Annotated in this window: 59 protein-coding genes and 2 tRNA genes (1 of these 61 cut by a window edge); 24 read left to right on the forward strand and 37 right to left on the reverse strand. The window is 63.4% G+C overall.

Annotation, left to right across the window (positions count from 1 at the left end; all coding sequences use genetic code 11):
* The 5 genes from A8V01_RS10305 to A8V01_RS10325 form a co-directional block, all read right to left on the reverse strand.
* Window positions 1-403, reverse strand: the 5' portion of a protein-coding gene (locus A8V01_RS10305; RefSeq protein ID WP_103095743.1) for an ABC transporter permease. 401 nt of this gene lie to the left of the window's left edge; 403 of the gene's 804 nt are visible here — the first part of the coding sequence; its start codon is at window positions 401-403; the stop codon falls past the left edge of the window.
* Entirely contained in the window at window positions 403-1590 is a 1188-nt protein-coding gene (locus tag A8V01_RS10310; protein WP_245892414.1) for a KpsE/RkpR family capsule polysaccharide export protein, read from the reverse strand. Before A8V01_RS10310 ends, A8V01_RS10305 begins: the two co-directional genes overlap by 1 nt.
* A 7-nt stretch (window positions 1591-1597) precedes the next feature.
* The gene (locus tag A8V01_RS10315; protein ID WP_103095744.1) at window positions 1598-2680 is read right to left on the reverse strand and encodes a glycosyltransferase family 4 protein; all 1083 of its coding nucleotides are present in this window, start codon (window positions 2678-2680) and stop codon (window positions 1598-1600) included.
* 168 nt (window positions 2681-2848) lie between these two features.
* Window positions 2849-3697, reverse strand: coding sequence for a phosphocholine cytidylyltransferase family protein (locus tag A8V01_RS10320; protein WP_342747371.1), 849 nt, complete (start codon window positions 3695-3697; stop codon window positions 2849-2851).
* A complete protein-coding gene (locus A8V01_RS10325; RefSeq protein WP_103095824.1) occupies window positions 3694-4794 on the reverse strand; it encodes an inositol-3-phosphate synthase in 1101 nt (366 codons plus the stop codon). Before A8V01_RS10325 ends, A8V01_RS10320 begins: the two co-directional genes overlap by 4 nt.
* 352 nt (window positions 4795-5146) lie before the next feature.
* On the opposite strand from A8V01_RS10325, the gene A8V01_RS10330 reads away from it, so the two are divergent.
* A complete protein-coding gene (locus tag A8V01_RS10330; RefSeq protein WP_146037232.1) occupies window positions 5147-6436 on the forward strand; it encodes a glycosyltransferase family 4 protein in 1290 nt (429 codons plus the stop codon).
* Here the strand turns inward: A8V01_RS10330 and A8V01_RS10335 are convergent.
* The gene (locus A8V01_RS10335) at window positions 6328-7263 is read right to left on the reverse strand and encodes a CDP-alcohol phosphatidyltransferase family protein (RefSeq protein ID WP_103095825.1); all 936 of its coding nucleotides are present in this window, start codon (window positions 7261-7263) and stop codon (window positions 6328-6330) included. The genes A8V01_RS10330 and A8V01_RS10335 overlap by 109 nt on opposite strands.
* Window positions 7264-7407: 144 nt before the next feature.
* Between A8V01_RS10335 and A8V01_RS10340 the strand changes: the two genes are divergently transcribed.
* Entirely contained in the window at window positions 7408-8502 is a 1095-nt protein-coding gene (locus tag A8V01_RS10340; RefSeq protein WP_103095746.1) for a CDP-alcohol phosphatidyltransferase family protein, read from the forward strand.
* 3 nt (window positions 8503-8505) lie between these two features.
* On the opposite strand, the gene A8V01_RS10345 is transcribed toward A8V01_RS10340, so the two are convergent.
* Both A8V01_RS10345 and A8V01_RS10350 read right to left on the reverse strand, forming a co-directional pair.
* The gene (locus tag A8V01_RS10345) at window positions 8506-9228 is read right to left on the reverse strand and encodes an extensin-like domain-containing protein (protein WP_103095747.1); all 723 of its coding nucleotides are present in this window, start codon (window positions 9226-9228) and stop codon (window positions 8506-8508) included.
* A 161-nt stretch (window positions 9229-9389) separates the two neighbouring features.
* Window positions 9390-10955 carry an amino acid permease gene (locus tag A8V01_RS10350; RefSeq protein ID WP_103095748.1) on the reverse strand — a complete coding sequence of 522 codons (1566 nt, stop codon included), beginning with the start codon at window positions 10953-10955 and terminating at the stop codon, window positions 9390-9392.
* A 189-nt stretch (window positions 10956-11144) separates the two neighbouring features.
* On the opposite strand from A8V01_RS10350, the gene panB reads away from it, so the two are divergent.
* Complete coding sequence (panB, locus tag A8V01_RS10355; RefSeq protein WP_103095749.1) at window positions 11145-12014, forward strand: 3-methyl-2-oxobutanoate hydroxymethyltransferase; 870 nt, start codon at window positions 11145-11147, stop codon at window positions 12012-12014.
* A gap of 10 nt (window positions 12015-12024) precedes the next feature.
* On the opposite strand, the gene A8V01_RS10360 is transcribed toward panB, so the two are convergent.
* The 5 genes from A8V01_RS10360 to A8V01_RS10380 all read right to left on the reverse strand — a co-directional run bounded on the left by A8V01_RS10360 (window position 12025) and on the right by A8V01_RS10380 (window position 20157).
* Window positions 12025-13797, reverse strand: coding sequence for a tetratricopeptide repeat protein (locus A8V01_RS10360; RefSeq protein ID WP_103095750.1), 1773 nt, complete (start codon window positions 13795-13797; stop codon window positions 12025-12027).
* A 6-nt stretch (window positions 13798-13803) separates the two neighbouring features.
* Window positions 13804-15183 carry a PEP-CTERM-box response regulator transcription factor gene (prsR, locus tag A8V01_RS10365; RefSeq protein ID WP_103095751.1) on the reverse strand — a complete coding sequence of 460 codons (1380 nt, stop codon included), beginning with the start codon at window positions 15181-15183 and terminating at the stop codon, window positions 13804-13806.
* Entirely contained in the window at window positions 15183-17303 is a 2121-nt protein-coding gene (gene prsK / locus A8V01_RS10370) for an XrtA/PEP-CTERM system histidine kinase PrsK (RefSeq protein ID WP_245892416.1), read from the reverse strand. The genes prsR and prsK overlap by 1 nt, the downstream gene beginning before the upstream one ends.
* Window positions 17300-18685 (reverse strand): TIGR03013 family XrtA/PEP-CTERM system glycosyltransferase, encoded by a 1386-nt coding sequence (locus A8V01_RS10375; RefSeq protein ID WP_103095752.1) that lies wholly within the window; start codon window positions 18683-18685, stop codon window positions 17300-17302. The genes prsK and A8V01_RS10375 overlap by 4 nt, the downstream gene beginning before the upstream one ends.
* Window positions 18686-18831: 146 nt before the next feature.
* A complete protein-coding gene (locus A8V01_RS10380; RefSeq protein ID WP_103095753.1) occupies window positions 18832-20157 on the reverse strand; it encodes an amidohydrolase in 1326 nt (441 codons plus the stop codon).
* A 265-nt stretch (window positions 20158-20422) separates the two neighbouring features.
* On the opposite strand from A8V01_RS10380, the gene A8V01_RS28570 reads away from it, so the two are divergent.
* The 5 genes from A8V01_RS28570 (at window position 20423) to A8V01_RS10400 (ending at window position 23877) form a co-directional block, all read left to right on the forward strand.
* Window positions 20423-20590: a hypothetical protein gene (locus A8V01_RS28570; RefSeq protein WP_170065890.1), complete on the forward strand. Its 168-nt coding sequence runs from the start codon at window positions 20423-20425 to the stop codon at window positions 20588-20590.
* Between the two features lie 111 nt (window positions 20591-20701).
* Complete coding sequence (locus A8V01_RS10385) at window positions 20702-21400, forward strand: glutamine amidotransferase (protein ID WP_103095754.1); 699 nt, start codon at window positions 20702-20704, stop codon at window positions 21398-21400.
* Between the two features lie 66 nt (window positions 21401-21466).
* Entirely contained in the window at window positions 21467-21751 is a 285-nt protein-coding gene (locus A8V01_RS10390; protein ID WP_103095755.1) for a hypothetical protein, read from the forward strand.
* Window positions 21752-21956: 205 nt separating this feature from the next.
* Window positions 21957-22517: a recombinase family protein gene (locus A8V01_RS10395; RefSeq protein WP_103095756.1), complete on the forward strand. Its 561-nt coding sequence runs from the start codon at window positions 21957-21959 to the stop codon at window positions 22515-22517.
* Between the two features lie 85 nt (window positions 22518-22602).
* Entirely contained in the window at window positions 22603-23877 is a 1275-nt protein-coding gene (locus tag A8V01_RS10400; protein WP_146037233.1) for a hypothetical protein, read from the forward strand.
* Between the two features lie 375 nt (window positions 23878-24252).
* Here A8V01_RS10400 and A8V01_RS10405 read toward each other — a convergent pair whose 3' ends face one another.
* The 7 genes from A8V01_RS10405 to efp form a co-directional block, all read right to left on the reverse strand.
* Window positions 24253-24657, reverse strand: a complete 405-nt coding sequence (locus A8V01_RS10405) for an HNH endonuclease (protein ID WP_103095758.1) — start codon at window positions 24655-24657, stop codon at window positions 24253-24255.
* A gap of 19 nt (window positions 24658-24676) precedes the next feature.
* On the reverse strand, window positions 24677-25309 hold the full coding sequence (locus tag A8V01_RS10410) for a hypothetical protein (protein ID WP_103095759.1): 633 nt from the start codon (window positions 25307-25309) through the stop codon (window positions 24677-24679).
* Between the two features lie 96 nt (window positions 25310-25405).
* Window positions 25406-25489 (reverse strand) — tRNA-Leu (locus A8V01_RS10415).
* Between the two features lie 51 nt (window positions 25490-25540).
* Entirely contained in the window at window positions 25541-25864 is a 324-nt protein-coding gene (locus A8V01_RS10420; protein WP_103095760.1) for a hypothetical protein, read from the reverse strand.
* A 104-nt stretch (window positions 25865-25968) separates the two neighbouring features.
* Window positions 25969-26790 carry an inositol monophosphatase family protein gene (locus A8V01_RS10425; protein ID WP_103095761.1) on the reverse strand — a complete coding sequence of 274 codons (822 nt, stop codon included), beginning with the start codon at window positions 26788-26790 and terminating at the stop codon, window positions 25969-25971.
* Window positions 26791-26868: 78 nt separating this feature from the next.
* Window positions 26869-27294 (reverse strand): hypothetical protein, encoded by a 426-nt coding sequence (locus A8V01_RS10430; protein WP_103095762.1) that lies wholly within the window; start codon window positions 27292-27294, stop codon window positions 26869-26871.
* The gene (gene efp, locus A8V01_RS10435; protein WP_103095827.1) at window positions 27294-27857 is read right to left on the reverse strand and encodes an elongation factor P; all 564 of its coding nucleotides are present in this window, start codon (window positions 27855-27857) and stop codon (window positions 27294-27296) included. Before efp ends, A8V01_RS10430 begins: the two co-directional genes overlap by 1 nt.
* A 129-nt stretch (window positions 27858-27986) precedes the next feature.
* On the opposite strand from efp, the gene A8V01_RS10440 reads away from it, so the two are divergent.
* The 4 genes from A8V01_RS10440 to A8V01_RS10455 all read left to right on the forward strand — a co-directional run bounded on the left by A8V01_RS10440 (window position 27987) and on the right by A8V01_RS10455 (window position 30957).
* A complete protein-coding gene (locus A8V01_RS10440) occupies window positions 27987-28364 on the forward strand; it encodes a hypothetical protein (RefSeq protein ID WP_103095763.1) in 378 nt (125 codons plus the stop codon).
* Window positions 28365-28432: 68 nt separating this feature from the next.
* Window positions 28433-29245 carry an SDR family NAD(P)-dependent oxidoreductase gene (locus tag A8V01_RS10445; protein WP_103095764.1) on the forward strand — a complete coding sequence of 271 codons (813 nt, stop codon included), beginning with the start codon at window positions 28433-28435 and terminating at the stop codon, window positions 29243-29245.
* A 14-nt stretch (window positions 29246-29259) separates the two neighbouring features.
* Window positions 29260-29784, forward strand: a complete 525-nt coding sequence (locus A8V01_RS10450) for a nuclear transport factor 2 family protein (RefSeq protein ID WP_103095765.1) — start codon at window positions 29260-29262, stop codon at window positions 29782-29784.
* Window positions 29785-29874: 90 nt separating this feature from the next.
* Window positions 29875-30957: an ABC transporter substrate-binding protein gene (locus A8V01_RS10455; protein WP_103095766.1), complete on the forward strand. Its 1083-nt coding sequence runs from the start codon at window positions 29875-29877 to the stop codon at window positions 30955-30957.
* Between the two features lie 70 nt (window positions 30958-31027).
* Here A8V01_RS10455 and purQ read toward each other — a convergent pair whose 3' ends face one another.
* Together purQ and purS are read right to left on the reverse strand one after the other, a co-directional pair.
* A complete protein-coding gene (gene purQ / locus A8V01_RS10460) occupies window positions 31028-31705 on the reverse strand; it encodes a phosphoribosylformylglycinamidine synthase subunit PurQ (RefSeq protein WP_103095767.1) in 678 nt (225 codons plus the stop codon).
* Entirely contained in the window at window positions 31705-31941 is a 237-nt protein-coding gene (purS, locus tag A8V01_RS10465; RefSeq protein ID WP_103095828.1) for a phosphoribosylformylglycinamidine synthase subunit PurS, read from the reverse strand. Before purS ends, purQ begins: the two co-directional genes overlap by 1 nt.
* A 135-nt stretch (window positions 31942-32076) precedes the next feature.
* On the opposite strand from purS, the gene A8V01_RS10470 reads away from it, so the two are divergent.
* On the forward strand, window positions 32077-32994 hold the full coding sequence (locus tag A8V01_RS10470) for an SDR family NAD(P)-dependent oxidoreductase (protein ID WP_103095768.1): 918 nt from the start codon (window positions 32077-32079) through the stop codon (window positions 32992-32994).
* Between the two features lie 102 nt (window positions 32995-33096).
* Entirely contained in the window at window positions 33097-33324 is a 228-nt protein-coding gene (locus tag A8V01_RS28145) for a hypothetical protein (RefSeq protein WP_146037234.1), read from the forward strand.
* A gap of 248 nt (window positions 33325-33572) precedes the next feature.
* On the opposite strand, the gene A8V01_RS10475 is transcribed toward A8V01_RS28145, so the two are convergent.
* The 4 genes from A8V01_RS10475 to A8V01_RS10490 form a co-directional block, all read right to left on the reverse strand.
* Window positions 33573-33971 (reverse strand): DUF2794 domain-containing protein, encoded by a 399-nt coding sequence (locus A8V01_RS10475; RefSeq protein ID WP_103095769.1) that lies wholly within the window; start codon window positions 33969-33971, stop codon window positions 33573-33575.
* 20 nt (window positions 33972-33991) lie between these two features.
* On the reverse strand, window positions 33992-34687 hold the full coding sequence (gene epsC / locus A8V01_RS10480) for a serine O-acetyltransferase EpsC (RefSeq protein WP_103095770.1): 696 nt from the start codon (window positions 34685-34687) through the stop codon (window positions 33992-33994).
* 67 nt (window positions 34688-34754) lie between these two features.
* Window positions 34755-35381, reverse strand: coding sequence for a P-loop NTPase family protein (locus A8V01_RS10485; RefSeq protein ID WP_103095771.1), 627 nt, complete (start codon window positions 35379-35381; stop codon window positions 34755-34757).
* Window positions 35382-35391: 10 nt separating this feature from the next.
* Window positions 35392-36666: a hypothetical protein gene (locus A8V01_RS10490; protein ID WP_103095772.1), complete on the reverse strand. Its 1275-nt coding sequence runs from the start codon at window positions 36664-36666 to the stop codon at window positions 35392-35394.
* Between the two features lie 69 nt (window positions 36667-36735).
* Between A8V01_RS10490 and purM the strand changes: the two genes are divergently transcribed.
* Both purM and purN read left to right on the forward strand, forming a co-directional pair.
* Complete coding sequence (gene purM, locus A8V01_RS10495) at window positions 36736-37839, forward strand: phosphoribosylformylglycinamidine cyclo-ligase (protein ID WP_103095773.1); 1104 nt, start codon at window positions 36736-36738, stop codon at window positions 37837-37839.
* Window positions 37832-38782 carry a phosphoribosylglycinamide formyltransferase gene (gene purN / locus A8V01_RS10500; protein ID WP_103095774.1) on the forward strand — a complete coding sequence of 317 codons (951 nt, stop codon included), beginning with the start codon at window positions 37832-37834 and terminating at the stop codon, window positions 38780-38782. The genes purM and purN overlap by 8 nt, the downstream gene beginning before the upstream one ends.
* 4 nt (window positions 38783-38786) lie before the next feature.
* Here purN and A8V01_RS10505 read toward each other — a convergent pair whose 3' ends face one another.
* The 4 genes from A8V01_RS10505 to A8V01_RS10520 form a co-directional block, all read right to left on the reverse strand.
* The gene (locus A8V01_RS10505) at window positions 38787-39032 is read right to left on the reverse strand and encodes a hypothetical protein (RefSeq protein WP_103095775.1); all 246 of its coding nucleotides are present in this window, start codon (window positions 39030-39032) and stop codon (window positions 38787-38789) included.
* A 345-nt stretch (window positions 39033-39377) separates the two neighbouring features.
* Window positions 39378-39800 carry a nucleoside-diphosphate kinase gene (gene ndk / locus A8V01_RS10510; RefSeq protein WP_036524317.1) on the reverse strand — a complete coding sequence of 141 codons (423 nt, stop codon included), beginning with the start codon at window positions 39798-39800 and terminating at the stop codon, window positions 39378-39380.
* Window positions 39801-39891: 91 nt separating this feature from the next.
* Complete coding sequence (locus A8V01_RS10515; protein WP_103095776.1) at window positions 39892-40335, reverse strand: DNA polymerase III subunit chi; 444 nt, start codon at window positions 40333-40335, stop codon at window positions 39892-39894.
* A 22-nt stretch (window positions 40336-40357) separates the two neighbouring features.
* Window positions 40358-41821, reverse strand: a complete 1464-nt coding sequence (locus A8V01_RS10520) for a leucyl aminopeptidase (RefSeq protein WP_103095777.1) — start codon at window positions 41819-41821, stop codon at window positions 40358-40360.
* 95 nt (window positions 41822-41916) lie between these two features.
* Between A8V01_RS10520 and A8V01_RS10525 the strand changes: the two genes are divergently transcribed.
* From A8V01_RS10525 to rsmA, 4 genes are all read left to right on the forward strand, one after another.
* On the forward strand, window positions 41917-44244 hold the full coding sequence (locus A8V01_RS10525; protein WP_103095778.1) for an LPS-assembly protein LptD: 2328 nt from the start codon (window positions 41917-41919) through the stop codon (window positions 44242-44244).
* A gap of 217 nt (window positions 44245-44461) precedes the next feature.
* Window positions 44462-45808: a peptidylprolyl isomerase gene (locus tag A8V01_RS10530; protein ID WP_103095829.1), complete on the forward strand. Its 1347-nt coding sequence runs from the start codon at window positions 44462-44464 to the stop codon at window positions 45806-45808.
* A gap of 7 nt (window positions 45809-45815) precedes the next feature.
* The gene (gene pdxA / locus A8V01_RS10535; RefSeq protein WP_103095779.1) at window positions 45816-46826 is read left to right on the forward strand and encodes a 4-hydroxythreonine-4-phosphate dehydrogenase PdxA; all 1011 of its coding nucleotides are present in this window, start codon (window positions 45816-45818) and stop codon (window positions 46824-46826) included.
* Window positions 46823-47647, forward strand: coding sequence for a 16S rRNA (adenine(1518)-N(6)/adenine(1519)-N(6))-dimethyltransferase RsmA (gene rsmA / locus A8V01_RS10540; protein ID WP_103095830.1), 825 nt, complete (start codon window positions 46823-46825; stop codon window positions 47645-47647). The genes pdxA and rsmA overlap by 4 nt, the downstream gene beginning before the upstream one ends.
* An 18-nt stretch (window positions 47648-47665) precedes the next feature.
* Here the strand turns inward: rsmA and A8V01_RS10545 are convergent, their stop codons facing one another.
* From A8V01_RS10545 to yajC, 4 genes are all read right to left on the reverse strand, one after another.
* Window positions 47666-48025 carry a hypothetical protein gene (locus A8V01_RS10545; protein WP_103095780.1) on the reverse strand — a complete coding sequence of 120 codons (360 nt, stop codon included), beginning with the start codon at window positions 48023-48025 and terminating at the stop codon, window positions 47666-47668.
* A 97-nt stretch (window positions 48026-48122) separates the two neighbouring features.
* Window positions 48123-49112: a protein translocase subunit SecF gene (gene secF / locus A8V01_RS10550; RefSeq protein WP_103095781.1), complete on the reverse strand. Its 990-nt coding sequence runs from the start codon at window positions 49110-49112 to the stop codon at window positions 48123-48125.
* 15 nt (window positions 49113-49127) lie between these two features.
* Window positions 49128-50738, reverse strand: coding sequence for a protein translocase subunit SecD (gene secD, locus A8V01_RS10555; protein ID WP_103095782.1), 1611 nt, complete (start codon window positions 50736-50738; stop codon window positions 49128-49130).
* Between the two features lie 48 nt (window positions 50739-50786).
* Window positions 50787-51122 (reverse strand): preprotein translocase subunit YajC, encoded by a 336-nt coding sequence (gene yajC, locus A8V01_RS10560; protein WP_103095783.1) that lies wholly within the window; start codon window positions 51120-51122, stop codon window positions 50787-50789.
* 281 nt (window positions 51123-51403) lie between these two features.
* On the opposite strand from yajC, the gene A8V01_RS10565 reads away from it, so the two are divergent.
* A tRNA-Pro gene (locus A8V01_RS10565) sits at window positions 51404-51480 on the forward strand.
* Between the two features lie 113 nt (window positions 51481-51593).
* On the opposite strand, the gene A8V01_RS10570 is transcribed toward A8V01_RS10565, so the two are convergent.
* A complete protein-coding gene (locus A8V01_RS10570) occupies window positions 51594-52262 on the reverse strand; it encodes a hypothetical protein (protein ID WP_103095784.1) in 669 nt (222 codons plus the stop codon).
* Between the two features lie 205 nt (window positions 52263-52467).
* Here A8V01_RS10570 and A8V01_RS10575 point away from each other — a divergent pair, with 205 nt between their 5' ends.
* The 3 genes from A8V01_RS10575 to aroQ all read left to right on the forward strand — a co-directional run bounded on the left by A8V01_RS10575 (window position 52468) and on the right by aroQ (window position 53826).
* The gene (locus A8V01_RS10575) at window positions 52468-52881 is read left to right on the forward strand and encodes a holin family protein (RefSeq protein ID WP_103095785.1); all 414 of its coding nucleotides are present in this window, start codon (window positions 52468-52470) and stop codon (window positions 52879-52881) included.
* A 35-nt stretch (window positions 52882-52916) separates the two neighbouring features.
* Window positions 52917-53303: a hypothetical protein gene (locus tag A8V01_RS10580; protein ID WP_103095786.1), complete on the forward strand. Its 387-nt coding sequence runs from the start codon at window positions 52917-52919 to the stop codon at window positions 53301-53303.
* 85 nt (window positions 53304-53388) lie between these two features.
* Complete coding sequence (gene aroQ / locus A8V01_RS10585; protein WP_103095831.1) at window positions 53389-53826, forward strand: type II 3-dehydroquinate dehydratase; 438 nt, start codon at window positions 53389-53391, stop codon at window positions 53824-53826.
* Here aroQ and A8V01_RS10590 read toward each other — a convergent pair.
* Window positions 53790-54356, reverse strand: coding sequence for a hypothetical protein (locus tag A8V01_RS10590; RefSeq protein WP_103095787.1), 567 nt, complete (start codon window positions 54354-54356; stop codon window positions 53790-53792). The two genes, aroQ and A8V01_RS10590, sit on opposite strands and share 37 nt — an antisense overlap.
* 16 nt (window positions 54357-54372) lie before the next feature.
* Entirely contained in the window at window positions 54373-54837 is a 465-nt protein-coding gene (locus A8V01_RS10595) for an Lrp/AsnC family transcriptional regulator (protein ID WP_103095788.1), read from the reverse strand.
* Window positions 54838-54989: the final 152 nt, after the last annotated feature.

Here is a 54989-nt window from a genome sequence, read left to right on the forward strand (position 1 = left end):
GGCTGAGCGTGGCGAACGATATCGTTGCTCCGCCGAACTCCAGAATAAGGCGTGCAAGGTATATATCGAGTACTTTGATGTTCCGGTGATACATCAGCGACAGGTTGCTCCAAAGCGCACCGATGCAACGACCGGGCATGTTGCGCCACAGCAGGACGCTGGAATAACCCGTAAGCGCGAAAGCAACGATCGGCAGGTCGCTGCCGTGGACCGATTTCGTCGCGGTCCACAGCGCAGTCACGCCCAGTGTGAATATCATCGGCTCCACAAACAGCCACAGGAAGCCGATGTTATGCCGCCCGTATCGTGTCAGCATCTCCCGGACGAGCAACGCGCCCAGAACGCGGCACTGAACCCTGAAACTGCTGTAAAGCGAGGGCTGCTTCTGGAAGGTGCTGGCCATCAGTCGCGATGCTCGCGGATGCCTACGAGCAGCGTCGAAAGCACACCCCAAGCCAGCAGGCCAAGGATCAGCGTCGCCAGAATACCACCGATACGACGCGGTTCGATCGCGTAGTCCGGCAGGTTGGGGGCCGCGATACGCTCAATGTATGCGCGCTTGCGCCGGGCTTCTCCGCGCGCATCTTCAAGCGATGCCAGCGCGGTTGCAAGCTGTTTGCCGGCAAGCTGCGCGTCGAGTTCCAGTTCCTGAAAACGCGCCGTTGCGGCAGACAAGGATCGGGCCCCGCCGGCCACACCCGACGTCTGGCTGTCGATTTCCTTCTGAAGCTCGCGAAGCTGGGTTCGCAGGTACGGAATCTGCGATGCCAGCGGCGTATAGGCTTCCATCTGCTGCAACTGGGTTCTGGTGGAAATCAGCTGATCCTGCAACTTGGAGATCATCTGGAGGCGCACTGTTGCCTCTTTCTCCGGATCGATCACCCCCGCACGATTGCGATAATTGGCAAGGTCCACTGCGGCCTGCCTTGCCCGTGCCTGCGCCCCGCGCACCTCTCGTTCCGCGATGGTCACGGAATCCGTGCGGGCTCGTTCCGACAGCCGGTTCACAAGCGCTTCGGAGCGTTCGAGCAGCCGTTCGTTGATATCGTGGGCCTGCTTTGCGCTATAGGCGCGCACGGTCAGGCGCATCACCTGCGTCGTCGTCTCATTCTCGATCGCTACCCTGTTGAGGTAGTAGTCATAGAAATGCTCACGGCTACTGCGGCCAAAGCTGCCGAAGCGATCCAGCCAGAAGATCGAGCCTGCCGTATACGCGCGGGTGAGAAGCCTGTCGTTATCGGCATCCTGCAACGCGCGGTGCGATTCCAGATATTCCAGAACCGCGTTGCTTTCCTCGGTGCCTGCCGACAGGCCACCACCGCTTAGCACCAACCCCAGCGGTGAGATGTTGCTCTTGCTCGGGCTGCGCACGACGAAGCGCGATTCTGACACGTAGACGTCGCTCGCAAAGACGCCGAAGTACAGAATTGCTGCCAGCGTTGGGATCACGACTGCAAGGATGAAGATCGGACCCAGCGCCTTCAGGCGAGCAAGCACGGTGGATGTCATGGTTCTGGAAGACTCGGAAGTGTCGATGCCGTCAGGCAAGGCAGCGCTTTCGATGGCACCGCGAAAGTTGGGATGATCCATCGATGGGCTACTCAATGCTCAGGAATGGAAGGTTCGCGGACATCGGCAGCCTATCGGAGTGGTTTGCACGCTCAGGCAGAGGATGCTTGCGTTCGCTCAATGTCGGCAGCCAGTCTTCGATCTTGAAGAAATGGTCGTTCCACGAGGTCGGCCGAAATTGCCTTGCGCGATCAAGCTGACGGATGTGTTCCGGATGCTCAGGGCCGAAATGCTCGATCAGGGCCTCCCATGCGGCCTCGTCGGATGGCGGAAGGAGGGTTGGAATGCCCTGCCCGATTTCCCGAAAACACGGCAGATCGGTTGCAATTACCGGCGTGCCAAGCTGTATCGCTTCAACCATCGGCAAACCGAAACCTTCACACAGCGTCGGCATGAGCAAGGCTCTCGCACCCTTTACAAGCCTTCCCATCTCTTCATCGCCACACCGGTCGAGCACGGTGACGTGGCCATGTAACTGCGGGCTCGAAATCAGCATGTCTCGCAGGCGCTGCGAGCCGACGCCCCACTGCCCCACGATCAGCAGTCGTGGGCTTTGCGCCCCATTCCGCTCAATCAGCCGCCGCCAGATGTTCACCAAAAGCGCATGATTTTTGCGACTTTCGATAGTGCCTACGCAAAGAAAGTAAGGCCTGCCTTCGGTGCTGGCACGCGGCTTCGGGTACATTCGTTCGCCCGCCAGGGAGGCGACGACCATGGGCGGCACCGGCAACGCATTTTTTTGTGCAAACGCTTCGAGATCGTCGGCAACCGCGCCGGTGCTAACAATAACTCCGCACGCATTGCGCAACGCGCCGATGACGCGCCCTGTGTGCCGACGAACCGCGTGCTCACGGCAATGATGAGCGTGGGTTATGGGGATCAGGTCATGGACCATGTAGACCGGCCGCAGATCTGCACCACGGACCCACTTGGCATGACTTTTCAGATCGAAATCCGTGTGGCCGACATTCAGATAGATGCCGCCATGACAAAGCCTGGGCAGCCCCGGTTTCAGAAGGCTGCGTAACGCAAGAAAAGCCAGTCTGCCGCGAGAACCTTCGCCCTCGTCACCCAGAAGCTGGAAGAGCGCATCTGAGTTGCGTCGGTCCAAAACCCGGACAATCCCCCTATGTTGGATTACTGCGTATGCTCGCGCCGCAAAACGGCGCAAGTATGCATAGCAAACCCGATCGATCCCCGTCGGCAAGCGGCGCGTCCAACTGCGAGCAACAAGACGCGTAACATCAAGCAGGATGGCGGACTCGCTCACGTGCCAGCCTTACATGAACTGCGATGCAGGGGCGCCGACCAGCAGGTCACGGAAGCCTGCGCGCCCATGCACGGGCCGATAGACTTCGGGCAATTCCGTCTCGACCATAGCCTCTGCCAGCCTATGCATTTGGGCATCGTCGACATCGATCCACCAGGCATCACCGATATCCATGGTTTGTGCACGGCCTCTATCAGCGAGCCACTGCATGCCGTCTGACAACGTGCCCGGAAGCCCTGAAGAGATCGCTTCGGAAATTGCAGCCGCCAGTTCACGAGTAGCCAAAAATGCGCCGCAGTCGACCGCGTCGAAATCGGTCAAGGACTTCCCGATGGCACGGATGCGCCCCGACCGCGAAGTGCGAACCCATGTCGCATCATCGGGATCCACCAACGGACTGTCTACGCGCCGGTCGATAGCCAGCGTCACACCGCGAGACGCCCCTCCCTGCCGGACCAACTCCGTCAGGATTGGGCGGGAAAAGATGTGGTCAGCCATCATTAAAAGATAGTCCGCTTCTATTGCCTCGGCCCCTGCCAGGACTGACCAGCCGTTCGGCCTGGACCAGTCCGCCACCCGCCGCGCCTCCACTGTTACGCTGCACTTTTGCGCCAGAGCGGGCAGCACGGCCTCTACCTGCTCGGCCTCATGGCCGGTTACGACCACAACCCGCTCCACACCGGCCGCGATGGCCTGCCGAATACCGAGTTCCAGCAACGTAATACCTGCAATCGACGTCAACGGCTTGGACGTGCCGAGCGAACGCAACCTGCTTCCATAACCCGCAGCAAGGATCAGCGCCTCGTGCGGTGCTCTGGCAGCGGAAGGCGTCCCCCCGGCGGACACCGGGTTTGTCACCCGGCAACCCGCAAGGCATCCGCCAGATAGCTATCAAGCATCCGCATCGCGGTTTCGTCCGGGAACTGCTTGGGCGGATGCTTGCAGAAGTAGGCCGATGGCGCTGTGAGCGCACCGCATTCGCCACGCTCCAGCGCCACCTTGGCGCAGCGGATCGCATCCATGACGCATGCAGCCGCATTCGGACTGTCCTCTACCGAAAGACGAAGCTCCAGATTGACCGGAACATCACCCCATTGCGACCCTTCGATCCGCAGGAAGCAGATCTTGTTGTCTTTTTGCCAGGGCACATATTCCGAGGGACCGATAAGAATGTTCTCATCTTCAAGCCGCTGAGCCAGCGCAGCCTGCACGGCCTCTGTCTTGGATTCCTTCTTGCTGGACAGCCGCTGACGGTCGAGCATGTTCATGAAGTCTGTGTTGCCGCCCGTGTTCAACTGGTACGTTCGCTCGGTCGTTACACCGCGCACCGTGAAGAGGCTGGACAGCGCACGATGAACGATCGTGGCACCCACTTGCGCCTTGATATCGTCACCCACGATAGGCAGGCGCTTTTCCCTGAACCGCGCTTCCCAAATCGGATCGCTGGCGATGAATACGGGTATGCAGTTCACCACTGCAACGCCGGCTTCCAAAGCGCATTCCATGTAGAATTCAGTCGCCTTCTGGGAGCCAACCGGAAGGAAGTTGACCAGTATATCCGCCTGCGTGGCAATAAGCGCGTCAACAATCTGGGCCTTGGTTGCTTCCGGTTCCTCCGAAACGATGAATCCGCGCTCACCGGCGGTGACCATGTGGTCGGCGACCCCATCCAGTACCACGCCCTTGATCACTTTTGCGCCAGTGCTCGGCACATCCGCGCAGAATACTTTCGTGTTGTTCGGAGCGGCGAAGATTGCCTCCGCTATGTCCAGACCAACCTTGCGCGCATCGACGTCGACACCCAGGACGAATTCGACATCTCCGGCGCCGTACCCTCCGATGCGTTCATGGATAAGTCCGCGACCAGACCCGGTCCTGCCATAGTGCGCGACCCCCTGGACCAGCGAACTGGCGCAGTTACCCAGACCGATGATCGCAACCCTGATAGATGGCATTGCTACTTCGTCTCCAAAAACTGATTCAGAATCTTCGGCGATTGCTTCGAAATTACTCAAAAGTGCCGCCATCAAGCGCATCCAAGTAGAAAATACGCCTGAAATACATCATTAGCCTACCCTGCCGCCCCCACGAGGGGTCGATCGAATTTCGATGCAATCATTCGAGGCAAGGTTCACTCCTGCACTAATGAAATCAAATATATATTTATTGATACAATCAGATTTTCAATAAGCATAAATACATAGCGACACATCTCGCAAACGCCTGCAAAGCGAATTCGATCTCATGATATTTTCGTAATGACTTGCACCGAACATCGCTCGATGCTTACTGCAGAGACGGAACGGATTGATCGCAGCCTTGAAAATTATTTGCGGCCACCGCATCGCGGATGCTCCGCCGCCATGCGATCGAGATAATGGGGCTCAAATGACAACTGTTTGCATCGACTGCCGCTATCTTGGGGCACGCCCCAGTGGCATCGGCGAAGTCGTGCGTGGCCTGATCGATCACCTGCCGTCAATGGCACCTGACCTGCGATTTCTCCTATTGCGCAATCCCGCCCATTCGGGACCGCTCAGCACGTCGTCGAATGTCGAAGAAAGAGCCGCACCTCAGGCTGCCAACGGACCTGCAACGATGTGGTGGCTGTCAAAGGTGGTGCGAATGGACGACGTCGATCTCTTCCATGCGCCATCCAACATCATGCCCGCAGGTTTGGGAATGCCTTGCGTCACGACTGTTCACGATGTGATGTGGCTCACGCATCCGCAATGGTGCCGTACCGGGCTACGGGGCGCCGTTGAGCGTGGTTTCTATCGCCACGGGATCGGCCGTGCACTGCGAAGCGCGGCCGTCATCGCGACGGTGAGCAAGGCCACCGCCGATGCCATTGCAGCTATCATGCCGCAGGCCGCAGCACGCACGACAGTGACGTTGTCGGGTGTTTCCTCGCGTTTTCACCCAGTTACGCCAGCCGAGCAAACGCTTAAGGCACTGGGGATAAACCCGAAGAGGCGCTTCGTACTGACTGTTGGGCAGTATGCGCCTTACAAGAATCATGAAGGGGTGGTGCGGGCCTTTGCGCTGGCGTTTGGTGACAGGTCCGATGTCGATCTGGTCATGGTCCAGCGGATGGGAGATGGTGCGCGTAAGCTGTTGAATATAGCTGATAGTCTTGGATTGAATGGCCGCGTCATCCTGCTTTCGACCGTGCCGGAACAGGCTTTGGTGGAGCTGTATTCGGCGGCATTGGCGCTGCTGCATCCTTCGCTTTGCGAAGGCTTCGGAAATCCGCTGGCCGAGGCAATGGCCTGCGGATGCCCGGTCGTGACCAGCGATATTTCGGCCATGCCGGAAGTTGTCGGCGGCTCTGCCAGACTGGCAAATCCCTATGATTATCAAGAAATTGCAGCGCAACTTAAAGCCGTGATCGAGGCCCCCGCCGAAACCGCGCGGCTGCGTGAAAAGGGGCTGCAACGCGCTGCGCAACTGACCTGGCGCGCCTTTGCGGCGGCCAATCTTGCCATTTACCGACGTGTACTCAACGGGGACACAACGGCACCTAAACGCACCACAGCGCGCCTCGAACGTGCGATGGACACAAGCAGCACGCCATTCAGCATCACCGCTTCGTAGAGGAAATAATAGAGCGGCGAACCCGCCAGCATCGACACACCCAGCATCAGCGTGCGGTAATTCGCTCCGAGCAGCCGAGGAGGAAGCAAGACGCCCGCCATGCCCCGCACCACCGATTCCATGCCGCGCCGCCCCGAACCGACCCCGCCCGCCGCTTCCCCTGACCGATCCTGCAAGGCGCTGTCGATGGCGGCCGCATCGGGAACAAGCCATCCGGCGAGGGCCACGTAGGCCCGGCTCAAAACGCCGGACACTTGCGCCCCGCCCGTTTGCTCCGCGCCCGATCCGGACGACTGGCGCAACCATGGCACGCCGTAGGCCCACCATTGATATTGCCTGCGCAGGGCCTCGTAATGGTTGGCCTGCACAATCCGGCTGAACCCTGCGCCCAGCGTGGCCACCCATGCCACCGGACCGATCGCCTGCTGCAGATGGAAGCCGAGGACAAGGTACAGCACCACATGGCTTGCATAATCGCAAATGCCGTCGACGATTTCACCCTTGGGTCCGCTTCGGCCCGTCAGCCGGGCAAGATCGCCGTCGGCTCCGTCCACTACATGCCAGCTCATGTGAATCAGCAGACCCAGCAGCGCCGCGAACGGCGCGAACGGCTGAACATAGACCACTGCCGCCGCGACCACGAGAAACGCCCCGGCAACCGAAACCATGTTCGGCGTTACCGCCGTATGCGACAGCAGCAGCGCCAGCCGCCGCGCCAGCGGGTGATAAAGCCTGCGGTTCAAAGCATCCTGCAATTCGCGGGGGCGTTCAGGCAGAACGGCGCTTCGCCCGCTTCCCACCTTCGCTTTGGCTGCATTAATATCCATCGACATGTGCGCCCGTCTGCTGAACCGTGAGTCGAAGGACTTGGCCATCCGGTCACCGCCCCTTATACGCCATCCCATACGGCGCAAAGAACGCGACTGTCATTCGCCCCTCAAATTCGCGCGTAAATTCGGAAGGTTGCGTAGATGCCCCGGCATGTGATCGCATTCACATCGGCTCGAACCGCCGAATACCTTGTCGCCGGTGTGCCCGCTGCGGCAAGGGCACTGCGGGAAGTGGCGGCCAACGCCCCCTCCGCCGACGTGGAGTGCGTGATCACCACAAGCGACGCATGGACCCCCAGCGCTTACTGCCAGAGCGAATGCGCAAGGCTGGCCCCATCCGTCACACTGCGTACCACGGGCCTTGCCACCGTTGCCGGGCATGGCGCCACCGTGTTCCTGCGCGGCGAAGACCTTGCCTGTGGCAATCCACGCCTGCCATCGCCTTATCCGGCAGCCATCCATCCCGACCTCGGCTCAGCATCCCTTCCCTTCGAGCACGAGCGAGACAGCCTTGAGCGGCTGGAACAGGCGGGCCGCACCGTGATCGCCGCAACCGGAAAGCCCGGCGACGGCATAGTTTCGCGCCATCTCAACCGCCCTGTTTCGCAGGCCATAAGCCGGCGCTTACTGAAAATTCCGGGGATCACGCCCAATCAGGCAACCATCGGCACGGCGCTGCTTGGGCTGGCGATGATAGCTTCCCTGCTGCTGGGCGGACAGAACGGCCTTGTCCTTGGTGCGCTGCTGTTTCAGGCCGCATCGATCTTCGATGGGGTGGACGGTGAGATCGCGCGCGCCACATGGCGCATGTCTGCCCGCGGCGCGATGCTGGACAGCGTCATCGATGCCGCCACCAACCTGTTCTTCATCGCAGGTCTTACCGCCAATCTGGCGATGCAGGGCAATCTTGACGCCGCTTCTGCGGGAACCGCTGGCCTTGCGATGCTGGCAACCGGCCTGTTCCTGATCGGCCGCAGATCGCGGGCCATTGGCGGCAACTTCACGTTCGACGTCGTGAAGCATCAGGTCAACGCCCGCCCTTCGCGCCTCATGCAATGGCTGACCTGGCTGACGATGCGCGATTTCTTCGCTGCTGCCGGAGCACTGCTGATCGTCGCAGGCTATGCCCACCACGCGCTTGTAGGCTTCGCGGTATGCGCTGCCCTGTGGCTGGTTTTCGTGCTGAGCGTTCTGGTGCGCACCCGTCCGGGACGACCGATTGCGGCGGGCGAGTAAGCCTTAGCGACAGGCGCTCCACCCTCCAACGCGATGGGCCTGATCAAGATGCAGGTGGTCGGCATGCGCCGCGTTGTAATCCGGTGACAACACGGTTCCGAAACTGCGGCAGGCGCTGTCTCTCACCGTGCGCAGGAAAGTACCGCGCGCATCCTGCCGCTGCCAGTCGCGCGCTACGCTGATCCGCCGCCCGTCCGACAGGACGAAGGCGGCGATATCTATGGCATTGCCGGTGGCATGCTCGCTCCATGATCCGGTGTCACCACCGCCGATCCTGCGGCAGTTCACCGTACCCAGATGCTCGATGCCCACCACGCTTGCATCCAGCAGCGCGCCGGCCGCAGGCTCCACACCGTTGCGCAGCCACCATGCCAGACCAGCATCGACCGCGCAGGTCGCCTGCGCCCCGGCAGGTCGCAGGGCCACATCCAGCCGCGCGGGAGCGGATAGAGGCTTGCGGTCGTCACGGCGACATTGCCCCGTTCCCTGCGCGGGAAGCATCGCAGCCGGAATGCCGCTCCGTTCAAGAAACGCACGACATGTCTGCAGATCGGAACGCAGCGCCGAAAGCTTGCGCCCGGTTGCCCAGCCGTCGCCATCCTCCAGAGACAGCGGCGCCCACGGATCGTGCGCGGGATGGTCGTGCAGCCATGCCCTGCCCATCAGGGCCACGGTCCCCACAAGCAGCAGGACAAGGACGATGCGGTCGAACAGGGACAGCGTCATGCCTCACACAAGTCCTGCCACGGCGCATCGTTGCCGCGCGCATGTTCGCAAGCCTGTGGATAAGCCGTGGACATTCTGCGCATGGCTCGTGGATGGAACGGGCATAAAAAAAGGGGAGCGCGGATGCGCTCCCCTTTTCATGTCCGGCAGACTGGTCCGCTTCAGGAAATCGGCGGAACCGGCTGACCCGGAGCGTCCTCGTCATCCTCGTGGACTTCGATGCGGCCCTGCCCCACGTGGCTCTTGCGGTAGCCATAGACGAAGTAGAACACGAGCCCGATGCCGCCCCAGATCGGCAGCACCAGCATCGCTTCAACCGGCAGGTTGAAGAACAGCGTGACGCAGCCGATGATCGCAATCGGCGCAACCACCCACACCAGCGGCGCGCGGAAAGGACGGTGCCGCTTGGGATCGCGTACGCGCAGGATCAGCACCGCAACCGATACCATGAAGAACGCGAACAGCGTGCCCGAATTGGAGATGTCCGCCAGCTGGCCGACCGGCAGCAGCGCGGCGGCGATGGCCACGAACACGCCGGTGATCAGGGTGACGATATGCGGCGTCTTCCACTTGGGGTGGATGGTCGCCAGCTTTTCGGGCAGCAGGCCGTCGCGCGCCATCACGAAGAAGATACGGGTCTGGCCGTAGAGCATCATCAGGATGACCGAAGGCAGCGCCAGGTTGGCGGCAAGGCCGATAAGGTCGCCCGCGCGGGTGTAGTTGATCGCGCGAAGCACGTGAGCCAGCGCTTCCTGCGAGCAGACCAGCGGCTGGCTGCCCTTGGCCGCCAGAGCCGAACACTGCGCGGCGAACTCTGCCGAACCGGGCTGCGTGCCCAGTGCGGTCGGCTGCGCGCCGATCGCACCGATCGCACCGGCTGCGACAAGCAGGTAGAACACCGTGCACAGCGCAAGGCTGCCGATCAGGCCGATCGGGACGTTGCGCTGCGGGTTCTTCGTTTCTTCCGCTGCGGTCGATACCGCGTCGAAGCCGACATAGGCGAAGAAGATGGAAGAAGCGGCCCCGACAATGCCGAGACCGCTGGTGCCGGCCGGTCCGAACCAGCCGTTGGGGGCGAAGGGGGCGAAGTGCTCGGTATTGAGCACCGGCAGCGCCAGAATGACGAACATCGTCAGCGCCGCAACCTTGATCGCCACCAGGATCGCGTTGAACGTGGCGCTTTCCTTGGTGCCCAGCATCAGCAGGAACGTCACTGCCAGGGCGACGACCACGGCGGGCACGTTGATGATGCCGCTGGAAAAGTCGACCCCGGTCAGCGACCAGGTCGGCCCCGCCGCCAGCATCGCTGGCAGCTCGAAGCCTGTCAGGCTTTTCAAAAGCCCCATGAAATAGCCTGACCATCCGACCGATACGGCCGATGCCGCCACGGCATATTCAAGGATCAGCGCCCAGCCGACCATCCAGGCCAGCACTTCGCCGACGACGGCATAGGAATATGTATAGGCAGAGCCCGATACCGGCACCATCGATGCCAGTTCCGAATAGCACAGCGCCGCCACCGCGCAGACCGCGCCGGCGATGACGAAGCTCCACATCATGCCGGGACCGGCCTTCTGCGCCGCCGCAGCGGTCAGCACGAAGATACCGGTGCCGATGATGGCGCCGACGCCCAGCAGCGTCAGTTGGACAGGGCCTAGCGATCGGTGAAGAGATTTCTTTTCCGCCGTCGCCAGAATGGCGTCGAGCGGCTTTACGCGTCCGAACATGTGGACCCCCGAATTGCGAATGGCGGGAGGCTAACGACAAGCAGCCGCTTGGCAAGAGCCCTACCCCGGAAATTCCCCAGCATTGTAATATTCTTACAACAATCCGGCATATAGGGCACACCGCTGCGACCGCACGGCCCAAGTCTTGGGATTTGCCGGGGGCCAGATGGGTCGCTAGAAGCCGGTGCCATGTCCACGACCTTCCAGATCGACACCGCGACCAGCCGCGCAACCCCCACTCCGGCACCGATGAAGCGCCTGACCGTGCCGGCGATTCGCCGCCGCAAGAAGGACGGCGTGACTGCCGAACCCATCGTCATGCTGACCGCATACACGGCCCGTCAGGCACAGTTGCTCGACGCGCATTGCGACCTGCTGCTTGTGGGCGACAGTCTGGGACAGGTGATCTACGGGCTGCCCTCCAGCGTGCCGGTGACGCTTGACATGATGATCGCGCACGGCGCCGCCGTGGTGCGCGGCAGCTACCATGCGGCCGTGATCGTCGACATGCCCTTCGGCACTTACGAACAGTCCCCCCAGCAGGCGTTCGAGAACGCGGCCCGGCTGCTCAAGGAAACCGGCTGCGCGGGCGTGAAGCTGGAAGGCGGGGCCGCGATGGCGGAAACCGTGCGCTTCCTGAACGAACGCGGCATCCCGGTGCAGGGGCACATCGGCCTGACCCCGCAGGCCGTGAACGTGCTGGGCGGCTACAACGCCCGCGGCCGCAGCGATGCGGAAGCCGCCAAGATCGTGGCCGACGCAAAGGCGCTGGACGAGGCCGGCGCGTTCTCCATCGTCATCGAGGGCGTGGTCGAACCCATCGCCATCGAGGCGACCCGCGCGATCGCCTGCCCCAGCATCGGCATCGGCGGTTCGGCGCAGTGCGACGGACAGGTTCTTGTCACCGAAGACATGCTGGGCATGTTCGAACGCGTGCCGCGCTTCGTGAAGAAGTATGCGGACATGGCATCGGTCGTCTCCGAAGCCGCCGCACAGTACGCGGCACAAGTGCGCGACCGCAGCTTCCCCGGCATCGAACAGACCTATCAGCCCCGGTAAGCGTTACCGATCAGCGCCTCATCAGTAGCCGGGCCTTGTCCAACAGGGCCCTTGCCTGCGCCGGGTGGTTCCCGCCCGCTGCATAGGCCCGGCCCAGCGACTGCGCCGCGACCGGGCTGGAGCGCTGGAGACGATAGGCCGCCAGTGCGCTTTCCTGCGCGGCGGCCGGATCGCCGGTAGCCGCCTGCGCCATGGCAAGGTCGGCCAGCAGCTCCACGTCGCCCTGCCCGCCGTTGTCGCGCAGCCAAGCAAGAATGGTGCGGGCACGGTCGAGATCCCCCGCCCCCGCCGCCAGCTGCGCTGCCGCGCGCAAGGCGGGGCGGCTCGCCGGGTTCTGACCGAGGTAGGCGCCGGTCATCGCGCGCGCACCGGCAAGATCGCCCGCCATGGCGTACGCGGCAAAGCGCCGCTGGAAGAGGCTTTCCGGGAAGCGTATCTGCGCGGCCAGCACATAGCGTTCCTGCGCCTGTGCGGCATGACCCAGCGCCAGTTGAACGTCGCCCGCCAGCGCCTGCGCATCGTAGAAGCCGGGGCTGGCCTTGCGCATCGCTTCCGCCGCCGCCTCTGCCGCGCCGGTCTGGCCAAGATGCAGCAACTGGCCGATCCGTCCGCTGCCGCCCAGCACCCGCAACTCTCCGCCAGCAGGCCGCGCCGCACGGTCGAGCAGTTCGCCCGCATGCTGGCGATCTCCCAGCACCTCCCACGCCCGCGCCACGGTAGTGAGCATATAAGGCGATGCATTCCCGTCAGCGATATCGTCTGCGAAGCGCAGGATCGCGTAGCGGTACTGCCCGGTCATGACGATGGCCCGCAGCAGCAGTTCGCGCGCACGCATGCTGTCGGGGCAGAGCCGCAGCGCTTCTTCCAGCGCCTCTGCCGCCGCTTCCGGGTTGCGCGCGGCGATCTCCGTCATGCCGCGCAGGATCAACACGGCAGGCTGGTCGTCCAGCTTGCCCTTCGTGCGCGCCAGCAACGCGCGCGCCAGCGCAAGATTGCCCGCCCGCGCCGCCAGCACCGCCTGCAGGTAATAGGCACGCGGGTTGCCGGGGCTGAGTTCCAGCACGCGCCGCGTGATCGTTACGCATTCGCTGGCATGGCCCAGTTCACCCAACGTCGCGGCATATTCCAGCAGCACGGCGATGTCGGCCGGATCGCGCATGATCGCGCGCTCGAACCACGGGATAGATGCCAGCAGGCCATAGCGATCGCGTACCAGCTGCCCGCGAAATTCCAGCGCCCGTACATTTCCGCCATCGAGCTTCAAGGCGTACTCAGCAGCCTCTATCGCCAGCAGATGCTCTCCGCCCGCATAGCGCAGGCGGCCGATCTCCACCCATAGCCCGGCATCGTCGGGCGTCAGCGCCACCGCCTTGTCGTATGCCCTGCCCGACGCGGGCAAGTTACCGTCAAGCCGCTCCAGCAAGCCTAGCGCGCGCCAGCCCTCGGCCGCACTGGCTTCGGTAAACTCGCCCCGGACAAGATAGGGCCGCGCCCGATCCCGGCGGTTCTGCGCCAGCAGCGCCTGCCCCATGTAGGCGTTGACCTCTGCCGGCGCAGCGCCCTGCTCCAGCGCGGCCCGCAGCTTCATTTCCGCATCGATGCCGTCCCCCCGCACAATGGCCTTGCGCGCATCGGCGATCAGCGTGTCGACTTGGGAAATCCCGCCAACGGCAACTGGCGTCGCGGTGGTCAGGACGAGAGAGAAGCACACGACAAGCACCAGCAGCGGCGGTATTACCGCCGCGCCCCATCTTGCCAGTCTCCACAAACGCCCCCCGCGCATCGAAGATCAGGACGGCTGCAGGTCGTATTGCTTAAGCAAGTCGTACAGCGTCGGCCGACTGATGCCGAGCATCTTGGCCGTGCTGGAGATATTCCCTTCGCTCCGGGCAAGGGCATGACGGATGACCTTGCGATCCGCCGCTTCACGCGCGGACTTGAGGTTCAGTGCCGTCGCCACCTGCTCATCGGGGTCGGCAAGGTCGAGGTCGCTGGCCGACACAAGCTTTTCGTCCGCCATGATCACCGCGCGCTTCACCCGGTTTTCCAGTTCGCGCACGTTACCGGGCCAGCCCCAGGCATCGATGGCCGCCAGCGCATCGGCCGAAAAGCCGCGGACGCGCGGGTTCATCTCCTTGGCGTAACGGGTCAGGAACGCCTTCGCCAGCAGCGTGGGATCGCCCGGCCGCTCGGCAAGGCCGGGGATGCGCACCACGATCTCGGCAAGACGATAGAACAGGTCTTCGCGAAAGCGCCCTTCAGCGATCATTCCTTCAAGGTTCTGGTGCGTTGCGCACACGACACGGGTGTCAACGGGAATTGACTGACGGCTGCCGACGCGTTCGATCACGCGTTCCTGCAGGAAGCGCAGCAGCTTCACCTGCAACTGCAACGGGATATCGCCCACTTCGTCAAGGAACAGGGTGCCGCCCGCTGCCTGCTCGATCTTGCCTGGCGTGGTCTTCACGGCGCCGGTGAATGCGCCCTTCTCGTGCCCGAACAGCTCGCTTTCCAGCAGGTTCTCCGGGATCGCCGCGCAGTTGATCGCCACGAATTCACGCTTCGCCCGCCCACTGGCCTCATGCAGCCCACGCGCCAGCAACTCCTTGCCGGTGCCGCTTGCCCCCAGCAACATGACCGATACGCTGGTGTTGGCCACGCGCTCTATCGTGCGCGCCACCCTGACCATTTCCGGCGCGGCGGTGATCATCCGGCCCAGAACCTTCTCGTCCTTCTCCACCTTGCCCGCAAGGCGGCGGTTTTCCTCCTCCAGCCGGTGCAGGTGCAGTGCGCGGCGCACGATGTGGCCCAGCGCATCGATATCCACGGGCTTCTGGTAGAAGTCGTAAGCCCCGCGCGCGATCGCCTGCAGCGCGCTTTCCCGCGCGCCATGGCCCGATGCGACGACGACCTTGGTGTCGGGCTTCAAAGCCATGATCTCGTCGAGGATCGCGAAGCCCTCGGTCGTGCCGTCAGGATCGGGCGGCAGGCCAAGGTCAAGCGTCACCACGTCGGGCATTTCCGCCCGCAGCAGTGCGATCGCGCTTGCGCGGTCCCCGGCGACGAAGACTTCGAAATCCTCGTAAGCCCACTTGAGCTGCGCCTGCAGCCCTGCGTCATCCTCGACAACAAGCAGCTTGGGCAGCGGCGCGGATTGGAGATCGGTCATCAGGCCACCTTTTCGGCGTAATTCGGGTAAATGTCGGAATGTGCCGCAAGCGGCAGGCGCACGGTGAAGCGGGAACCCAGCCCCTCGCGCGATTCCACGTCGAGCCGGCCGCGCATCGCCCGCACCAGTTCGCGCGCCTCGAACGCGCCGATGCCGAAGCCGCCCGACTTGGTCGATACGAAGGGTTTGAAAAGGCGGTTGCGCACGAAGTCCGCGCTCATCCCGGCGCCGCTGTCGAGCACTTCAAACCGGGCGTTCATGCCCTCCACCGCAAGCGAAAGGAACACAGGGCTGCCGGGCTCGCTGGCGTCGATCGCGTTCTGGACAAGGTGGACCAGCACCTGCTCCAGCGAATGGCGACTTGCGGTGATCGCCACATCGCGCGATTCGGCCAGCACCACTTGCGGCTGCCCCCTGAAGCGCTCCATCACCAGCGCCAGCACGGCGGCGGCGGCCACTTGCTCCACTCGGTCCACGCCGCCCGAACCATAGCGCGAAAGGCGCGCCAGCAGGGCGGTCAGCTTGTCTGACGAATTGCGCAGGGTAACCAGCATGTCGGCGCGGAAGGCGGGCTTTTCAGCATGGAGCTCTGCATTGCGGGCAAGCAGACTGAACTGGCTGGCCAGGTTCTTGATATCGTGCATCACGAAAGCGATGCGGCGGTTGAAATCCTCGAACCGCGCGGATTCGGCCAGGGCCAGCTGGCTGGCGTTCTCCGACAGGTAGCTGGCCACCTGCTGGCCGATGACCCGCAGGAGGTCGAAATCCTCCCAGTCGAACTTGCGCACCAGCTGCGGGCGCGCCAGCACGACCATGCCGACCAGACGCTCGTAATGGACCAGCGGGATCAGCGCCCAGGCGCGCGGATGATCGACCAGCCAGCCCGGCGCAGTCGCCGCGCTTTCCCGGCCTGCGCGCATGTCGTCCAGGTCGGCGATATAGCCGGTGCTTTCGAAATATCCGATATCCTCGACCGGCAGCGCGACGGCAGGCACTTCGATCTCGCGCCAGTTCCAGCGCGCGGCCAGCGTCAGTTCGCCATGCTCTCCGGGGGTCAGCAGCAGGCCCGCCGGGCTCTCGAACACGTCGGCGATGGACTGGACCACGCGCTCGCCCAGCGGCGCGCTCTGGTCCGATCCCATGGTGCGCGTGAAGCGCAGCCATTCCTCGCGGTAGTCGTAGCGGTGCTGGAAGAAGTGCTTGGCCAGTATCACCTTGAACCACGCCCGCACCCGGCGCGATGGCAGCACCACCAGTGCCAGCGCGCTGCCAAGCGTCAGGAAGGCCAGCTCGACCAGCCGCGCGAAGTTGCCGCCCGCATAGGACAGCCACTGCGCCACCGCGACCATGGCGACAAGGTAGACCCCGATCACCAGCAGCGAGAACGTCTGGAAGGTCACCGCCCGCGACGGGCGCAAGCGCAGGTCGTCACGGTTCTTTGCCCCGCCGATCGCCACGCATCCTGCCAGCGCCGCAGCCGACAGCCCACGCAGCGCGGCGATCTCTTCCGGCCAGTTTCCCGCAAGATACGCGATCGTGTAAAGGTTGAGGTCGAAAGCCCAGAGGATCGCCAGACCCGTGGCAGGCCAGCGCAACGAGGCGCGCGATTCGCGCGGCGCGCCGGCATAGAGGTTATGCGCCAGCACCAGCCCGCCCACTGTCACCAGAAGGCGGAACATCACGCCGAATTCGAAGGCGATCGACAGCACCTTTTCGTCGATCACGATCCGGGTGAAGCCGTAGTCGACGGCAAGGTGCATCACTTCCACAAAGCCGAGCGAAAGGATCACCGGCCGGATCGGCGCAAGGCTGGCGTGCCGCCCGTCGCTGGCGAACAGTCGATAGATCACCACCAGCCATGCCAGATTGCGCGCGCTCTCGGCCAGCGAGGGAATGAAATCTGCCGCCAGAGAGGTCGATGCGCTGGCCGCCGCCGCGGCAAGGCTCCACAATGCCGTCAGCAGCAGCGCACAGACCATCGCCGTGCCGGCGCTGCCGAACCGGTCCCGCCGCGGCACCAGCCACATCGCCACGCTGGCCAGCGCAATCGCACCGGTAACGTCGAGCCCGACGCCGATGGTGCTCCACACCGCCGCCCGCCCTTCCAGAGCCGCGATCACCGTGCGCCCTCGCTCCAGAGCACCACGCGCAGCGTTTGCAGGATGATCAGGAAATCGAGGAAAGGCGTGTAGTTCTTGGCGTAGTAGAGGTCATATTCCAGCTTGTTGCGCGCATCCTCTATCGATGCGCCGTAAGGATAGTTGATCTGCGCCCAGCCGGTGATCCCCGGCTTTACCATATGGCGTTCCGCGTAATAGCGCAGCTTGTCCTCAAGGTCGGAGACGAACTCGGGCCGTTCGGGACGCGGGCCGACGAAGCTCATCTCGCCCTTCAGCACGGTCCAGGCCTGCGGCAGTTCGTCTATCCGCACCTTGCGGATGAACTTGCCGACGCGGGTAACGCGGGGGTCGTCCTTCGACGCCCACTGCGCCCCTGCCGCTTCGGCGTCGGTGCGCATGGAACGCAGCTTGATGACGTCGAAGTGCTGGCCGAACAGGCCGACACGCGGCTGGCGATAGAAGGCGGGACCACGGCTGTCGATCTTCACCAGCAGTGCGAACAGCAGGATGACCGGCGCGGTAACCAAAAGCAGCAAGAGGCTGACGGCGATGTCGAATACCCGCTTCGCCGCGCTGGAGATCGCCCGGCCGGACGAGAACCCGTCCGAAAAGATCAGCCAGCTGGGGTTGACGGTGTCCAGGTCGACACGGCCTGTCTCACGCTCAAGGAAGCTGGAGAACTCGTTTACGTGAACGCCCGCCGTCTTGATCCGCAGCAGATCCTTGAGCGGCAGCGCGTTGCGCCGTTCCTCCAGCGCCAGCACCACTTCGCTGACGCCCAGGTTTTCGACATAACGGGTGAAGTTGTTGATCGCCGAACGGGAAATCGCCTCTTCCACCACCGGTGCACTATCGCTCATCGCAACATAACCGACGATGGCGAAGCCGCTTTCCGGACGGTCACCCAGCACGCGTAGACGCTGCGCCCGGTCTCCGGCCCCCAGCACCAGCACCCGGCGGCGAAACGCGCTGGTCCCCAGAAACGCGCCGAGCAGCAGCCGGTTTATGATCATCAGCACGATCGCAAAGGCCATCGAATAAGCCAGCGTCGATCGCCAGAAGTTCTGCCCGCCGACAAGGAAGTCCACGAAGGCCAGCGCGATGACACCCAGCGAGATCGCCACCAGCAGCCGCGCGGCGGCAAAGCGCATCGAACGCAGCGCCTCCGCGCCGTAGACCCCCACCGCCACCATCGACAGCGAAATGACCACCGCAAAGGCGCCATGGGCGATGAGCCGGTCCACCAGCGGTGCCGGATCGATACCGATCTGCCCTGCCCGCAACCGCCAGGACGTTTCGTTGGCGATTGCCAGCAGCAGCACATCGACCAGCCACAGCAGCACGACTGCGTGCGGGATATAGTGTTTGAACAGACGAATCATCGTCGATTAGCCATCCTTCGCGGCCGAATTCCGGCACTCGCACGATGGACTAGGGTAAAGGCGTAAAATGTCGGTTACCTTGACAGCCGCTATGGAAACATTCGCTTTTCCACCCGATAACGCAGTAACGGTGCTGTCGGCTCCACTTACACCTGCGGCCTTGGCATCAGGCGCAGCGCCGTCAGGGTCAGGGCCTGCGCGCCCGATGCTATGACCTTGTCCGCTTGCGGTGCCCAGAACGGACTGTGTAGCGAAGGCATTGCAGGGCCGCCCGTCTTCGCCGCCGCCAGCCTTGCCGGATCGGCACCGCCTACCCAGAAGATCACCGATTTGATGTGATCCTCATCGGCGCGGCGAAACTCTCCGAAATCCTCGCCGCCCATCGCCGAGGGGGTGATCACGACATTGTCTGCGCCCATCTTCCCTTTAAGGTCGGCAATCGCCTCTTCCGCAAACTCCGGCGTATTCCAGGTCGCGCGGGTGTGCGGTTCCTTGACCTTGATCTGCGGCATAAGGTCTTCAGACAATCCCGATGCGATCGCCTCTCCACGCGCCACGCGGGCGATCCCGTCAAGCAGGCGCTGGCGGGTCTCGTCCGAATAACTGCGCACGGTCAGTTCAAGCTTCGCCTGATCGGAGATAATATTGTGCTTGGTCCCGGCATGGAAAGAGCCCACCGTGACCACCACCGGGTCAAGCGGATTGGTTTCCCGGCTTACCAGCGTTTGCAGCTTCATCACGATCGCACTGCCCAGCACGATCGGGTCCCGCGTGGCCTGCGGATAGGCGCCATGCCCGCCGACCCCGCGCACCAGAATGTCCACGCTGTCAACATTGGCCAGCGCCCAGCCCTTCGCCGCGCCGACGACGCCGGCTGGAAGCTCGGGCGTGTCATGGAAAGCCAGCGCGTAGTCCGGCTTGGGAAAGCGGTTGTAGAGCCCGTCCTTGAGCATCTCCAGCGCGCCAAGCCCCATCTCTTCGGCCGGTTGCCCGATCATGACCAGCGTGCCCGACCACTCCGCCTTGCGCGCGGCCATGAGGCGCGCAGTCTCTATCCACGCGGTCATGTGCGTATCATGGCCGCAAGCATGCATGATGCCGCTTTCCACGCCGGCGGTGGACGTGCCCCGCTTCGTCGATGCAAAGGGCAGCCCGGTCTGCTCCACCACCGGCAGTGCGTCCATGTCGGCACGGATGAGAACCGTCGGTCCCGGCCCGTTCTTCAGGACTGCGACGATGCCGGTACGCCCGACTTTCTCGGTAACGCTGAAACCCGCCTTGCGCGCGGCATCAGCCATGATCTTCGCGCTGCGGACCTCCTGAAAGCTGAGTTCGGGGTTGGCATGAAGATCTCGGTAGGTTTCCATCAGCCCCGGCAGGTCACGCGTCACGCTATCGGCGACGGGTTCTGCCATTGCAGGCATGGAAGCGCTCGCAACGACGCAGGCGGAAGCAAGAAGAACGGTGCGCATAAGCCAAAGGCTACGTCAGGCGCGCATGCTCCGCAATCCACCCGAAGGTTCCCTGCGGCCTGCGTGAAGTTTTTCTCATAGGCCCGATAGAATCTTCGCATCGACATTCTCTACCATATGCGTAGATTGATCTTCGAAGCACGGGGTTCGCCCGTTCTTCCGCGGCATTTGATGGCTGTCAGCTTGCTCCGCGTCACCAACCGCTAAAGCGCACGAAACCGCAAGGCGACAACGCCGGCTTCGTGCCTCCAGATGGAGATACGAAATGCTCAACTCGATCCCTCGCATCACTTCGCAAGTCCTGCGTGCACGGCCCAGTACCGACACGCGCCTGCCGCATCCGTCATGGCGCGGCGCAGTCGAACCACCATCGGGAGGCGGCGCGGCGACGATCCGCAGTGCGGGTGACTTCTGGTCCCGCCTCGGCCTGTGATGCTGCAATGATCCCCTCGGGCGGCATCCGGATTTCGCATCTCCCAAGCCCTGCCTTTTCGGGCCGGATTTGGATGTCGCCCGTTAACTTTGGTTATGACACAGTAGGCTCGTGAAGACCGCGCTCATCATCCGCCACGTTCCCCACGAAGGGGTCGCAGGCTACCGCAAGCCCATCGAGGACGCCGGCTACGAAGTGAGCCGCATCGACGTCACCGATCCGGAATTTTCCATCCTCGACCTGCGTGAGCCGGACCTGCTGATCATGATGGGCGGTCCGATGGGCGTCTACGAACAGGATCGCCACCCCTGGATCGCGTGCCAGTTGCGCCGCCTTGCCTTGCGCCTAGAGGCTGACCGGCCAACGCTGGGCGTGTGCTTCGGTGCGCAGATGATGGCCAGTGCCCTGGGCGCATCGGTGTTTCCCGGCCCAGCCAAGGAGGTCGGCTTCCATCCCGTGCAGGTTCACGAACACGCCGCCGGCAGCCCGCTTCGCCATGTGCGCGAAATCCCGGTGCTGCACTGGCACGGCGATACCTTCACCAGGCCCGAAGGCGTGGAACTGCTCGCTTCCACCTCGCTTTACGAACATCAGGCGTTCCGGCGCGGCCGCAACCAGTTGGCGCTGCAGTTCCATGCCGAAATGGGAGAAGACCCACGCTTCGATGCCTGGATCGATCAGTGGCCCGAAGCGGTTGTCGAGGCCGGCGGCTGCCCGCAGGCTTTGCGGGTACGGCACGACGAACTCGGCCCCGGCGCAGTGGCTGCAGGGCGCGCGATGATCGCCGACTGGCTGCGCGGCCTGAACTAGCCGTACCGCCCGATTCGCGCGACGCTCCGGCTGGCGGTGGGGGCGCAGCAGGATTACTCTGCGGCAATGGCTGAAGGCATTCCGACACAGCGCCCGATGAACTGGCGAGTCTTCTCCCGCAGATTGGTCCGCGCGCTGGCTGGCTTTTTCCCGGTCGGCGTCTTCGCGCTGGTATTGCTGTGGATGATGGGCGACTGGGGCGTAGTCGGCGGCATCATCGGCGGGACTGCGCTGGGTGCCGTGGCCGCATGGGCGCTGACGCGGCTCATCGCAACTTACCCGCTGGTACAGTGGGCAGCGGCATCCATAGTCGCCATGCTGCTGATCCTCGCCATCGCCTCTCTGTTCTGAGAACGATCGAAGGAAGTGGTGCCCCTGGCCCGACTAGAGCGGTGCGGCCTGTAAGTGGCGGATTTCCGTCATTTCTGAGGTCTCCAATGAGCGCTTTTGTACCTCCTCTCTGTACCACTCTCAAGAGGGTTGTTCAGGGTACGAAGCGCGGCCGGAGGCTCTGCCCATCGGGGGGCGGGCGGGCCTAAAGGGTGCGATGAAATGAATACGAGAAGCCCAGCGGCAGGCCCTCGGGGGCGGGTTCGATGAGGAGTTTGCTGACGAAGGCGTGAGTGGTTCCATCAAGGCCGAAGAGCGCCCCGGTTTCGCCCGCCTCCTTCAGTATGTCCGCAAGGGCGATACGCTCTACGTCTACGCTCTAGACCGTCTGGGCCGTGACGCCTTGGACGTGCAAGCTATGGTCCGCACCCTCCTGGAGCGGGGCGTTACCCTCGACGTTCGGGGCCTCGGACCAATCGGGCGGGGCGTGGGGGAACTCATCGTCGCCGTGCTGGCCCAGATGGCGGACATTGAGCGCCACCGGATCAAGGAGCGCTGCGAGAGTGGCCGAGAAGCTGCCCGGGCCTCACTGGCGGCCACGGGGAAGACCCATCGGGGCAAGGAGAGCCTCGGGCGTCCTAAGGCTGCGGATGCGGCTGAGGTGGTCGCTTGGCGCAAGGCGAACAACGCCAGCATCAAGGAGACCTGCGAGCACTTCGACCTCTCCAAGTCCACCGTAGCCCGCTATTGGGCCGCAGACGTAATGAAGGAACACGGGGGCCTCTGAGGACCGGGGAACGGACCGGCAGACCTTTGAGGCCCTTGAAGGGATGGGGACCGAAACTCTTCATCCTTCTATAGAGATATAACCTGTGAAGACTTCCACCAATAATCTTGTAATGGATCGGGTCCAGCACCCTCTAGCCCTTAAGGCTCTAGAGGACGCTAAGAACATCGTCTCAATGAATGGATCAAATATAAATGGTCCATCTCATGAGGCTATCTCAGGGCTCTTAAGTACCCTTGAGGACGGATTGCATGGAACGCTGTCTGACAGCTTCTTTCTATCGTCCATTGACCCGGGCATCGGAAAGACCCTTAGCGTCTCGTGCTTCCTCAAGGCCTGGAAGTCATCGGGATTTACTCCCGCAGTTGGCGTCCTTGTTGCCGTTTCCCGGCTGGAGGAAATCGAAACCTATGTGCAGCAGGCCGCATTGGCCCCAGAGGACTTCGCTGTCCTGACTAGCAGCGCCCCACACAATGCCCTCGGGTCTGCCCCTCAGGGTTCCGCCCCGGTTCTGTTCACAACGCAACAGATGATCCAGAAGCGGGCTAAGTCGGGCCGGGTCCTCTCCGAGTTCCACTACAAGAGCGAAAGCCGCGCCTTGCGGATATGGGACGAAAGCATGGTGCCGGAGGATACCCTTACCGTCCGAGTGGACGACCTGGGGCAACTTGCGTCCCCGCTGCGCCATAAGGCCCCTGAGTTCGTGCAGGGCGTCCAGGACCTCCAAGCCGCCCTCTGGGCGCTAGAGGACGGCGGGGAAATCACGGTGCCCGAGGGCATAGCCGAAAAGGCCCCCAAGGCTGGCTTAACGGATCGGCTGGCCTCTATCGTCGATGGGCTGGCCCAGATGGCCGGGAAGACCGTACAGGCCGCCGATGTGGGCCATGGTGACATGTATCTCCTCGGGGCCTCTACACCCCTCCCGGACGACTTCACGCCTGCGGTGATCCTCGACGCCTCTGGTCGCGTCCGTCCCACCTATGCACTGTGGGAAGAGCACCGGGGCAACCTCGTGCGCCTGCCAGCCGCTGTGAACGACTACAGGGACCTTGAGGTCGGCCTATGGCAGCGCGGGAGCGGCAAAGCCTCCTTGGGGCGCTCTGGGGTCCAAGCAGAAATCACAGCGGCCATTGCGTCCGCCATCAAGGCCGGAGACGATAATGCCGAGTGGCTGGTCATCAGCTACAAGGAGCACTCGGGTATCGTCGAGGACCTCAGGGCAAGCTTGCCGAACCCTCAGCGCCTCAAGGGACTGACGTGGGGCCGCCATGCCGCCACAAACGCCTGCCTGCGGAGGACGGCAAGCGCTTCCACGAGTAGCGTGTTCGGCCCGATTCCCCGTCCATCCGAGCGGTTTTAAAGGACATTTGAAGAACAACCGAATGTAGAAAAGTGGATAAGTTGGCCGTAAATGCCCGCGCCGACGTGCTGCAGCGCAATGTAAACAGGGGAAGAGCCGCAGGAATCCTAGGATTCGGAATGCTGCATGGCGTAACATATTGTTTTTACGACACATTACAGCGAAGCTGCAAAATTTAGGCACTCACACGTGAGTCAACCTTCATAATTTTTTATATTTGGGGGCCGCCGTCTTTTCACAGCGCGAATCACCGCATAGAATGGCGGTATTCCGTGGTTGAGCACACACTCATGCTGCGGGGGAACGGTGAGCGCACAGGCCTGGTAGTCCTTTCATCCCTTCCAGAAGGATGATCGCGCCGCTCACCGTTCCCATTTACTTTGCCTCAGCGGGCAGAGCCCCACAAGAACGAGTTTTGCTTGACGCCAAAGAATCGTCGGCAGCCTTGAGTCTGATGGCTTTTGGCCTGATCCCCAGCGACTTGCGGCGATCCCGCGCCGCTTGGGCCAGCCGCTCCTCCTGGGCCTTGTGATGTATCTTACGCCGCATCTTCCACTTGTCGGCGACGGGGCGGTTCGACAGCTGCCGGTTGCAGCCGCCACAGCAGAGCACGAGGTTCTCAAGGTCATAGGTGCCGCCGAGGGAACGGGCCAACAGATGCTCTATCGTCGCCTTGCCCTTCCGCATCACGCGGCAGCACAGCCAGCACTCGCCGCCATCACGGGCCTTGAGGGCCTCAACAATCGCCCTGCGGCGCTCCCCGGTGATCGTTTTGGACACTGCCCCGCCTAAGAATTTCTTAGGGCATCAGCCCCGCACGAGACCGCGGGACGCCATCCAGTAGAGCAACATGTCGTCGTCTTCGTCCGGCCGGAACTCGCAGGACTCGTCTTCCTCTTGAGCCGCTTCCGCTTCGCGGACTGCAAGGCGACCTCGGGCGGTCATGCGCTTGGGTCAGTTCAAGGGCGACGCCCTTCCAGCTTGAAATCATTCCGTCAATGTCCGGCAGCGCCCGAAGCTGGCGACATTCCTTGAGGTCGGCCTCGCAAGCCTCACGCAAGCCCTTGGCACGCCGGGTCTTTACGTCGATGGTCTCACGGAGAAACCGGACGTCCTCATCTAGCTCTAGGCCTTCGCTGCGCACCTTCTCGGCGAAGTAGGCAATCAGCGGTTTCGTGATGGCATCGAATGTGCCTGTGGCCGCTTTGCCCGCCTTCCATGCCAGCCGCTCGAACAACTCGTTCAACTCACGGTAGGTCGAGCCGTCTCGCCCCGCATCGAAGACGCGCACACCAAGGGTCCGTTTCACCTCGGAAATTTTCTTCCCCGAATCATCTCGCACGTGAGGCAGCAAGCGGGCTGGAAAGGTGCGGCGAAACTCAAGGATACCCGTCTTCGGGTTGGGTCGCAGATACTTCACAATCACGTCCACGGAACGCCGCCTCTGTACTACCGGATGTACAACCGGAGCCGCCAGAAACGCCTGAAATCTGCCATTCCCAAATAAATCAGCCCATTAGGGTTGACATGGTGCCCCTGGCCCGACTCGAACGGGCACGCCTTTCGACAAACGATTTTGAGTCGTTCGCGTCTACCATTCCGCCACAGGGGCACGGAAACGAGGCGACGCTTAGACGGCGCTTCGTCAGGGTTCAAGCCTGTTTCAGAAGATCCAGTCCATCGCGACGTGGACAAGACGCGATTTCATCGCCCCCTTCCGCGATCCGATGGTTCCGATTTCGAAACTCGGGCCGTCATCGTCGGTCTGATATGTCAGTTTGAGGCGAGTTTTCTCGGGCTTGAGCAATTCGACCTCACCCACCGTCTGCGATCTCAAGGCCTTGCGAGCGTTGGTCGTGGGCACCGCCGTCAGGTCGAATGGGCGCGGGTTCATCGCCAGCGGAGCGGGTTGCTCCGCGAATACCGGCGCCGGTGCCGCCGTGACCAGCAGCGCCAGGGCGCAACGATGAGAGACATGCCGTGCCATGTCCCATCGTAATACCACCTATCGTGGAAAGTTCCGCGACGGTTGCGTTGCAGTTCAGGGAAACGCCCCGGTGCACGATAGGACGTGCGCCAGGGCGGATCAGTTCATGCCTTCAGGGCAGTCGCCACGATCTTGTGCAGGCGCGAGTGGAGCACGTCGTTGCCGGCAAGGATTTCGGTGTCACAGATCGGATTCGAACGGCCCTTCCAGTCCGAAACGAAACCGCCGGCTTCACGCACGAGCAGACAGCCCGCCGCCGTGTCCCACGGCTTGAGATCGGCTTCCCAGAAGCCCTCGTAACGGCCCGAGGCCACCCATGCGAGGTCCAGTGCAGCCGAGCCGAAGCGGCGGATGCCCGCCACCTGCGGCGCAAGGCCGTGGTAGATCTTGGTCCACTGCCCAGCGTCGCCATGGCCCGCAAAGGGAATGCCGGTCGCGATCAGGCTTTCGTCGAGGTGGCGGCGCGAGGAGACGCGAAGGCGACGGTCGTGCAGCCACGCACCGCGCGACTTTTCGGCCCAGTAGCTTTCGTCCGTGACAGGGTTGTAGATCAGGCCGGCGGTAACTTCACCCCAGCCCTTCCCGTCCAGACGCGGTTCCTGCACCGCGATCGAGATCGCGAAGTGCGGGATGCCGTGAAGGAAGTTGGTCGTCCCGTCGAGCGGATCGACGATGAAGCGCGGCTTGGTCGGGTCGCCCTCGATCTCGCCGGCTTCCTCGAAGAGATAGCCCCAGTCCGGCCGCGCGGCGCGCAGTTCGTCCCAGATGGTGCGCTCGGATGCCTGATCGGCCTTCGACACGAAGTCCGCAGGCCCCTTGCGGCTGACCTGCAGGTGTTCGATTTCACCGAAATCGCGACGCAGGCGATTGCCGGCCTTGCGGGCGGCCTTCTCGATGACGCGGATGAGACCGGAAATGGCGGCCATGACGTTACTTCACTCCTGTGGGCCGCTGTCAGCCCCTGGTTGTCGGCGGCGGTCAGTCAATGACTGACCGCCAGCTTCTTACCGGCCTTGCGGCGCGGGTTTGGCGGGGGTTGCGCCGGCGGCAGACGCAGTGGGCTGGTAGCCGCAGATACGGGCCATGACGCTCAGCATCTCGCTGGGATTGTCGCGGCTGATCTTGCCCGGATTCTCGGCGATCACCTTGTCCATCGATTCGGTGATCTTGCCGAGCGAATTGTCGTACAGACAGCCGACAAGTGCGCCCTTGACCGGTTCCTCCACCTTTTCCGACTGCAACCCGCTGATGAGCACCTTGAGGTAGAGCATCGCGTGTTGCGCCTGCGAATCGCCGCCCGCAGGCGCTGCGGCGGCAGGCTTGGCCGCGCTCTTGGCCGCAGCAGCCTTGGCGGCAGCGGCATGAGCGACAGAGGAAGTTCCCGCGATCGCCAGAGCGGCGGTCGCGACGGTCAGGGCGAGCTTGTTCATCAATCTGCCTTCTTCACGTAAGTCTTTTCGTAGACGTCCACGATGATGCGCGTGCCGCTTTCGATGTGCGGCGGCACCATCACGCGCACGCCGTTATCGAGAACGGCGGGCTTGTAGCTGGACGAGGCGGTCTGCCCCTTCACCACGGCGTCGGCTTCGACGATCGTGGCCTCGACCTGCTCGGGGAGCTGGACCGAGATCGGGCGTTCTTCCCACATTTCGAGAAGAACCTGCATCCCGTCCTGCAGGAACGCGGCAGCGTCACCCAGCAGGTCGGCGGGAAGCGTGATCTGTTCGTAAGTCTCGATATCCATGAAGACCAGATCGTCGCCCTCGGCGTAGAGGAACTGGAAGTCCTTGGTGTCGAGACGCACGCGCTCGACAGTGTCGGCGCTGCGGAAACGCACGTTGGTCTTGCGGCCGTCGATCAGGTTTTTCATCTCGACCTGCATGAAGGCGCCGCCCTTGCCCGGCTGGGTATGCTGGGTCTTGGCGACCTTCCAGATGCCCTTTTCGTATTCGAGAATGTTGCCGGGACGGATATCGACGCCACTGATCTTCATGGTTTTGGCCTTCAGGATGGGAAAGAGCTTGATCGTGGGGCCACACACGGCGCAGCCCTCGAAAGGATGCGCCCTTAGACGAGGTGGCGAGGCATGGCAATTGCTTCGCGCCAATGCTAGCGCAATGCCATGAAGCGTGCCTCCCTTCCCGTCGTGCTGTTGGCGCTTGCCGCCGGCTGCGCCAGCGCAGAGCCTCCCCCGCCTCCGGTGCAGGGCGGGCTGATCTCAACCCTGCCGATCGGCACTTATTCGTGCGAAATGGCTGGAGATGCGGGCGGCCTCGTCGGCAAGCCGCTGCCGGAGTACGAATTTCACATCGTCAATGCATCTGCCTACAAGGCAGGCGGCATCCGGGGCAGCTACCTGCTCACCGGGGACTACCTCACGATGACCGGCGGCAAGCTCAAGGGCCTCAAACTTCACCGGATCAAGGACACCTATCTGCGCAAGGTGGAAGCCGATGGCAGCGACGGCGAAATGCGCTGCGTGCGCAGTTCACGCCGCTGATCGCTCCGGCGGTTTGCCCTTGAAGTAACCGCGCCCTAGCTCCTTCGGCAAACAGCCGGGAGCGGACGATGGATCTTCAATTGCAGGGCAAGGTCGCCATCGTCACCGGGGCGACCGCGAATATCGGCCGCGCCGTTGCCCTTGACCTTGCGGCAGAGGGAGCCCTTCCCGTCCTTGTCGGCCGTGATCATGACGCCGGCGCAAGGCTGGTCGCCGACTGCAGGGCACGCGGCGCCCCCGATGCGGTGTTCGTGGCGGCCGACATGCTCGACCCCGCCGCTCCGCCAAAAGTGCTGGCAGCTGCCGATACCCTCGGCCCGATCGCAGTGCTGGTGAACAACGTGGGCGGCAACGTCGATCAGGGCCTCTTTGTCGATTCCGATCCCGCGAAATGGCTGGCGGATATCGATCTCAACTTCGGTACGGTGCTGCGGATGACCCATGCCGTACTGCCCGCGATGATCGCTCGCAAGGCCGGGGCGATCGTCAATATCGGCTCTACCGCTGCGCTTGTGGGCGACTACATGCTGCCAGTCTATTCCGCCGCAAAAGGTGCCGTGCACAGCTTCACCGTCGTTCTCGCCAAGGAACTGGGCGCCCACGGCATCCGCGTCAACGCCGTCGCCCCCTACGCCACCATACCGGGCGATCCCGCCAGTCTCAGTTCAGGCAGCCGCTTCAACCCCGACACCGGCATGTTCTCAAAGGGCACCGCCAGCATCGACGAGGCAGACCGCGCCCTGCGCCAGCGCCGCACGTTCGTCGGTCGCCCTTTCGCGGTGCCTGAGGAAATGGCCGCGATGGTCACCTTCCTCGCCTCGGGCCGGGCCAGCTTCATCACCGGGCAGGTCTACCCCGTCGACGGCGGCGCCCTTCTTTGAGCCGGAGAGGACAGATGATCGACCAGACCGCGCTGCAGACCCTTCTCGACAAGGAAGCGATCCGGGAACTCGTGCTGCTATACTGCCGCGCGATCGACCGGCAGGATATCGCGCTTCTGCGCGACCTCTACACCGATGACGCTACCGACACTCATGGCGACAGCTTCGATGGTTCAGCCGAAGACTACTGCGCCTTCATCGCCCGCGCCTTTCCACATATGCCGTATTCGGGCCATCACGTATGCAATCACCTCGTCGCGGTAGATGAAGACGTGGCAAGCGGTGAAGTCTATGCTCTTGCCTACCACCTCATCCCCACCCGCGAAGGCGGGCAGGAAGAGGATTTCATGGCCGTGCGCTACATCGACAATTACCGGCGCTGTGCGGACGGTCGCTGGCGCTTTTCCCGCCGCGTCGTCACGTATGACCTGAAAATTCGTCGCCCGTTCGACGGCGGGGGGCAGCTGGGTCTGGCGGAGCGTGACCCAAGCTACGCCGAATGCCGCCAGTCCCTGTTCCAGCGCGGCGCGCGCACTTGAAGCCGATTTCCCGCACCATGGCATGCAGCCTTTTCCTGGCTGGCTCATTGTCAGGGCCGACCGGGGCGATCCGCCTCGCCGGAGGCATCCATGGCTGCGAGCGTGAAAATTGGCATTCTCAACGACATCGCTGATTTCACCGGGGAAGATCCGTCAGCCCCTGAGGGCAGCAGGCCCGTCCCTGGCGACATCACCGGCTGGATTGAGCGTGAAATCGACGCCCTGCGGCAATCTGGCCGCTTTGATGCGGATGTCGAACTGATCCACGCCTATGCTCTTGGCCTGCCGTCCGGCACGGCAGAGGCGGTGGAGCATGCCTATCGGCAACTGGCGGAATCCGGCGTCAGCCTGATCGTCGGCCCTGCGATCGGCGACAATGCGCTGGTCGCCACGCCGCTTGCCGAACAGTTGCGTATGCCCACCATCAACTGGGCCGGGGCCGAGCGAGCGCGCGGCCGGTGGATGTTCCAGCATCAGGTGGGCAGCCACGAAGACGAATCGCTTGTCATTGCCAGGCAGATGGCAAGCCTTGGCCGCAAGCGGCTTGCGGTGATCTACGACCTGTCGCCGATCGGAACGCGTCATCTCAAATACCTGGACGGCGAGGCCCGCGTCCTCGGCATGGAAATCGCGACCAAGGAGGGCATTTCGCCGCTGGCAGACGATGTCTATGATATCGCGGCGATGGTGCTGAAAGCGGCTCCCGACGGCGTGGTCTACCTTGGCCTAGGGCTCTCCGCGCCGGCAGTCTCACGCGCCCTGGACCGTGCCGGCTGGGACGGCCCGCGCATCATGAACACCGCAGGATTGCGCGGATATCACGGCGATTTCGCCCATGCCTGCAACGGCTGGCTCTACATCGACATGCATTCCGACGCCAACTCGACCCTGAAGGCGGTGATGGACCGTATGGAGGCCCCGCGCAGGCAGGCGCTGGCCGTCGCCAAGGGGCACGACATCGGTCGCCTGGTCGCCGAAGGGCTGGCGCGCGCTTCGGATTTTACGCGCGAAGGCGTTCGGGGCGGGCTTGAGCAAGTGAAATGGCTGCCCGCCGCAGAGGGGCACGAAGGCACCCTACTTGGCTTCGGCGCACATGACAGAGGCGCCCTGCACGGCCGATATCTTGTTGTGCGTCAATGGCTTGACGGCGAAACCAGAGAAGTCGCCGCCTAGCTCACCGTAAGCGCACCCAACAGGTACACAACGGCACACAGAGGGCACTCAACGTACCCTCAAGGCACGTTCAGGCGCCGACCAGTCCGCGTATCGCGCTTTCGAACAGGCCACGCCCGTCCGTGCCGCCGTGCGTCGCCTCGATCGCGCGCTCGGGGTGGGGCATCATGCCCAGCACGTTGCCCGCATCATTAAGCACGCCCGCGATCGCACGCGCCGATCCGTTGACCTCTTCGGCGTAGCGGAAGGCCACGCGGCCTTCGCCCTCAAGGCGGTTCAGCGTGTCTTCGTCGGCGAAGTAATTGCCGTCGTGATGCGCCACCGGGATGCGGACGACCTGGCCCGCTTCGTAGGCCGAGGTGAACAGCGACTGCGCGTTGACCACTTCAAGACCCACTTCGCGGCACACGAAGTTGAGCCCGGCATTGCGCAGCAGCGCGCCCGGAAGCAATCCGCTTTCGGTCAGCACCTGGAAGCCGTTGCACACGCCGAGCACCGGCACGCCCTTTTCAGCCGCCGCGATCACCGCCTGCATGATCGGCGAGCGCGATGCGATCGCGCCGCAACGCAGATAGTCGCCATAGGAAAAACCGCCCGGAACCGCGATGAAATCCAGCCCTGCGGGCAGATCGCTGTCGCCGTGCCAGACGCGGTGCGGCGCGGTGCCCGACACCTTTTCCAGCGCCACCGCCATGTCGCGGTCGCAGTTCGAGCCCGGAAAGGTGATGACGGCGGAGTTGAAGGCCATCAGGCGGCCACCTTCTCGATGCGATAGTTCTCGATCACCATGTTGGCGAGCAGCTTGCGGCACATGTCGTCAAGCGCTTCGTCGGTGGTGCTTTCGGCAACGTCCAGCTCGAACAGGCGGCCTGCGCGCACATCGTTGACGCCAGAGAAGCCGAGGCCCTCCAGCGAATGGTGGATCGCACGACCCTGCGGATCGAGGACACCGGGCTTGAGGCTGACGTGGACGCGGACTTTCATCTGGCGGGCCTTTCGCATGAGAGCGGGCAGATTCGTTGCGTGCGCCTATGACCCTTCATTGCCGCCGGGGCAAGGTTGAACGCACGACGCGAACGCGCCGTTGTAGAGAGCCTTGCGAACTGCCATCACCGGGCGATGAGCAGCGCAGGTTCCATTTCCTTCACCGATCAGGTCGCCATCGTCACCGGCGCGGGCACCGGGCTTGGCCGTGCCTATGCGCTGGAACTGGCGCGGCGCGGCGCCAAAGTCATGGTCAACGATCTGGGCGCCGCGCGGGACGGTTCGGGCAGATCCGACGCCGCGCTCAGCGTGGTGGAGGAAATCCGCGCGATCGGCGGCGAAGCCATGGCCGACGGCGGCGACGTTTCGGACTATGCGCAGATGGAGGCGATGGCCGCCCGCGTCAGGCAAGCATGGGACGGCATCCACATCCTCATCAACAATGCAGGCATCCTGCGCGACCGCACTTTCGCCCGGATGGACCCGGCCGATTTCGAACTGGTCGTGCGCGTCCACCTGCTTGGCAGCGCCTTCGCCACCAAGGCGGTGTGGGAAACCATGCGCGAACAGAACTACGGCCGCGTGCTGATGACCAGTTCGTCGACCGGGCTCGGCGGCAATTTCGGGCAGGCGAATTACGGCGCGGCCAAGGCGGGCGTGCTTGGCCTTGCCCGGACCCTGCGGCTTGAGGGCGCGAAGTACGGCATCCGCGTCAACACCATCGTCCCCACCGCCGGCACGCGCATGACCGCCGATATCTTCCCCGAAGAAGCCTACAGGGCGTTCGAACCCGGCAACGTGGTCCCCGCCGCAATGTTCCTCGTTTCACCCGATGCGCCCACCGACGCCATCCTCGCGGCCGGTGGCGGCGTGTTCCAGGGGGCATGGATCACCATGAACGACGGCGTCCTGCTACCCGAAGGCACCCGCAGCGCCGAAGACATCGCCGCCGCATGGCCGCGTATCATGGACAGGTCGGGCGACCACCCGTTCGAAACCGGTATGGACCAGGCGCATCACGCGCTGTCGATGCTGATGAAGACGCAGGGCTGACTGGCACGACGGCTGCGCCCCGTTGCGGACTTTCTGTTCACGCCCCCTTGCGGACCTGAACCTCGGCCTATTAAAAAAGTTGGGCTGGCACGGAGAGAAGCAGTGAACAAGTTTGTTTCCACTATCTTGATAACCGCTGCATGCGCTTACACAATTGTGGTTGGCTTCATCGTCTTGTTCACTATCGGCTTCTTCGGCTTTGAAGACATGGGCAAAAATCTAATCGGGCTTGCGGTGTTTGGCTTGATCACTCTGTCGCCTCTGGCGGTATGGCCTTATTGCTTGCGGAGGGCAGCCGCGTGGCGGCGAGGTGAACATCCACCGTTTTGATCCGAATAGGCGCTATGTCCGCTTCCCACCCAAATCCGCCGTCACCCTGAACTTGTTTCAGGGTCCATCAAGCCGACAGCCCGGTTCCATGATCAGCGAACCGACGGCGCGGTTTGCGGCACAACGCTCCGGCACCAACCGCCGGATGGACCCTGAAACAAGTTCAGGGTGACAATGGGGTGAAACAGAAGGCACGCTCACGACTTCAAACCTTCCAACGCCGCTTGGTCGGACCTTGTCGAACCCAGTCAGTCCTCTACCACCTTCAGCAGCTTGCGCTCCAGCGGGCTCAGCACATTCGACAGGTCATGGCCGCGCTTCAGGACCTGGCCCACTTCGCCGAACAGGGTCCACATGCCCTGTTTGCCGCGCAGCGAAGGACGCTTTTCGATCCGGGCCTGCGGGCGTTCGGCAGCGCGGCGAAAGGCGCTGAAACTGGCTGCTTCGCGCGCGAAGTCCATCGCATAGTCGCGCCACAGCCCGGCGGCGACCATGCGGCCATAGAGATCGAGGATGCGCTGAAGTTCAAGCCGGTCAAACCCGACTTGCGCCGGCTGTCCCTGCCCTTGGCCCTGCCCCTGCCCCGGCCCGTTATGGCCGCCGGGAAACGGGACGACGCTGCCAGAGGTAAATCCGCCTGCCGCCATTCAGCCGCTCACCAACACAGTCACCAGCGCTCGTTTTCGCGGGCGGCGTGCTGGCGGTCTGCCATCAGTTCTTCAACCTGGGCGCGCAGCTGGGCGACTTGCTGTTCCAGATCCTCCACCCGCTGGGTGCCGCCGGTGGGTTCGCACGGTTCCTTGCAAGGGGTGCCGTAGGGCATGAATTCCTTGGCCCAGGTCTCTGCCTTGACCAGCGTGGACCGGGCCTTGAGGCCGATCATGGTCGCGCCTTCGGGCACGTCCTCTGTCACGACCGCGCTGGCGCCGATGCGGGCGCGCTTGCCGATGGTAACGGGGCCGATGATTTGCGCCCCCGAACCGACGATCACGTTGTCCAGCAGGGTCGGATGGCGTTTGCCGCCCACGCCGTTGGTGGGGTTCGATCCGCCCAGCGTCACGCACTGATAGATCGTCACGTTGTCGCCGATCACCGCCGTCTCGCCGATCACGGTAAAGCCGTGGTCGATGAAGAAGTTGCGGCCGATCTTTGCACCCGGATGAATGTCGATCGCGGTCAGGAAGCGCGCAAGGTGGTTCACCACGCGAGCGAGGAAGAACAGGTCGGCTTCGAACAGGGCATGCGCGATACGGTGCCAGAACAGCGCCCATACGCCCGGATAAAGCAGCACTTCCCAGCGCGAACGCGGCGCAGGATCGCGTGCGACCACAGAGTCCAGATAGCGGATGATATTACCCAGCATTGCCGGAAATTCCCATCAATCGTTCGGCTTTGCAACTTTCATCGCAAACCCGCCCTCACATGTTTGTTCAGCCGCCGCCTTTAGTCTCTTCCAGCGCATCGCGCCAGATGGCCATGGTGGGGGCCGTCTTGCGCTCCAGACTGAGCCGGTCGATCGCGGCGACCAGACGTTCGACGCCCACATGGCTACGGGTACAACGCCCTGCAAGGTATTGCGTTGCCGAATGATCAAGCGCGAGCCCGCGCATCTCGGCGTGGACTTCGATCAGCGCGATCAGCATCGCATCGTCAGGCTCGCCGATCGCAAGGTCCAGAGCGGCGCCAAGGCGGGAAGACAAGTCGGGCAGGCGCACCCGCCAGCGCTCCGCGTTGCTTTCGCCCACGCCCGGCGCGAAAGGCTTGTCGGCCACGATCAGCAGCGGGCGGCCGCTTTCCTGCGCGCGGTTCCAGCGGTGGAAAAGCTCGTCCTCAGGCATGGCCTGCGCATCGTCGACTGCATCGCCCGCGCCTGATTCGACGAACCAGCGCGCCAGCAGCGACTTGCCCGATCGCGGCGGACCAGACAGAATCGCAGTGCGGAAGGGCCATTGCCCCGGCTCCATCAGGGCATCGATCGCGGGCGCGTTGGCTTCGCCCACGACAATGCGCGGCGGACTGTCGCTCGCGGCGGACAGCGGGAGGGCGATCTGTCGCATGGCAAGGAACCTAGCGGCTGATCCTGAGCGAGGTGCCCCCGCCGGAAACCTTCCACCCCTGCGCGCGCAGGGCACCGGCCAGCCGATCACCCCCGCCCGATACGGTGACCCGCATGACGGATGTGCCGCCGATGGCAAGGCTGACGGTCGCCGCCCCCTGCACGCCGGGCACGCCGCGCACCGCAGCCAGCGCGCCGTCCACGGCCATTGCATCGGGCGTTACGAACTGCACCGTAACGATCTCCGCCGGCGCGCCCGTGACATCCTCGGTGCGAATCACTGGCGTCGGCGTGGGCACGACGACCGGCGCCTCGCCGCCCTTGGGCATGAGCTTTTCGCGCAGTTCGGCAAAGGCGCGGTCCAGCGCTTCGCCACCCGCATTGATGGAGGGATCAGGGCGCAGTTGTCCTGTCGCCAGCGCATCGCGGTAGAGGCCGTCGATTCGGGTCACCGCCTGCTCGAGCATACGCGGCAGATCCTGCTCGCTGGCGGCGTCCATGGTGAAACTGCCAAGGAACGTGTTGTCCGGTCCGTAGCGGGCCGTGAACGTGCCCTTGATCGGACCGCCCGGCCACTGCCGTTCCAGCCGCGCGACGGGCATCACCACGTCGGACGCGTCAAACTGGCCCAGTACCGTGCGCCACCACAGGCGGCTGCGGCGCGACGTCTGCCCGGCGGTGAGAATCAGCGATTCGCCGCCCGACCCGGTCGGCCGCACGTAATCGACGGGACTGGCGGCCGCCTGAAATTCCGCCCAGGCGCGCTGCCACGGCCCGCGCACTTCGAATACTTGCCTGACGCCGCCCGAATCGAGCACCGGGATCAGCAGCAGCGGTGCCGAGCGCGGACCGGTGCCCGCCCCTGCCCCGACGAACTGCCCCGCCTTGGCCTTGTCGAAGATGACGCCGAGCGTCGCGATATAGCGCTTAGGGCCGACCTGTTCGTGACCAATGACCACGGAAGTCACCATGGCATCGATCGATTCTGTCGGCATGTCCGGGCCGCCCAGCTTCTTCCAGGCTTCCTTTTCCGCCAGTTTCCAGCCGTCGATCCGCGCCTGAGCGCCGGTCTTCGCGGTCACGTCGACCGTGATGCCGTTGACCTGGATGTCCTGCGAATTGGCGAGCGGAGCGATACCGCGATCGCCTTCGATCTGCGCCAGCAGCTGCACGCCGGTGATGGTTGCCACCACCAGAGCGGCCGCGCCGCCCCACCACAGGACGGCCTTTGAACCGGAACCCTTGCGGCTAACCCGCAGGCTTTTTGGGGAAATCGTGATTGCCATGTCGAAACCGGTGGCCTTGTGCCCAATCGAAGATGGAAATCCAAGTCACAAAGCGCTAGGCGCGCCCACATGTCCGACGATAACTCCCAGAAGAGCTATAGCTACGAGCAGGCCGGCGTCTCGATCGCGGCCGGTAACGCGCTGGTCAAAGCCATCGCCCCGCTCGCGAAATCCACCGCGCGTCCGGGCGCCGATGCGGAACTGGGAGGCTTCGGCGGCTTCTTCGACCCGCGCGCGGCGGGCTACAAGGACCCGCTGCTGGTCGCCGCTAACGATGGTGTCGGCACCAAGGTCAAGCTGGCGATCGACCATGATCGCCATGACCATATCGGCATCGACCTTGTCGCCATGTGCGTGAACGACCTTATCGTGCAGGGCGCGGAGCCGCTGTTCTTCCTCGACTATTTCGCAACCGGCAAGCTTGAGAACGGCGTTGCGGAGCGCGTCGTCGCAGGCATCGCCGAAGGCTGCAAGATTTCCGGCTGCGCCCTTATCGGCGGGGAAACTGCGGAAATGCCCGGCATGTACGCTGCGGGCGACTATGATCTGGCAGGCTTCTGCGTCGGCGCGGTCGAACGCGGCGAACAGCTGACCGGCGACAAGGTGGCCAGCGGCGACGTGCTGCTCGGCCTCGCCTCCTCCGGCGTCCATTCGAACGGCTATTCGCTGGTCCGCCGCCTTGCCGAAGACAAGGGCTGGAAGCTGGACCGTCCCTCGTTGTTCGATCAGGATACGCTGCTGATCGACGCGCTGATCGCGCCCACGCGCATCTACGTGAAGAGCCTGCTGCCGTTCATTCGTGCCGGACGCATTCATGCACTGGCCCACATCACCGGCGGCGGCCTGCTGGAAAACATCCCGCGCGTGCTCCCCAAGGGCCTCCATGCCCGCATCGACGCCGATGCCTGGCCCCAGCCGCGCCTGATGGCGTTCCTGCAGGCACAAGGCAACATCGAGCCCGGCGAGATGGCACGCACCTTCAACTGCGGCATCGGCATGGTGCTGGCGGTCGCGGCCGACGAAGCAGCCTCGCTCAAGGCCGACCTCGAAGCGGCCGGAGAGACCGTCTTCGTGATCGGCGCGATCGAGCCGGGCGAAAAGGGCTGCACCGTGCAGGGTTCGGCCGAGGCATGGTCCGCCCGCGAAAAGTGGGAAGCCATTCACCTTGGCTAAAGCGAAAGTCGCCGTACTGATCTCCGGCAGCGGCACCAACATGGCCGCCCTGCTCTATGCGAGCCGTGCGGCCGACTGCCCTTACGAGATCGTGCTGGTCGCGGCCAACGATCCTGAAGCCAAGGGCCTGCGCCTTGCCGAAGCCGAAGGCGTGAAGACCTTCGCGCTCAGCCACAAGGGAATGAAGCGTCCCGAACACGATACGGCGATGGACGCGGCGATTCGCGCCAGCGGCGCGCAATGGGTGGCGCTGGCAGGCTACATGCGCATCCTGACGCCGGAATTCGTGGCGGGCTGGGAAGGCCGGATGGTCAACATCCACCCTTCCCTGCTGCCCAAGTACACCGGCCTGCACACGCACGATCGTGCGATCGAGGCGGGCGACAGTCACGGCGGCGTCACCGTCCACCTTGTTACCGCAGAGCTTGATGACGGCCCCATCCTTGGCCAGACCCCGGTGGCGATCCTGCCCGGAGACACCGCGGACACTCTGGCCGCGCGCGTGCTGATCGCCGAACACCAGCTCTATTCGCGCTGCCTGGCCGACCTCGTCACTCGCGAAACGCGGCCCGAATGGCTGCTGGAGCAAGTACGCGAACGGGCTTTCGCCCTGCCCGAAGTCGAAGAGACGGTCAGCCACGGCATGGCCTGCTTCGGCGTGCTGAAAGGCAAGAAGTTCGCCTATTTCAGCGGAAACCACCATGGCGACGGACGCATCGCGCTGCTCGTCAAGATCAGCGGCGCGGATGAACAGGCGATGCTGATCGAACAGGACGAAGACCTTTACTTCCGCCCCGCCTACTTCGGGGACGGCTGGCTGGGCATCCACCTGGATCGCGGTGACAACGACTGGGAAGCCATCGCCGACTGGCTATGGCTATCCTGGCGCGCCGTGGCACCCAAGCGACTGACCGACCTGATGGACGCCGCCGGGCAGTTCTGACGCTTCAGATTTCGGTGTAATCGACCTGGGGCCGGCTTTCGCGGGTGCCGCGATAGCGCTTGTCCGGATCCTGCGGATCTCCTGCGATCAGCACATGATCGTCATGCACTTCCACGAGAGTACCCGCGAAAGGGAAGCCTTCAAGGCTGCCGTTGACGCGATAGCTGACGGTATCGCCGACCTTGAAGGTCTTTTCGTCGAAATTGAATTCGAACGGGCAAGTTTCGCCCGCATCACCCATACCTTGCATCGTTACTCTCCTCTGATGTGAAGGGTAACGCAATGAGCCTTTATGGATCAAACTGAAACTCTGCCTGCCCACAGCGCCGGACCGATACCTGCATCGGTCAGCGCTGCGCGGTTGCGGCGCGCGCCTCTGCCAGACCTGCGGACGGTGCCCTATCGGGTCGTGCCACATACGACATCAAGACTGCCGCAAGGAACGACAGGGATGCCGGAATCAGGATCGTCTTTATCATAGGCCCTGCTTACGTAAATTTACGTAAGGTAAGCATCGATTGCACAGCGCATCAAAAGAAAAAGGCCGCCGAAACCGGCGACCTCCTTCTGAATTACCAAGATTTAACCGTCAGCTTCAGCCGACGATCTCTTCCGGCTTGAAGAAGTAGGCGATCTCGATCGCTGCGTTCTCTTCCGAGTCCGAACCGTGGACCGAGTTGGCTTCGATCGATTCGGCCAGTTCCTTGCGGATGGTGCCGGCGTCGGCGTTCTCGGGGTTGGTGGCGCCCATGATGTCGCGGTTGCGCTTCACGGCGTCTTCGCCTTCAAGCACCTGCACGACGACCGGGCCCGAAATCATGAACGAAACCAGGTCGTTGAAGAACGGGCGCTCGGCGTGAACGGCGTAGAAGCCCTCAGCCTGTTCCTTGCTCATCTGGATGCGCTTGGAAGCGACGACGCGCAGGCCGGCTTCTTCAAGCATCTTGGTCACGGCGCCGGTCAGGTTGCGGCGAGTGGCGTCGGGCTTGATGATCGAAAAGGTGCGGGTAACCGCCATGGGACTGTTCCTTGGATAAGGGGCGTTATTGTTGCGCGCGCCCCTAGCCGGGAAAGTCGTGAATCGCAAGGCGGGCTTGGATAGGTACGGTCTATTCTTCCGCCTTCTTCGCCCAGCGCCCGTCTTCCTGCGCCCAATATTCCTTTTTCACGCCCTCCCGGCCGCGCAAGTCGCGCCAGACCTGACGCGCCTGCACCCGTGTCTCGTCGTCGAAAAGGTAGAACGTGCGTTCGAACGGTTCCTCGCCCTCGCACCAGACGCCATCGGCGATGACGAGGAAGCGGGCACCGTTCAGCGGATCGGGAATATCGGACAGAAGGATCGGCTGGCGCTCCTCATCCCCTTCGCCCATCTGGCCGTTGGCAAGGAAACCGTCAGGCCGGTGCGCCCAGAGCGCGGCGGAGATCCGGCCGCGCTGCTGGTCGTCGGCGGAAACCACCAGCACCCGGCCATCCATCTCGACGATCCGCCGCGCCAACAGCGGCACGACGGCATGGGCCGGGTCGCGGCTGAGTTCATAGAACATGACCTGCATCAGCCGCGCCCCGCCGTTTTCGTCAGGCTTCGATGGTGTCGCGCACGAAGCGGTCGAGCAGGCGCACGCCGAAGCCGGTCGCGCCCTTGTCCCAGGTGGCGCCGGGCTTGTCGGTCCACACGGTACCCGCGATGTCGAGATGCGCCCAGGGGGTGTCGTTCTCGATGAAGCGCAGGAGGAACTGCGCCGCCGTGATCGAACCGCCGAAACGCGGGCCGACGTTCTTGATATCTGCGATCGGGCTGTCGATCATCTTGTCGTAGACCGGGCCCATCGGCATGCGCCACAGGCGGTCGCCCGAAGCGTTGCCGGCTGCGTTCAGCTCTGCGGCCAGACCGTCATTGTTAGAGAACAGGCCCGCATATTCATGCGCCAGGCTGAGGATGATCGCGCCGGTCAGCGTGGCAAGGTCGACGATCTTGGCGGGCGAATATTCGCGCTGCACCCAGGTCAACGCATCGCACAGGACAAGGCGGCCTTCGGCATCGGTGTTGATGACCTCGATCGTCTGGCCCGACATGGAGGTGACCACGTCACCCGGACGCTGGGCATTACCGTCGGGCATGTTCTCCACAAGGCCGCACACGCCGATGATATTGGCCTTCGCCTTGCGCAGCGCGAGCGCGAGCATGGTTCCGGCAACCGCGCCGGCACCGCCCATGTCCCACTTCATGTCTTCCATGCCAGCGGCAGGCTTGATCGAGATGCCGCCGGTATCGAAGCAGACTCCCTTGCCCACGAAGGCGACGGGCTTTTCACCCTCAGCCCCGCCGAGCCATTCCATGACGAGCAGGCGGGCCGGCTTCACCGAACCCTGCGCGACGCCAAGCAGCGACCCCATGCCGAGCGCCGCCATCTCCTTGTCGTCCAGCACGCGGATGGTCAGGCCGGAACCTTCCATGCGGGCCTTGCAGCGTTCCACGAAGCTTTCGGGGTAGATCACGTTCGCAGGCTCGGTGACGAGTTCGCGGGTGAACGAAACGCCCTGCGCGATCGCCTGTTCGATCTCCCACACCGCCTCGGTGCCTTCCGGCGCGCCGGCAAGCGCGATTTCGACAAGGCTGGGCTTCGCATCGGCAGCCAGCTTGGTGCGGTAGACATCGTGGCGCCACGAACGCAGCACCGCGCCGGTCAGCACACTCGCCGCTTCTTCTGTAGACAGGCCCGCGCCCGTCACGTCGAGCGTCAGCGACGTCTCGCCACTGGTCAGGTACTTGGCCACAACGGCCGCGCCTGCACGTTCGATCGCGCCCTTGCGGTCCGCTGCGCCGGGTTCACCGATGCCGGCCAGAGCCACGCGCACCACCTTGCCGCCGCGCTCGACGAAACCTTCGAAGACCTGCCCCGCCTTGCCGGTGAAACGCGCGCGCTTCGCGCCTTCGGCCAGCACCGCTTCGAGATTGGCGGGCACGGCGTCCTGGTTGACGAGACGCGCGATAACGCCGGAATTCGACTCTTCCGCCGCGCCAAGAAACTGGATCTTCATGGATTCTCCTGGATTTCCCCGATGAAACGCCGATCTTGTGCGCTTCACCGCATGACTGGATTGCAGTTAGGAGCAGCCGGTGCGATAGGCAACCCATGCTCCCTGCCGTGCAGACCCCGCTGCAAGCCCCGTTCCGCCGCTTGCGTCCGCTTTCGCTGCACACGCTCGCCATCGGCATGGCGGCGCTCTGCACGCCTCATTTCGCCCTTGCTCAGGACGTGGCCCGACCGGTCGAAACCGGCCCGATCAGTGGCGCTCCGGCTGCTCCGCCTGCCTCTACCGGAGAAACCGAACCTGTCGCGTTCGAGGCCGACGAGGTTCAGTACGAACAGAATAGCGAACTGGTCACGGCCACCGGCAACGTCGTGCTGCGCAGGCGTGATGACAAGGGACAGGTCCAGTCGGTCCGCGCCGACACCGTTACCTGGAACCGCCAGAGCGGCAAGATCCTTGCGAACGGCAACGTGCGCATGGTCGACCAGGACGGCAACCAGCTTTACACCGAACAGCTTGAACTGACCGACGAACTGAAGACCGGCATGATGGAGAACCTGCTTCTCGTCATGCGTGAAGGCGGCCGCCTTGCCGCCGCTGACGGCCAGCGGATCGCGAACGGCGACGTCATTCTCAACAAGGCGGCCTACACCGGCTGCGACGTCACGGACGACGACGGCTGCCCCAAGCGGCCAAGCTGGCGCATCGTTGCCAAGCAGGTCATCTATTCGGACGCTCAGAAGCGCGTCCGCTTCAAGGATGCGCGGATCGAACTGTTCAGCGCGGTGCAACTGCCGCTGCTGGGCCTGACGATCAGCACGGACGGCGGCGCCGTCTCCGGATTCCTGCTGCCCGACCTGAAATCGAGCCCGTCGAACGGCATCGAGGTCGCGCAGTCCTACTACTGGAAGATCGCCGAGAACCGCGACCTTACCGGAACGCTCTCGGTCTTCACCGAGGCCGCGCCGATGGCTTCCATCCAGTATCGCGCGCTGACCGACAAGGGCGCTTACCAGATCACCGGACTGGCCACCGCCAGCAGCCGTATCCCGATCTACAGCGGCAGCGGCGAAGAAGTGACCAGCGGCGATCGTTCGTTCCGCGGTTACATCTTCGCCAACGGCCGCTTCCAGCTGGACGAAAACTGGAGCGTGACCGCGTCTATCCGCCGCGCGACCGACCGCACTTTCCTGCGCCGCTACGACAACAACCGCGACGACCGCCTGCGTTCGATGGTCGAAGTGGAGCGGATCGATCAGGACAGCTACTTCACCATCGCCGGCTATGCCACGCAAACGCTGGTAGCCAGCCGCAAGCAGGGGCTGATCCCGGTCGCCCTGCCGATGATCGATTACCGCCGCCGCATCGACGACCCGCTGCTGGGCGGCAAGTTCGAACTGCAGGCCAACTCGCTCAACATCAGCCGCAGTGACGGGCAGGATACCCAGCGCGCTTTCGCCAGCGCACAGTGGTCCTTGCGCCAGCTGACGAACATGGGGCAGGAAATCACGCTCACCGGCCTTGTGCGCGGGGACGTCTATCACTCGTCGGACAACGCGCTGACGACCGAAGACCTCTATCGCGGTCTTGCCGGATGGCAGGAACGCGGCATCGCGACGGCAGCCGTAGACGTGAAGTGGCCGCTGGTCGGGCAGGCTTTCGGCGGTACACAAGTGTTGACCCCGCGCGTCCAGCTGGTCGCGTCGCCCCACGTCAGGAACCTGTCCATTCCCAACGAGGATTCGCGCGCAGTCGATCTCGACACGGGCAACCTCTTCGCGCTCAACCGCTTCCCCGGCTACGACCGGATAGAGGACGGCGTGCGCTTCACGTATGGCTTCGACTGGCAGTTCGAACGGCCCCGCTGGCGCATCAAGACAACCGTCGGCCAGTCGGTACGGCTGAGCAGCCAGAACAACGTCCTGCCCGACGGCACCGGCCTGTCCAGCAAGACTTCGGACATCGTCGGCCGCACCGAAATTCGTTATCGCGACTTCCTGAACTTCATCCACCGCTTCCGGCTGGACAAGGACACGATGGCCGTTCGCCGCAACGAATTCGACGCTGTGATCGGCAATACGCACAGCTATCTCGAACTTGGCTACACGCGCCTCAACCGGAATATCGTCAACGATATCGAGGATTTGCAGGATCGTGAGGAACTGCGCGCGGCCGGGCGCATCGCCTTTGCCCGCTACTGGTCGATGTTCGGCTCGGCCGTCGTCAACATGACCAGCCGCAAGGACAACCCGGAATACGGTTCGAACGGCTTCCAGCCGCTGCGCACCCGCTTCGGCGCGGCCTACGAGGATGACTGTATTCAGATCTCCCTCACCTGGCGGCGCGACTATGTGGCGCTGGGCGATGTGAAGCGGGGCGACTCCTTCCAGCTGGGGTTCTCGCTGAAGAACCTTGGCGGCGGAATCTGAACCATCATGGAGGGAGCGTCCTGAAAAGGAGCATCCTGACGCATTCGAGCAAAGATTGGCACATCCCGGCAAAGCCGCTATCGGGTGTGCTCATTTTCGGTTAAGCCGCCTCGCGGCAGGTGTGACTTAACAATACGGCGGCAAATCCTCGGATATGAGGGTTTCCGCCGATGATGTACCGCCCCACGGGCCGGTCGAAAACGGGATTGATACCACGGTGCAAGCAGTTAACCGCAAGTTCCTCAAGCGCGCCTTCCTCTGCGTCGGCGGCCTCGCCGCACTCTCGACCGCTCTGACCGTTCAGGCCCAATCCGCGCCGCAAGGTGAGATTTCGATCCCTGACGACGTGAAGATTTTCGGCAACGACAACCCCAACATGCGCCGCGCCACTGCGGTCGTGAACGGCGACGTGATCACGGGAACCGACGTCGACCAGCGCCTTGCGCTGCTGGTCGCGGCCAATCAGGGCAAGATCGACGAAGAGGAAATCAAGCGCCTGCGCCTGCAGATCCTGCGCAACCTGATCGATGAAACGCTGCAGATCCAGGAAGCCAAGGCCGCCGACGTCGCCGTCGACGATGCGGAGGTCAACCAGTCCTACGCGCGCGTTGCGCAGCAGAACTTCGGCCAGAACACCTCGGCCATGGATGCCTACCTCAAGCGTGTCGGTTCCTCGCCGGATTCGCTCAAGCGCCAGATTCGCGGCGAACTTTCCTGGCAGCGCCTGCTTCAGCGCAATGTGCAGCCGTTCATCAACGTCTCCGACGATGAAGTGAACGACGTGCTGGCGCGCCTCAAGGCCGCCAAGGGCACGGACGAGTACCGCCTCGGCGAAATCTACCTCGCCGCGTCGCCCGAAGCGCGCGAACAGGTGTACCAGAACGCCACGCAGATCGTGCAGCAGCTCAAGCAGGGCGGCAGCTTCGTCGCCTATGCGCGCCAGTATTCGCAGGCAAGCACGGCGTCGGTCGGCGGCGACCTTGGCTGGGTGCGTCTCGCGCAGCTTCCCACCGAACTGCAGGCCGTCGCACGTGAGATGGAATCCGGCCAGCTCGTCGGCCCGATCGAAGTGCCCGGCGGCTTCGACATCCTCTACCTGATCGACAAGCGGCAGGTTCTTACCGCCGATCCGCGCGATGCGGTGCTGGCGCTCAAGCAGATCTCACTCCCCTTCCCCAAGGGTGTAAGCGAGGCAGAGGCTGGCAAGCGCGCCGAAGCGTTCCAGAACGCCATGAAGGCGGCCAAGGGCTGCGGCGACGTCGACGGCATCGCAAAGAGCGTAGGCGCATCCGTCGTGACCAACGACCAGGTCAAGGCGCGCGATCTTCCGGCGCAGATCCAGAACTCGATCCTGCAGCTTTCGCCCGGCGAGACGCTTCCGCCGTTCGGCTCGCTGGAAGACGGCGTGCGTATCCTCATGCTCTGCGGCCGCGACGATCCGCAGACCGAAAGCGGCCCGAGCTTCGAACAGCTTCAGGCCCAGCTTGAAGACGACCGCGTCAACAAGCGCGCGCAGACCTACCTGCGCGATCTTCGCCGTGACGCCGTCATCGAATACAACTGATCGGGACATGGCGGCACCGCTCGCTGTATCGTTGGGCGATCCCGCCGGGATCGCCCCAGAGGTGATCGCCGAAAGCTGGCTGCGGCGCGAGGAAGAACACCTCGCGCCGTTCTTCGTGGTAGGCGGTGCGCAAGTGCTGCGCGCAGCAGCGAATTCGCGCGGTATCGACCTGCCGATCGTATCGATCTTCACGCCGGGCGAAGCAGCGGACGTGTTCGGCTCTGCGCTCCCCCTACTGGGCGGAGAGGACTGCACGCCCACATTCGGCGAACCAACCATCGAAGGCGCAACGCTTGCGCTCCACTCGCTGACCTCTGCCACTGCGCTCGCGCTGTCAGGTGAAGCGGGGGCGGTCGTCACCGGCCCCATCGCCAAGTCGAAGCTCGCAGAAGTCGGCTTCACCCAGCCAGGCCAGACCGAATTCCTTGCCGACGCTTGCAGCCTGCCGCACGAAGCAGCCGTGATGATGCTGGCCGGACCGAGCCTTCGCACCGTGCCACTGACAGTCCACGAAGCGTTGTCGGCGGTCCCCGCCCTCGTCACGCGCGACCTTATCGAGAGCAAGGCCCGCATCGTCGCCCGCGCGCTGGCTCGCGATTTCGGCCTGCCATCGCCGCGCATCGCCGTTACCGGCCTCAATCCCCATGCGGGTGAGGACGGGCGCATGGGCACCGAGGATCGCGACGTGATCGTCCCTGCCCTCGCCACGCTGCAAGCCGAAGGGCTTGCCGTCACCGGCCCACACCCCGCCGATGCCCTCTTCGCCGCCCATGCGCGCGATGGGTATGATGTGGCGCTGTGCATGTATCACGATCAGGCTCTGATCCCGATCAAGACGCTGGATTTCGATCAGGGCGTCAACGTCACGCTCGGCCTGCCGATCGTGCGCACTTCGCCCGATCACGGCACCGCATTCCCCATCGCCGGCAAGGGCGTCGCCAGCCCCGGCGCCATGATCGCCGCGATCCGCATGGCCGGCGAATGCGCCGCGCGCAGGACCGTACAGAAAGCCGCATGACCACCCTTCCTCCCTTACGCGAAGTCATCGCCCGTCACGGCCTTTCGGCCTCCAAGTCGCTGGGCCAGAACTTCCTTTTCGATGAGCAATTGCTCGATCGCATCGCCGCGATTCCCGGATCGCTGGACGGCAAGGATGTGCTGGAAGTCGGCCCCGGCCCCGGCGGCCTGACCCGCGCCCTGCTGCGGGCAGGCGCCAACGTCACCGCCATCGAGATGGACCGCCGCTGCCTTCCCGCCCTTGCCGAACTGGCAGAGGCGTTTCCCGGCAAGCTCAAGGTGATCGAGGGCGACGCGCTCAAGGTTGATCCCCGCACGCTGTTTGCCGGCGAATATCACATCCTTTCCAATCTTCCCTACAACGTCGGCACCGCGCTGTTCACCGGCTGGCTCTCCGGAGAGGCGTGGCCGCCGCAGTGGGCTTCGCTGACGCTGATGTTCCAGGAGGAAGTCGCCCGCCGCATCGTAGCCGAACCGGATACTTCCGCTTATGGGCGCCTTGCGGTGCTGGCGCAGTCGCGCTCGAAGGCAAAGCTCGCGATGAAGGTCCACCGCAGCGCCTTCACGCCGCCGCCCAAGGTAATGTCCGCCATCGTCCACGTGACACCCGCAGATGCGCCCGAGGGCGTGTCGATGCGTGTGTTGGAACGCGTGACCGAAGGTGCTTTCGGCCAACGCCGCAAGATGCTGCGCCAAAGCCTCAAGGGCGTGTCCGGCGCGCTGGATGCGTTGGACGGCCTTGGCATCGATCCCCAGCGCCGTGCGGAAACGCTGACGGTCGCAGAGTTCGTGAGCGTGGCCAAGGCGCTGACGAAGGGCTGACCGCCCGCTGCGCCTCGCTCACTGATACCGCAGCGTCTTTTCGAAACCTTCGTTCGCCTTGGTCATCTTGGCCAGCTTGCGCAGCTGACTGCGGACATTGCGCTGGAAACGGGCATCATCATAGATGCCTGTTACCCGGTATTCGTCCTGAGCGATCAGGTCCTTGATCCGCGCAGCGAAGGTGGTCTGGCTATTCAGGCAGTCCGCCGCTTTCAGCGTCCTGCAGACCCATTCTTCGGCCGCTGCCTTGTCATAGTCGTCCTGCGCCTCATAACCGCGCCTGTCCGCTGCCGCCTGATCAAGCTTCGATGCCTCGAACCGGCGCTCCAGCCACGTTCGCACTTGCGCTGCATCCCAAACCTTCGACGCACTATTCATCGTATTCTCCAAACCCGACCCGCCATAGCCACCCTCAACGAAAAAGGCCCGCCCTGCATCGCAGGACGGGCCATTTTTCCAACCGCAACCTGACGGATCAGGGCTGGGGCTGACCGCGTTCGCGGGCCAGACGCTCCTGCCGGTCGATTGCCGATTCGGTCTGCACGAAGCTGTCCGACTTCACGCCCAGCCAGATCAGGATCGGCGCGGACATGAAGATCGAGCTGTACGTACCGATGAAGATACCCAGCGTGATGGCGGCGGTGAAGCCGAAGATCACGTCCGGCCCCAGCAACAGCAGCGCCACAAGCATGATCAGGATCGACAGCGAGGTGACCACCGTGCGCGACAGCGTCTCGTTCACCGAAAGGTCAAGCAATTCGGCCATCGGCATGCGGCGATGTTTCTTCAGGTTCTCGCGGATGCGGTCGTAGACCACGATCTTGTCGTTCAGCGAGTAGCCCAGCAGCGTCAACAGCGCGGCAACGATGTTGAGGTCGAACTCCATCTGCGTCAGCGAGAACATGCCCACCGTCAGCAGGATGTCCTGCACCAGCGCGAACAATGCACCGGCCGCGAACTGCCATTCGAAGCGCACCCAGATGTAGATCGAGATGCAGACCATCGCCAGGCTGAGCGCCAGCACGCCGGTCTTTAGCAGTTCGCCCGAGACCTTGCCCGACACCGAATCGACACCGTCGATGCGCGCGTCGGGGAAGGTCTTCTTCACCGAAGTGGTGATCTTCTGCGCCATCGCGTCGGCCAGTTGCGGCTGCGATTCGGTGCCATCGGGCAGCTTCATGCGCAGCGAGACTTCGTTCGGCTTGCCGAAAGTCTGCACCACCGGCTCGCCATAGCCGAGCTTGCCGACCGCCTCGGTCAGCGCGTCCACCGGAGCGGTCGCGCTGCGCTCGAACGTCACGCGGATCATCTGGCCGCCGACGAAGTCGACACCCAGGTTCAGGCCATGCGTGAACAGCAGCACTACGGACGCGATCATCAGCAAGATGTTGCTGATGAAGAACGGCCACTGCCACTTCAGGAAGTGGATGTTGGTGTTGTCGGGAATAAGCTTCAGGAGCTTCATTTCAAATCTCCGCGCTTACAGGTTGAGGTCCGAAGGGCGCGCCTTGCGCAGCCATCCGGCAACCCACATGCGGGTCAGGGTCACGGCGGTGAACACCGAAGTGACGATACCGATCATCAGCACGACCGCGAAGCCGCGCACCGGGCCGGAGCCGAATGCGAACATCAGCAGCGCCGCGATCGAGTTGGTGATATTGGCGTCGAAGATCGCGCGGCTCGCTTCCTTGTAGCCCAGTTCCACCGACTGCACCACGCGGCGGCCCTTGGACCGTTCCTCGCGGATGCGTTCGTTGATGAGCACGTTGGCGTCCACCGCCGCACCCAGCGTCAGCACGAACCCGGCGATGCCCGGCAGCGTCAGCGTGGTGCCGAAGACCGCCATGACGCCCAGAATCATCAGGATGTTGATGAGCAGCGCGCAGATGCAGGCATAGATGCCGAAACGGCCGTAAGTAAGGATGATGAAGATCACCAGCGCAAGGGTGCCGACGGCCATGGCAACCGCGCCCTTGTGGATCGCGTCGGCGCCAAGGTCTGCACCGACAGTGCGCTCCTCTACGACCTTGAGGTCCACCGGCAGTGCACCGGAACGCAGCGCGATCGCCAGCTGCGTCGCCGACTTGGTCGTGAAGCTGCCGGAAATCTGGGCGCTGCCACCCATGATCGGTTCATTGATCGAAGGCGCCGACAGCACCTTGCCGTCGAGGATGATCGCAAAGCGCTTGCCGACGTTGGTGCTGGTCAGCTGGGCAAACTTTTCGCCGCCCTGCTGGTTGAAGGTGATGTTCACCACCGCGCGATTGGTCTGCTGTTCGAAACCCTGCTTGGCGTTCGTCAGCTGATCACCGGTGATCCCGCCAAGGCGCTTGACGGCGATGACCGGGCTCTGTCCTTCAGCCATACCTTCTGCATAGGGCACGATCTCGTCGCCCGGAGGCGCGATGCCCTGTGCCAGATCGGCCTGCGAAGCCGTCTCGTCGACCATCTTGAATTCGAGCTTTGCCGTCTGGCCGAGCAGCGCCTTGAGCGCCGCCGGATCCTGCAGGCCCGGCACCTGCACGTCGATGCGAGTGCCGCCCAGACGACGAATGTCGGGTTCCTTGGTGCCCAGCGCGTCGATGCGCTTGCGCACGACTTCAACCGCAGTGTCCATCGCATTGCTGACTTCAAGGTCGATGCCCGCCGAAGTCGGCGCCAGCACGAACTGGTTGCCGTTGACGACCTGGATGTCCCAGTCGCGCTGGCCGGTCAGCCCGGCGCCGTTGGTCAGCGGCAGCAGTGCTTCGCGCGCAGCGTCGACCTGGCTGGTGTCGCGCACGGTGAAGGTCAGGCGACCGCCCCGGCTCGACACGTCGCCGATGGCGATGCGCGGTTCGACCTGGCCCAGCTTGGTGCGGACCGATTCCTCCATGCCTTCCAGACGCTGCTGGATGACCTGGTTGCGATCCGCCTCCAGCAGCAGGCGCGAACCGCCCGCAAGGTCGAGGCCAAGGTTGACCTTGGGCGCAGGCACGCCTTCGGGCAGATGGACATTGGTGAAAGAAAGCAGCGTCGGCACCGAGAGCAGGCAGAGCACGAGCGCCAGCCCCCAGTACCAGACCTTCTTCCAGATCGAGAATTCAAGCATCGCCTGTTCGCCTTGGAAAAGAAGCGTGGGTCAGTCGCCTGCCGGCGTTCAGTCGTTCGCGGGCTTGGAGCCGGCGGGCGGGATCACGTCCACGATGGTGGACTTGAGCGCCTTCACCTTGACGCCTTGCGCCAGTTCGACCTCGACGTAGTTCTCGTCGGTCTTGACGATCTTGCCGATCAGGCCACCGCCCGTAAGCACCTCGTCACCCTTCTTGAGCGCGGCAAGCTTGGCCTTCTGCTCTTTCTGCTGCTTCATCTGCGGGCGCAGGATGAGGAACCAGAAGATCGCGGCCATAGCCACGAACGGCAGGTAAGTCATCCAGGCCGGCGGCGCACCGGCGGGTGCGGCTGCGGCAAGCTGGGCGAGGATCGAGGTCTGCATGGAAATGATGGGCCTTTTTCGTGTCGCGTACCGGACGGCGAATCGCGTGCCGGCCGGGCCTGCGCGCATGACGGTATGATCCGCAGCCTGCGCGCAGGCGGATGCGGGCGGTTAGCAATAAAGCGAAGCGCTGGCAACGCGGCCTTCCCGCGCCTCCCCCACTGTCTGGGAGGCAGATAGGATGTGCAGCCCCTCGTTCAAGCGAGTGAACATTACGATGAAAAACTATGCCAGAGGCGCTTGCGCATCCTGAAAGACCTGCCTATAGGCCGCGCTCCGGTCGGGACGTAGCGCAGCCTGGTAGCGCATCACACTGGGGGTGTGGGGGTCGGAGGTTCGAATCCTCTCGTCCCGACCAATTAAAAACGCCGTCTCCTGCATCGTGCGGGAGACGGCGTTTTTTGTTTCAGAGCGAAGCGTTCCTACCCCCCACCAAAAGACTCTGGCAGGGGTAGGTCGAAACCTGATACCTTACTTTGCGATTGAGGCCGAAGTCAGGACTGCAGCACCTGCCGCCGGAGCGGGTGCCACGGCTGGAATTGCAGCAGGAACCTCAATCACCTGCGGCATCACCGCCTGGAACGCGAGGTCTTCATCCAGGAATCCCTTTACCGCCGAGCCACTTGCAATGAAGGCGCTGGTCCCGGTCGTAAGGAAGCCCGCAATCGGAACAAAGGCGATCGCAGCCACTACACCGCCGGTCCCGGTCACGCCCTTGTCGTCAAAAGTACCCGACATACGCACATTGCGGCCGTTGAGGTTGAGCGAAACCACACGCGCCCCGATGTAACCGGACTTGCCCCACATGCCCTTGTTACGAACTTCGGTGATTTCACCGACCGCCGGAGTACCCGAAGGAATCACCACAACACCGTTCTGCGTCACGTTTTCGGCGACTTCCATCTGGAAGCGCTGCCCCACGCGCAATTTCTTTTTCTTGGTAGTCAGTTCCTCGCGAGTGACGAGAGCGACAGCAAGCCCCGCACGCATGATATCTGATTGCGCTGCCGGCAGCGCAGCCGCGGCAGGCGCAGCAGCAACAGTCTGCACCGGAGCCAAAGGAGCGGCAGCGGTCTGCGCCGCGACAGGATGCGCGATCAGCGCCGCGCAAGGCAGCGCCAGCTTGTAGATAGTCTTCATGGTAGTCCCCCGTTTGCAGCGAATCATTCGCATGCATGCTGGGAAATACTTCGAAGTCAGTTAGCCGGAAATAACCGGCAAAGTCTGCCTTACTATATTTTAATGTACGGTCGCGTTGCCTCGCATCCTGCGGGTTTCCATTTTCCTACATGAACCGTTATGGTTATATGATTGCGCGTCATTCCCGTTGGTAAGGACTCGCAAAATGGCCCTCCTCGATTCTCTGCTTGGCCCCGTCACCCGTATCATCGACAAGGTCGTACCCGACCCCGAAGCACGCGACCGGGCCAAGCTGGAACTGCTCAAGCTTGAGAATACGCAGGAACTCGAAATGCTGCAGGCAAGCCTTTCGGCCATTGTCGCAGAAGCGAACAGTGCTGATCCCTGGACCAGCCGCGCGCGACCGAGTTTCCTCTATGTAATGTACCTCGTGATCCTCTGGGCTCTGCCGATGGGGGTTGTCGCAGCATTCAACCCCGCGCTCGCAAAAGCGATCGGCAACGGAATGAACGGCTATCTGGCGGGAATCCCGGAGCCGCTCTACGCGCTCTTCGGCACCGGCTACCTAGGCTATTCTGCTATGCGCCAGTGGGGCAAGGCGCGCGGTTCGGATCGATAAGCGAAACGCTAACGCTTTTGCGCTAGGGTGCATTCATGATCGCGTGCGCCCTCTTCAATAACCCGCGCGGCAAGGCCCTGCTTGGCTTTGCCGCGCTACTCATGCTTGGCGGCTGTAACCCGGCCTCGGGACCGACGCCGACCGAAAGCGCCACACAGGACGCCGCCGCAGAAGCCAAGGCCCGTGCCAAGGCAGAGCGCGAAGCGAAGCTTGCGGCATTCTACGGCGGGGATGCCCCCGCAGAAGAGGACAAGGACGCCCTGCGCGACGAGAAGCCGGATACCCCTGCCCCGCGCCCGCCCGGCATCGCCACAAGCGCCCCGCAACCCCCTAGCCTGCCGCCACCCTCGATTTCCGGCGCTGCTGACGTGCCCCCGATGCGCCCGCCGGCGCCCGATCCCGGCATCGGAAAGGTTGAGTAAAAACGCTGCGCTGACCGGGTTGCACCCTCCGCCCGGCCCGCTAAATCTCGCGCGCTACCGAAAAATGCAGGAGGTAATCACGCCCATGACGGAAAAGCTGGTCTACGTGCTCAACGGCCCCAACCTCAACCGGCTGGGCAAGCGCGAGCCGGCGATCTACGGATCGCAGACCCTCGACGACATCGGTGCGATGCTGGAAGAACGCGGCAAGGCGCTGGGGATGAGCGTTCTCATGTTCCAGTCCAACCACGAAGGCGACCTTGTCGACTGGCTGCATGAGGCCGAGGATGCAGGCGTTCATGCGGTGCTGCTGAACGCGGGCGCTTATACGCATACCTCGGTGGCGCTGCTCGACGCGATCCGATCAATCACCGCGCCGGTAATCGAAGTGCACCTTTCCAACCCCCACACGCGCGAGGAATTCCGGCACACGTCATGGGTCGGCATGGCGGCCAAGGGCACCATCGCCGGGTTCGGCGGGCAGAGCTATATGCTGGCGCTGGAGGCCGCAGCCGGGCTTTGATGCCCGAACGGGTTGGGCGGAGCCGGGCAAGTCACGGGCTTGCCGGCATCGTCCAATACGGAAACGATGCGGCGCGCGGCCACTTCAGGTGCACGTTCCGACGCTCCCGCCTCATAGGCATCCGGCAGCGCGACCAGGCAGATCTTCTTTTCCGCCAGGCTTAGCAACGCCCTGCGCACTTCATCGGCGGTAGCCTCCGCACGGAACCTGACCAGCAGGAATGGCGCGCTATCCGTCGGGCTATAGCCGCCAGAGTTCACGGTCATGTAGGGCCGCAGGTCATTCACCTGCCTGCCCGCCACGCGCCATCCGTTTATCGACGGATCGAAAATCGGCGCTGCGTTCAACTCCGCAGTGCCTGCCCGCACCGTAAGCGGGCCACCCATCGGGCCGTAATCGTTGGTATCCGCCAGCTTGAACAAGGGCTCGGCAGCTTTTTCCGAACCCGGCCAGAACCACCAGATGTTCGCCGCCACCAGCAATGCGGCCGCCGCGACAAGCAGCGGCGTGCGGCTTGACCGCCCCATCATCCGCATTGCCTTACCCTCAGCCCAGCGGGACGCCCGGAGTGCTCTTGGCCGTACGGATCGTCAGCGAGGTCTTGACGCTGTCCACGTTGGGCGCGGGCGTCAGCTTGCTGGTGAGGAATTCCTGGAAGCTTTGCAGGTCGCGGCTGACGATCTTCAGGATGAAGTCGATTTCGCCGTTGAGCATGTGGCATTCGCGCACTTCAGGCAGGCCCTTCATGTGATCCTCGAAGGCACGAAGCGATTCCTCAGCCTGGCTTTTGAGGCTGACCAGCGCGAACACGGTGATGGTGAAGCCCAGTTTCGACGCGTCGAGGTCTGCGTGATAGCCCTGAATCACGCCGGCTTCTTCAAGGCTGCGCACCCGGCGCAGGCACGGCGGAGCAGTAAGTCCTACGCGCTGGGCAAGTTCGACGTTGGTGATCCGACCTTCCGCCTGCAGCTCTGCAAGCAGGCGGCGATCGATTTCATCGAGATTGATCATTCAAATTCCCCGGGGGCAGGCGCGTCCCGCCTCGCCTTGTTGCAACATCCACATCGAAAACGCGAGCGCGCCGTAATATTATTAGGCCATAGCGTAATCGTCCCGCTTTGCAACGGCGGAAACTCGGCTCTTTCGATCTTCCGGCACTTTGC

The organism is Novosphingobium guangzhouense (assembly GCF_002896965.1).
Lineage (GTDB): Bacteria > Pseudomonadota > Alphaproteobacteria > Sphingomonadales > Sphingomonadaceae > Novosphingobium > Novosphingobium guangzhouense.

Excerpts from the sequence above, each read along its gene's own strand:
- prsR (WP_103095751.1), bottom strand. The coding sequence starts at position 15,183 with ATGACCGATCTCCAATCCGCGCCGCTGCCCAAGCTGCTTGTTGTCGAG.
- A8V01_RS10580 (WP_103095786.1), top strand. The coding sequence starts at position 52,917 with ATGATCGCGTGCGCCCTCTTCAATAACCCGCGCGGCAAGGCCCTGCTT.
- purQ (WP_103095767.1), bottom strand. The coding sequence starts at position 31,705 with ATGGCCTTCAACTCCGCCGTCATCACCTTTCCGGGCTCGAACTGCGAC.
- purM (WP_103095773.1), top strand. The coding sequence starts at position 36,736 with ATGTCCGACGATAACTCCCAGAAGAGCTATAGCTACGAGCAGGCCGGC.
- A8V01_RS10345 (WP_103095747.1), bottom strand. The coding sequence starts at position 9,228 with ATGACGCTGTCCCTGTTCGACCGCATCGTCCTTGTCCTGCTGCTTGTG.
- A8V01_RS10590 (WP_103095787.1), bottom strand. The coding sequence starts at position 54,356 with ATGATGGGGCGGTCAAGCCGCACGCCGCTGCTTGTCGCGGCGGCCGCA.
- A8V01_RS10325 (WP_103095824.1), bottom strand. The coding sequence starts at position 4,794 with ATGCCATCTATCAGGGTTGCGATCATCGGTCTGGGTAACTGCGCCAGT.
- A8V01_RS10380 (WP_103095753.1), bottom strand. The coding sequence starts at position 20,157 with ATGCGCACCGTTCTTCTTGCTTCCGCCTGCGTCGTTGCGAGCGCTTCC.
- A8V01_RS10335 (WP_103095825.1), bottom strand. The coding sequence starts at position 7,263 with ATGGATATTAATGCAGCCAAAGCGAAGGTGGGAAGCGGGCGAAGCGCC.
- yajC (WP_103095783.1), bottom strand. The coding sequence starts at position 51,122 with ATGCAGACCTCGATCCTCGCCCAGCTTGCCGCAGCCGCACCCGCCGGT.
- secD (WP_103095782.1), bottom strand. The coding sequence starts at position 50,738 with ATGCTTGAATTCTCGATCTGGAAGAAGGTCTGGTACTGGGGGCTGGCG.
- A8V01_RS10340 (WP_103095746.1), top strand. The coding sequence starts at position 7,408 with ATGCCCCGGCATGTGATCGCATTCACATCGGCTCGAACCGCCGAATAC.
- aroQ (WP_103095831.1), top strand. The coding sequence starts at position 53,389 with ATGACGGAAAAGCTGGTCTACGTGCTCAACGGCCCCAACCTCAACCGG.
- A8V01_RS10375 (WP_103095752.1), bottom strand. The coding sequence starts at position 18,685 with ATGATTCGTCTGTTCAAACACTATATCCCGCACGCAGTCGTGCTGCTG.
- panB (WP_103095749.1), top strand. The coding sequence starts at position 11,145 with ATGTCCACGACCTTCCAGATCGACACCGCGACCAGCCGCGCAACCCCC.
- A8V01_RS10425 (WP_103095761.1), bottom strand. The coding sequence starts at position 26,790 with ATGGCCGCCATTTCCGGTCTCATCCGCGTCATCGAGAAGGCCGCCCGC.
- A8V01_RS10420 (WP_103095760.1), bottom strand. The coding sequence starts at position 25,864 with ATGGCACGGCATGTCTCTCATCGTTGCGCCCTGGCGCTGCTGGTCACG.
- A8V01_RS10445 (WP_103095764.1), top strand. The coding sequence starts at position 28,433 with ATGGATCTTCAATTGCAGGGCAAGGTCGCCATCGTCACCGGGGCGACC.
- purS (WP_103095828.1), bottom strand. The coding sequence starts at position 31,941 with ATGAAAGTCCGCGTCCACGTCAGCCTCAAGCCCGGTGTCCTCGATCCG.
- pdxA (WP_103095779.1), top strand. The coding sequence starts at position 45,816 with ATGGCGGCACCGCTCGCTGTATCGTTGGGCGATCCCGCCGGGATCGCC.
- A8V01_RS10520 (WP_103095777.1), bottom strand. The coding sequence starts at position 41,821 with ATGAAGATCCAGTTTCTTGGCGCGGCGGAAGAGTCGAATTCCGGCGTT.
- A8V01_RS28570 (WP_170065890.1), top strand. The coding sequence starts at position 20,423 with ATGCTCAACTCGATCCCTCGCATCACTTCGCAAGTCCTGCGTGCACGG.
- A8V01_RS10430 (WP_103095762.1), bottom strand. The coding sequence starts at position 27,294 with ATGAACAAGCTCGCCCTGACCGTCGCGACCGCCGCTCTGGCGATCGCG.
- epsC (WP_103095770.1), bottom strand. The coding sequence starts at position 34,687 with ATGCTGGGTAATATCATCCGCTATCTGGACTCTGTGGTCGCACGCGAT.
- A8V01_RS10310 (WP_245892414.1), bottom strand. The coding sequence starts at position 1,590 with ATGGATCATCCCAACTTTCGCGGTGCCATCGAAAGCGCTGCCTTGCCT.
- rsmA (WP_103095830.1), top strand. The coding sequence starts at position 46,823 with ATGACCACCCTTCCTCCCTTACGCGAAGTCATCGCCCGTCACGGCCTT.
- A8V01_RS10475 (WP_103095769.1), bottom strand. The coding sequence starts at position 33,971 with ATGGCGGCAGGCGGATTTACCTCTGGCAGCGTCGTCCCGTTTCCCGGC.
- A8V01_RS10490 (WP_103095772.1), bottom strand. The coding sequence starts at position 36,666 with ATGGCAATCACGATTTCCCCAAAAAGCCTGCGGGTTAGCCGCAAGGGT.
- A8V01_RS10525 (WP_103095778.1), top strand. The coding sequence starts at position 41,917 with ATGCTCCCTGCCGTGCAGACCCCGCTGCAAGCCCCGTTCCGCCGCTTG.
- A8V01_RS10570 (WP_103095784.1), bottom strand. The coding sequence starts at position 52,262 with ATGAAGACTATCTACAAGCTGGCGCTGCCTTGCGCGGCGCTGATCGCG.
- A8V01_RS10485 (WP_103095771.1), bottom strand. The coding sequence starts at position 35,381 with ATGCGACAGATCGCCCTCCCGCTGTCCGCCGCGAGCGACAGTCCGCCG.
- A8V01_RS10350 (WP_103095748.1), bottom strand. The coding sequence starts at position 10,955 with ATGTTCGGACGCGTAAAGCCGCTCGACGCCATTCTGGCGACGGCGGAA.
- A8V01_RS10455 (WP_103095766.1), top strand. The coding sequence starts at position 29,875 with ATGGCTGCGAGCGTGAAAATTGGCATTCTCAACGACATCGCTGATTTC.
- A8V01_RS10515 (WP_103095776.1), bottom strand. The coding sequence starts at position 40,335 with ATGCAGGTCATGTTCTATGAACTCAGCCGCGACCCGGCCCATGCCGTC.
- A8V01_RS10470 (WP_103095768.1), top strand. The coding sequence starts at position 32,077 with ATGAGCAGCGCAGGTTCCATTTCCTTCACCGATCAGGTCGCCATCGTC.
- A8V01_RS10360 (WP_103095750.1), bottom strand. The coding sequence starts at position 13,797 with ATGCGCGGGGGGCGTTTGTGGAGACTGGCAAGATGGGGCGCGGCGGTA.
- A8V01_RS10450 (WP_103095765.1), top strand. The coding sequence starts at position 29,260 with ATGATCGACCAGACCGCGCTGCAGACCCTTCTCGACAAGGAAGCGATC.
- A8V01_RS10595 (WP_103095788.1), bottom strand. The coding sequence starts at position 54,837 with ATGATCAATCTCGATGAAATCGATCGCCGCCTGCTTGCAGAGCTGCAG.
- efp (WP_103095827.1), bottom strand. The coding sequence starts at position 27,857 with ATGAAGATCAGTGGCGTCGATATCCGTCCCGGCAACATTCTCGAATAC.
- secF (WP_103095781.1), bottom strand. The coding sequence starts at position 49,112 with ATGAAGCTCCTGAAGCTTATTCCCGACAACACCAACATCCACTTCCTG.
- A8V01_RS10390 (WP_103095755.1), top strand. The coding sequence starts at position 21,467 with ATGGCTGAAGGCATTCCGACACAGCGCCCGATGAACTGGCGAGTCTTC.
- A8V01_RS10440 (WP_103095763.1), top strand. The coding sequence starts at position 27,987 with ATGAAGCGTGCCTCCCTTCCCGTCGTGCTGTTGGCGCTTGCCGCCGGC.
- A8V01_RS10505 (WP_103095775.1), bottom strand. The coding sequence starts at position 39,032 with ATGCAAGGTATGGGTGATGCGGGCGAAACTTGCCCGTTCGAATTCAAT.
- A8V01_RS10575 (WP_103095785.1), top strand. The coding sequence starts at position 52,468 with ATGGCCCTCCTCGATTCTCTGCTTGGCCCCGTCACCCGTATCATCGAC.
- ndk (WP_036524317.1), bottom strand. The coding sequence starts at position 39,800 with ATGGCGGTTACCCGCACCTTTTCGATCATCAAGCCCGACGCCACTCGC.
- A8V01_RS10545 (WP_103095780.1), bottom strand. The coding sequence starts at position 48,025 with ATGAATAGTGCGTCGAAGGTTTGGGATGCAGCGCAAGTGCGAACGTGG.